This is a genomic window from Pseudomonas sp. GW821-FHT01E05, assembly GCF_059422425.1.
Map to the genome: position 1 here is coordinate 1 of NZ_JBWKWW010000020.1, position 57,671 is coordinate 57,671.

Genomic DNA, 57,671 nt, shown 5'->3' on the forward strand with positions numbered 1-57,671 from the left:
GTGACGCTCTGCGTCACTGCCGAAGCGGACGCGGAGCGTCCAGTGAGGCATTCCCACGCAGAGCGTGGGAACGATCAACTAAGGCAGAGGTGCCGGGCACAAGACCTGTGGCGAGGGGGCTTGCGACGACGCGCTCCGTAGCAGCTGCCGAAGGCTGCGTTCGGCCGCGTAGCGGTCGTAAAATCAGGCGCTGCGGTGTTACAGGCTAACCGTGGTGGCATGATTCGCGACTGCTGCGCAGCCGAACGCAGCCTTCGGCAGCTGCTACGGACGGGCATCAGCCCCCTATCCACCCGCCGCCAGACCCGCCGGAACCTGAGGTGGCGTCACGATTTGCGTGAGGTCGATATGTTTCCAGACCGGCTTGGCCCCCAGACGCGCGTTGAAGCGGATGTTGAACGTAAAGGCGTCCTGGGTGGGCTCAGTCAACGGCTTGCCGTAAACCGGCTCGATCGCCGCCAGGTCGTAGCCCATCAGCTGCAGCAACGTAGGGAAGATGTTGTAGTGACTGGAGTGGTCTTTATTGCCCGCAAGCGCGGTTTGCCAGTCGAGGGTATGCAGGTCACTGCCCTGGATCACCACCAGCGGCACCAGGCCCTCTTCCTCCAGCGGATCCGCCCCGCAATGAGTATTCAGGCCCGGGTTGCCGCGTTCATGCAGGTCCTGGCCGTGATCGGAGGTGTAGATCAGCACCGCGTGACTCAGGTCCGCATTGGCGAAGACACGCGAGAAGAACTCGCCGACATTCCACAGCAGCGTGTTCTTGTAGGCATTACGGTACAGCATCCAGTCATCGGGCTGGCCGTTGAAGCCGTCACGCGAACCGGTGTCGGCGACCTCGACATACTGCCCGCGTGACAGCGCCGGCCGATAGCTCATGAAGTCATCCGGGTATTTGTCATGGACCGGGAAGTGCGCACCGACCTTGTTGATGACCACCAATTGCGGCTGGCCGTCGTTGAGCAGCTCGATCAGTTTATACGCCACCGCCATGTCCCGGTCGCGTACAGGGGTCTGGTCGAACTGGACGAACTCGTCGATGTCCTTGCGTTCAAGGTCAGTCATCAGATTCTGCAAGAGGCCGCCCGTACGCTGGGCATCGATATACACCGTGCGTAACCCTGCCTGTTTGGCGTACTGCCAGATCGACGGCAGAGTCGAGTTGATCCGCCTGTAGTCACTGCGGGTACCGCCATAGCGCAACGTGACGTTGGTATCAGCGCTGCAGTTGGCAATGGACGCCGCATAGCCATAGTTGTAAATATCCACCCCCGCACGGGGCTCTTTCAGGTTGCTGTGCACACCGAATGGGGCGTTGATATCCAGGTAATTGCCGGACACGCTTTCATCGATGATCAGCACGATATCGTGGCCGACAGCCTGAGGCTGTCGTGACAGGCTGACCTTCTCACGGGGGCCTACGGTGTTATGCGCGGTCTCATAGCCGAACAGGGTCAGGTAAGCCAGCGGCGTGTACATGATGGGCAAGCCTCTGGCGCCCTCGCCCGCCCGCACGAAGAGCACGGCCGAAAGCAGCACCACCCCGAGCACCGGTGCCGCCGTCAGTAGGTAACCTGGCAGAGGCAGGCGCCGCCGCGGTTTGAGCCCGATGCCCAGCAGCAGCAACAACCCACTGGCCGCCGAGCCGAGAATAACCTGACGGTATTGGTAAGCCGCCTCCTGAATGAACCCGCCCGAATAGACCAGCGAGACGAAGCTGCTGTAGGTCAGGTAATCGGCGGTGACCCTGGTGTAGATGTCGAAAAATACCGCTGAGATGAAGAAAACCAGCGCAAACAGATGACGGACCAGCGTCTGGCGAATGCTGGCGCTCAGCAGTAAAACAAGCACCAGGGCGATGAACATTGCGGCAAACAGCAGCACCGGCAAGCCGAAGCCCATCGTGGTAATGCGTTCAAGGTAGTAATCGTAGTTTTTCAGCACATACAGAACGATCAGTAGTTCCTTGATGTACCTCACCATAAATCCCTCTTTTGGGCTGGCGTGCAACCCCCGCACCTTCACTGTAAACGCCCGTTAACACAGGTAAGGGAACGCCGATGCGCAATTGCCGATCCTCCCTTTACCACGCTCGCCAAAAAGTCAATTAATTGACGACCATGATTCGTCTCTGCCATCTCCGTCACTAATTATTTGAGACCCTAGCATCGCACCATCAAAGTGCAAACCGCTGTTTCATCCATGAGAGTGTCAAAAAAAAGGTGACTCAAATCTGACACACCGCTACCGCTTAGAGCCTTACAGATCAAGCGGTACGACCGTCCGTCGCTTAAATTTTGACGCTTTTTCTGACTCAAGAATGTTCCAAAGCCGCAGCCACAAAGCTCCTGATGGCAGAGCGCCTGAATCTACCGATTTACCGACCACGAATAACATGTCATTTCGTTGACACGTTTTGGCCACGCTGGTCTATACCCACTTCAGCAGTCTTATGCAAGTTACATCCACCGCTCGTTGCGAGGCACGCCAATATGGACGTGAGCGTATTCGGTACGGGTTACGTTGGCCTGATTCAAACAGCCACACTGGCAGACGTCGGCCACCGGGTCTATGTCGCGGCCGCGGGGCTGCATTATCGTGGAATCGGCCTGCGCAGCTTTGTCCCGGAAGGGGCGAGCGAATGAAAGTTCTGGTGACGGGTGCTGCCGGCTTTATCGGCGCCCATTGCGTTTTGCGTCTACTGCGCGATGGGCATCAGGTGTGTGGGCTGGACAATTTCAACGACTACTACAGCCCGGCCCTGAAGAGGGCCCGTGTGCGTTGGGTCAAAGCACAAGCGGGCGACTTCCCGCTGTTTCACCTGGACCTGGCCGACAATCAGGCGATCGCCGCGCTGTTCGCCCGCGAGCAACCGGAGGTGGTCATCCACCTGGCTGCACAGGCCGGGGTGCGCTATTCGCTGGACAACCCGCACGCCTACGTCGACAGCAACCTGACCGGGTTTCTGAATGTCCTCGAAGGCTGCCGTCATCACCCTGTGCGCCATTTGATCTATGCCTCATCCAGTTCGGTTTACGGTGCCAACCAGCACACGCCTTACTCGGTACAAGAAGGCGTCAACCACCCTCTCTCACTGTATGCCGCGACCAAGATAGCCAATGAGTTGATGGCGCACAGTTATAGCCACCTGTTCGGCATTCCGTGCACCGGCCTGCGCCTCTTCACCGTGTACGGCCCTTGGGGTCGTCCGGACATGTCGCCGATCCAGTTCGCCCAGGCGATCGTCGAACGACGCCCCCTGAAGCTATTCAACTACGGCCAGCACAAGCGCGATTTCACCTACATCGACGACATCATCGAAAGCCTGACACGCCTGCTCGACCATGCACCAAAAGCCGCGTCGGACTGGGATCGCGATCACGCGGATCCTGCGACCAGCATGGCGCCCTGGCGGCTTTACAACATTGGCGGACACCATCCGATCGAGCTCAAGGATTACGTCGCTCTTCTGGAAAAACACCTGGAAATCCCGGCGCAGGTCGAGCTGCTGCCGTTGCAACCGGGGGACGTACTCGACACCTGTGCCGACGTCTCGGAGCTGGAGACAGAAATCGGCTTTTACCCCCGGGTGGAACTGGACGAGGGGCTTGCACGCTTCGTTTCCTGGTTCCGTGATTACTACCAACTGCCCGTTGTTGAGGCACCGTTCGAAAGTGGGACTTCGTCACTGGCAGTACTTGTGCAGAAACGGAGAAGTTTATGACCGGCCACCCAAAAAATGTGCTGCTCAAGGAGCTGCGGCTAGACAAACGCATGGACACCAACCATCGCATGCGGCTTGATGCCGCGATCCATAGGCAGGGTTGCGGCTGGATCACCGGCCGCGACGGCGGTCGCCCCTGGACCTTGTCGCGAACCAATCGCGTGTTGGCCTGCGTGGGTGCCTTGCTGCTGCTGATCCTGCTCTCGCCGGTTTTGCTGGCACTGGCGGCGATCGTCAAGCTGAGCAGTTGCGGTCCGGTGCTGTTCGTCCAGAATCGCACCGGCTATCGCGGTCGCGGCTTCGGTATGTACAAATTCCGAACCATGGTGGCCAACGCCGAAGAACTCAAAGAGTCCGTGCGCCACCTGAACAAACATGGCGCCGATGCCATCGACTTCAAAATCGATGAGGACCCGCGGGTCACCAGGATCGGTCGCTGGCTGCGTCGCAGCAGCCTGGACGAGTTACCCAATCTGATCAACGTGGTCACCGGCGACATGCGCCTGGTGGGTCCGCGCCCGACCTCATTCAATGCCTACCGCTACAAGGACAGCCACCTCGTGCGGCTGAGCATCTACCCCGGTATCACCGGCCTCTGGCAGATATCCGGGCGCAGCAATATCGACTTCGACCAACGCGTGGAGCTGGACCTGAGTTACATCGCAACACAAAGCCCCATGCTCGATTTGAAGATCCTGTTGAAAACCCCCTTCACAGTATTCAGCGGCCACGGAGCGAGTTAAATGGACGGTTCATCTACCAAAAGCTTGAGCATCGCGAACCCGAGCGAGACTAACCTGACCTCGACCGTGCTCGATCAGAATCTGCGGATTCTCCTCCTGACTGCCGCCAACACCGACGGCGGCACCAGCACCAGCGCTCTGGCGCTGGCCAGTCAATTGGCGCAGATGAGCAGCGGCCAGGTGCTGCTGGTCGATGCGAGCCAAGCGCAGAACAACCTCACCCAGCAGTTCGGGTTGCAGAAGGAACGCGGCTTTCGCGATCTGCTGTTCAACCAGGAGACACCGCCGCTGTTGCACGATTGCATCGTGCAGGTCTCGACCCTGCCCTTCCACATCCTGCCCAACGGTCGTCACATCCGCGGCACCGAGCATTTGAGTCCAGAGCAGTTACGCCCGTTGCTCAAGCAACTCGGTGCGCTGTATCGCTTCGTGGTGATCGATGGTGATGCGGTGTATTCGGCCGCCGACACCCTGGTCATCGGCACTCTGGTGGATGGTGTGATTCTGGTGGTGAGCGCCGAGGACACCCGCTGGGAGGTGGCGCAGGCTTCGGCCCAGCGCCTGACCCAGGCCGGCGCAAAACTGGTCGGCAGTGTCTTCAACCGCCGCAAGTACTACATGCCCAAATGGCTCTACAACAACCTGTGAGCAGCAGCCAAAGGATAACGACATGAAAGCTAAATGGCTTGCCCTGCTGTTGCTGCCTCTCGTAGGTTGCTCCAGCCAACCGGAAAACCAGATGCCGGTGCAGATCCTGACCGCCGCACCGGCCAACGCCCAGGCCAGCGACATGCCCAAGGTCGAGCAGACGCTGCGACCGCAGGATGTTCTCGACGTGATCTTCCACATCAGTACCAGCGGCTCGAATGCCTATCGCATCCAGTCCGGTGATGAGATCGGTCTTAACTTCACCGCGGCCAGCCAGCTCAACGGCAACCAGTTGGTGTTGCCGGATGGCACCATTGAGCTGCCGGGGGCCAACACTTCGGTGAAAATCACCGGAATGACCACCGATGAGGCGCGCCAGGCGATTCAGCGTGCCTATCAGCAAAAAATGCTGTTCCAGCCCAATCGCAACCAGGTGACGGTGCAGGTCATCAGCCCGCTGACCAACGAGCAGAACCTCAAAAACGCATTGAGCCACCCAGCCACCGGTATGAGCCGCGAGATCACCGTGGGTGCCGACGGCTATGCGAGCTTCCCGGAAATCGGCTCGATCCCGCTGCAAGGCATGACCGTCAACCAGCTGGAATCCTACCTCAACAGCCGCTACGCGCAGTTACCGGGGAGGATGACCGTCGACGTGCTGCTCAAGTCCACGGCAGGCAATGAAATCTATGTGCTCGGTGAAGTCGGGCAGCCCGGCGCTTATCCGATCCGTCGGCCGATCTCGGTGCTTGAAGCGCTGTCCCTGGCTCATGGGACGAGTGTCAAGGCGCGGCTCGATTCGGTGGTGATCATGCGCCGTAACGGCAATCAGGTGGTCGCCCACCGCTACAACGTCGACGAAGCCCTGAGCGCCAAGGCGTCGCAGATGGCCTACCTGCAACCAAACGACATGCTTTATGTGCCCAAGACCAAGCTGGCCAGTGCCGGCGAGCTCGCGCGGCAACTGGCAGATGTCGTGCTGTTCCAGGGCGTGGGCTTCGGCTTCTCCTACCGTGTCGACGACAAAGGCAGTAACAACAACTAACCACACGCAGGTGAAAGGCCATGAATCCAAAGGAAAATTACCTGCACGAGTTTTTCCGGATCTTCTTCGCCAACAAGCAATTGGTGAAGCGAGTCTTCCTGATCTTTGCGGTGATCGCACTCGTGCTGCCGTTGGTGCTCAAACAGAGCTTCGATATCACCGCCCAAGTGATAGTGCAGTCCAAAAAACTCTCGCAAAGCGATGCCATGACGTCGTTGACCCAGGACACCGACAAGTTCATTCCGCCGTCACTGGCGGACATGGAAACAGAAAGCAACATCCTGCGTTCACCGGCTCTGGTTCGCCAGACCATCAGCCAGCTACGCGATCAGGGCCAATACTCGCCCAGCCCGGGTCTGTTGAATACCCTGGTGCTCAATCCATTGCACCGGGTCGTGATCAATCCGCTGCGCGAGTATGCGATCAACCCGGTGCGCAATCTGCTGGGACTCGAGGTCGACCCGGTACGCGACACCGCCCTGGATGATCTGACCAGGCAGGCCATGGATGGCCTCAAGGTCGAAACGCTGCCCGGCTCCAACGTGATCTCGATTATCTACAGCTTCAGTGATCCGGCACAGGGCACGAAATTCGTCGCGCAACTGCTGCAAAACTACTTGGCCAACCGCCAGGACCTGCAATCCATTGACCTGCCGCAGGCCTTCTACGAACAGAAGAAAAAACAGTATCAAGTGCGTCTCGATGGCCTGGAAGGTACACGACTGGGTCTGCTGGAAAGCATCGGCTCTTCTGATCCCAAGGAAGAAATCACCTTCCGCCTGAACGCGATCAACACCGAAGAGCAAGCGCTCAACCTGTACCGTGACCGTCTGCTGGAAAACCAACGCTGGCTCGACTACCTGAGAACCAGCCTGGCGACTGCCAACAATGCCAAGCTCAACGACTACACCTTCCCCTACACCTTCACCACCACGGTGGACAACGTCGCCTTCGAAGATCGGGAAATCAAGCAGCTCGGCGAACAACTGACGGCCCAGGTGACCCGCTACAACAACGATCTGGCGGTCTTCCAGCCGGGCAGCGAACCGATGCAGATGACCCGCGAGCAGATTTCCCGATCGCGGCAGCAATTCCTGAAGATCGTCAGCAATCGCATTCAGGAGCGAACCAACGATCTGGAGATTGTCAGCTCGGTGATTTCCCAGAAGACCGCGCGCATCGCCGACTACAAAAACCGCATCCATCAGCTGCAAGAGACCCAAAGCAAGCTGCGGCAAATGGACACCGAGATCGACGCTCTGCACGCGGCTTTCTCCACCTACGCCCAACGCTTTGCAGAAAGCAGCAGCCAGCGTTTGCTCGACAACGACCTGTCGAACGCACGCGTTCTCAGCCCGCCGTATGAACCGACCGAGGCGGCCTTTCCGAGACCGCTGTTGATCATTCCGTTTGGCATGTTCACCGGTCTGTTGCTGGCCATCGCCCTGGTCTACGTGCGTGAGTTCTTCGATCATCGCTTCAAACACCCGGCGCAAATCACCCATCAGCTCGGCCTGCCGGTGCTGTTGGTGATCAACGATCAGAATGCCGAACAGCCCAATCCGCACCCGAACTGGACGGTGCCGAGCTTCGTACATTGGGTGCGCAATTGAACATGCCGCTCAACCCTGCGCTGCCGATCATCCATCTGCTCAGCAGCGGCGGGTTCTACGGGGCTGAGCGGATGTTGCTGGACCATTGCCTGGCGACGCCGGGACAGCACCAGGTGCTGTTCCTGGACGCGCCGCCTGAGCTGATCGCGCGCTTTCGTGACGCCGGGGTCGACTGCCGCAGCTGCACAGGGCTGGGCGGACTGTTGCGGCACCTGCATCAACGCCGTGACGAACATCCGTTGGTCAATACGCATAATTTCAAGGGCCTGTTGTTTGGCTGGGTGGGGGCCACACTGTGGCGCCTGCCGTTGGTCATCACCCAACACGGTTTTACCCCGCGCAGTCGCAAGCAACGCTTCTACACCTGGCTGAGCCTGCAACTGTGCCGTACCGCTTCGGTCGATCGGGTGGTCTGTGTCGCCGAAAGCATCGCTGTGCTGCATCGACGCGCCAGCGTGCGGGCAGAAAAGCTGCAAGTGATCCCCAATGGCTTGCCGGCCGCCACCGCCCTGCTCCAGCACAAGGACAACCACCAGCTCTGGCTGGCGGGCTATGTCGGACGGCTGAGCAGCGAGAAAGGCCCGGATTTATTTCTCGATGCGCTGATCCCGCTCTGCCAGCAACATCCCGAGTTGCACGCGGTGATGCTCGGCGACGGCCCCGAACGCGACAGCCTGCTCGCACGGATCAGCGCTGCCGGACTGCTCGAGCGCATCGAGCTGCCGGGCTACCAGACCGAGATGCGCGCCTGGTGGACGAAGCTCGATGCACTGGTGATCAGCTCGCGTACCGAAGGCACGCCGATGATTCTGCTCGAGGCCATGCAAGCCGGCGTACCGGTGGTGGCATTCGCTGTGGGCGGGATTCCCGATGTCATCGAGGACCGGTACAACGGCCTGCTTGCCCCACCGACTGACAGCGCCGCCCTCGCCCGCCAGATCGCTACCCTGCTGGGCGAGAAGAAGCTGGCTCGGCTACTGGCGGAAAACGCTCGCCGTACCCAGCTTGATCGCTACGACCTGCAGGCTTTGGCCGAGCGCTGGTCGCAGCTATACATCCGTACTGCACGGGAGGCTCGCGCGTGATTTTTCCACTCTCGATAGTCAGCCTGTTAGGGCTGGTTTGCCTGGGGCTGCTGGCCAGCCCCTACCCTTATCTGGCGCCTGGCGTCGTGCTGGTCCTGGTCGGCGTCGCGGTACTCTACCGGCGTCCCGGTTGGGGCCTGCTGGGCATCGTCGCCCTGGTGCCATTCGAAGGCCTGTTCAAAGACAACGCTGTTTCCGGGGCAAAACTCCTCGGCGCCGCGCTGGCCCTGATCCTCTGCCTGCAACTGGCCCTGCACCAGCTCCCGTCCGAGCGGCTACGCAGCAATGTCTGGCGGTTCCTGACGTGGTTTATGGTGCTGTACTTTCTGAGCATGCTGGTAACCGATGACCTGGGCATGTCCCTCGGCAACCTGCGGGAGCTGAGCGTGGGCCTGGTGCTCTTCGTGATCACCTTGCTGATCGGCCGCGAGCTGAACCAGGACCTGTTCTGCCGGCTGGTGACCCTCAGCGTCTCCCTGACCTGCATGCTGGCGATATTTTCCAGCAAGTATCAGGATCAAGGCCGAGCGTCCGGTCTGCTCGAAGACTCGAACGCTTTTGCCTTATTGATCGCCTTCGCCGTACCGTTGGCGCTGCTGCTGGTGATCAAGAGTCCGAATCTGTTGCAGCGGCTGTTCTGGGCCGGTTGCTGCTTACTGCTGCTGGGCAGCATGACCAAAACCGAATCACGTTCGGGGCTGGTGGTGCTGTTCTTGAGCCTGCTCATCGGCGTCTACCACTACCGCGCGCAATTGCCACGGATTCGCCCGCGCCACCTGGGTTTGGCCATGCTCGGCCTGGCGATCCTCATTCCCTTGGCGATCTACGCGTTGCCGGCGGGCTACATCGCGCGCATCCAGTCGCTCAGCGTGCTCACCGCCGGCGCCAGCGGCCACAACGATGAGTCTTTGGGACGCCGCGCTTCGTACATCGTGGTCGGCTCCCGGATGATCGGCGAACACCCGCTGCTCGGCTCCGGCCCCGGAACCTTCCCGCGGCATTACGCAACCACCGGCTACGCCAAGGCGTTCTCGACCAACCGCAAGGCCGGTGACCTGTACCGGCGCGCCCACAACACCTACCTGGAGATTTTCAGCGAGATTGGCATCCCCGCGGGGCTGTTGTTCATCGGCATGCTCGGCATGGGCTTGTACAACATGCTGCGTGCCCGCCGCGCCTGGTTACTGCGAGATAACCGGGAGCAAGCGGACATGGTCACGCACCTGGCCATGAGCCTGCTGTCGCTGACGCTGTTCTTGATGTTCCTCAGCACGCCGAACCAGAAATACCTGTGGATCATGCTCGCGCTCTCCAGCGTGCTACGCCTGAAGGCTGAACAAAGCCCGCTGCCGGAGCCGCAAACATGACCCTCATCAGCATCATCATCCCGATGTACAACGAGGCCCGGCACATCGGCCGTACCCTGCAGGCCGCGCGCCTGTCGGCCCAGATCGCGGACCTTGAGTGCGAGCTGGTGGTGGTCGATAACGGCTCGCAGGATCAGGGCCCGCAGATCGCCCGCGAACTGGGCGCTCAGGTGTTGTTTCTGCCCGGCGTAAACATCGGTGCGTTGCGCAATCACGGTGCCGCCAACGCGCGTGGGGAATGGCTGGCTTTCCTCGATGCCGACATTGAAATGCCGCAGAACTGGCTCTCGCTGCTGCTTGAACTTGAGGCCGGTGGTCGGGCCGATGTCCTCGCGCTGGAGCTTCACGCCCCCGCTCAAGCGCCATGGTTCGCCCGCGCCTGGCAGCGCCGCTTGTTGCGATCCGGCAGCCAAACCATGCGTGCGGTGCAATGGCTGCCGACGGCCAATCTACTGCTGCGGGAGGAGTGGTTCGCACGGGTCGGCGGCTTCGACGAGAGCCTGCGCACGGCTGAAGACAAGGACCTGACAATGCGCCTGAGCCGGGCCGGCGCCCGATTAGTGAGCGTCAATGAGTGTGTCGCCCTGCATTGGGGCTATGAAGGCAGCTGGCGCGAGTGGTTGGGCAAAGAGCTGTGGCGCCAGGGTAGCCACCTGCAGCTGCTGCACAGCAACGGCGTCAGTCTGCGCTTGCTGCGCTTCCCGTTGCTGTCGATGGGCGCCTGGTTACTGGACGGTCTGACGATCTCGGCATTGCTGGACGGCCGGCCTCATCTGGCCCTGTCCCTGTTGCTGATGACCAGCCTGCCGGCGCTGGCGCTGAGCCTGCGCCAAAGTCTGAAACACCTTGCCCCCGGTCTGACCCTGCAACTCTGGGGTCTGCATTGGTTCCGCCTGCACCTGGCCGGAGCCGCCTTCGTCCTCAGTCTTTGTCATTGGAAAGCCAGGAGACCTGCGCGTGGCTGAGTTCATTTTCTGGTTGTGCCTGCTGTTACCGTTGTACGCCTATCTGGGTTACCCAGTGATGCTGACAATCCTGGCGCCGTGCTTTACCAGGCGTCACTACCCGGCGGCTGAACCCTTGTCGGTGAGCGTCGTCATCGCCGCGCACAACGAATCCCCGCATGTCGAGGAGAAATTACGGACCTTGCTCGCTCAGGATTACTCGGCGCGGACGCTGCAGATCATCCTCGCCAGTGATGGCTCCAGCGACGACACCGTGGCGTGCGCGCAACGGGTGATCGACCCGCGCATCCAGGTACTCGACCTGCCACGCCAGGGCAAAGCCGCCACACTGAATGCCGCCGTCGCGCTCAGCACCGGCGACATCCTGGTGTTCACCGACGCCGACAATCAGTGGTCAACCGATACCCTCGGCCAATTGCTGGAGCCGCTGAACGATCCGCAGGTCGGTGCCTGCGCCGGGCACATGCTGATTCCCATTACAGGTAAAGGCCTGAGCCTGGGAGACAGCCTCTACCGCCACTACGAGGGTTGGCTGCGTCGGGTGGAAAACCGGACCGGCTGCATGGTATCCGCCGACGGTGCCCTGCTCGCCCTGCGCCGCGAGTTGTTCCAGGTCATACCGGCGCAAGTCAGCGATGACTTCTTTCTCAGCACCTGCGCGCCAGTGGCCGGCAAACGTATCGTTTATGTCGAATCAGCCAAGGTGATCGACCAGGGCGTGGATGAAGCCGACAAACAATTTCGCCGCCGCCAGCGGGTGACCGTCGGTGGCCTGCAAAGCCTCGCGCAGCGCAGTGAACTGCTCAATCCGTTGCGTCACGGCCTGTATGCGCTGGCGTTGATCAGCCACAAATTCATTCGCCGGTTGGCGCCGGTACTGCTGGTGCCACTGTTGCTGAGCAGTCTCTGGCTGTGGGGCGTCCACGGGGTCTACAACCTGGCGTTGATCGCCCAACTGCTGGGCTACGCGATAGCCATCGCCGGTCTGCTCGACGTGCAGCACCGTCTACCCAAACCCTTTCGCCTCGCCGCCTTTGTACTGGTGACCCTCGCCGGGATGAGTGTCGGTCTGTGGCAGTTTCTGCGTGGCCAGCGTTATAGCCAATGGAGTCCCGAGCAGAATCGATAAGAGTGTCGCGCCATGTCGATCAAGCAAATGTTCAAGCGCACCCGTGGCTGGCTGTACCTCAACTCGCCGTTGGGACGCAGCCAGCTGCGCGGTGCGGGGGTGATCCTGATGTTGCATCGGGTGCTCGCCGACGACCGTAGTGCCGAGCTGCCTCATCGCAATGAGCTGTGTATCGGCCCACACGCCTTCGAACAACTGCTGCACTGGCTCAAGCACCATTTCGACTGCGTGCCCCTGATGGAGCTGCTGCAAGCCGACGCCCATCCAGCCCCATCGGCGCGCCCGAAAGTCGCCCTGACCTTCGATGACGGCTGGCGTGACAATGCCTTGAATGCCTTTCCGCTGCTGCTGCAGCACCAGGTGCCGGCGAGTATCTTTCTGTCCACCGACTTCATTGGCAGTCACCAGCGCTTCTGGTGGGAAAGCCTGGGTGAAACCTTGTGGGGCATCTATGGCTGCGCCCCGCGTCAACGGATCATCGAACACCTGGAGCGGATCGGCCGGCCGCTGCCACCTGTTTTCTTGCGCAACGGCAACGAACAACAGCGCAGCCTGGCCCTGGCCAATTACCTGGATAGTCTCAAAGGCCTGTCGCTGCAGGACCTCGACACCCTCACCGACAATTGCCCAAGGGAGTCGCTGCCCCAGGCACTGGATTGGCAGCAGGTGCGCACCCTGGAAAAATCCGGGTTGATCCGCTTCGGTCCACACGGCGCCAGCCACTCGATCCTCACCGGGCTCGATGACATTCACCTGGACCAGGAACTGAGCCGCAGCCACGACGCCTTGCTGCAGGGTTGTCTGCATCCCCTGCCGGTCTATTGCTACCCCAATGGCGACCATGACCTGCGTGTCCGCCAACGCCTTGCCGTGCACCGCTATACCTACGCCCTGAGCACCAGCGCCGGCATCTATCGCGGCAAGGGCGACCCGATGGCACTGCCGCGCATCGGCGTCAGCCAGCGCAACGCCAGCCGCCCTTCGCTGCTGGCCTGGCGCATCAGCCGGGGCGGCCACACATGAGCCGCAATCATTATGTGCGCCACCTGGTGCTGAGCGTGGGCACACGGTTGGCGATGATCGCCCTGCGCCTGCTGCGCAACGTGCTGCTGGCGCGCATTCTCGGCCCCAGCGAGCGCGGCCTGTTCGCCCTGCTCAGCACCTTGCCGGAGCTGATCAGCGCCGCCACCAGCGGCGGGCTGAATTCAGCGGTTGGCTATCAGGCGGCGCAACAGCGTTCGATGGGCCTGCTGCTCAGCCAAGTGCTGGTATTCGGTTGCGTGCTCGCAGGCCTGCTGACCTTGATCAGCGTTGCCCTGTTGCGCGAACTCGGGACTAGCCTTGAGGTTACCGCGCAGCTTGGACTACTCGCCTGGTTGTTGCTGCTGGCGGTGCCTTTGACCGTACTCAAGAGTGGCCTGCTGACCCTGCACAATGCCTGCGGCGGTGTGGTGGCGTTCAACGCACTGCGGCTGATCGAGTCGCTGGCGCCGCTGGTGCTGTTTCTTGCATTGTTCTGGATGTGGAAAGGCGCGGCGCTGGAAGCGGCGTTGATCAGCTGGCTGGCGGGCATCAGTCTGGTCGTGCTGGTTGGCTGGTTCTGGCTGGGACGCAATCAACCACTGACGTTGCAATGGGACCGTACCGGGCAAAAGGAACTGTTGCACTACAGCGCCAAGAGCCATCCGGACCTGCTGTTTCAGCAGGTGATTCTGCGCTCGGATTACCTGTTCATCAGCGCCATCCTCGGCACCACCGCCCTGGGCCATTACGCCATGGCCAGTGCGGCCGCCGAGCTGCTGCTGATAGTCCCGGAAGCTGTGACCACGCCGCTGATGAAGCGCCTGTTGCAACAGGAACAGGGAATCGAACGCCTGACGCCACTGGCCCTGCGCCTGACCGCCACGGTAATGATCTGCGCCTGCCTGAGCATGGCGCTGATCGGCGAGTGGTTGATCGTGACGCTGTTTGGTGTGGCCTACCAGCCTGCCTATCCGGCGCTACTGGCCCTACTGCCCGGCCTGCTGGGTCTGTGCTATGCCAGCATCCTGCGTCTGGACCTGCTGGGCAAAAATCGCCCGGGGAGTATCTCGCTGTGGATGGGCCTGGCCGCGGTACTCAACCTCGCGTTGAATCTGCTACTGATTGCACCCTATGGAATCGTCGGCGCCGCCCTGGCCTCGTCCATCGCTTATCTGGCCGTGACCCTCGCCTTGCTGATTCTGTACTGCCGGCTGAGCGGTGTGCCGGTGTGGCAAACCCTGATTATCTTGCCCAGCGATCTGCTGCCGGTGCGCGAGATGTTACTGAGGAAGTCCGCATGAAACGCCTGGCGCTGCTGTTGAGCCTGGGTCTGAGTCTGAACCCGGGCCTGAGCGCGCACGCCGCGCCCATGCGCTGGGCCGATATTCGCGACGGCAGCCTTTACCTGCAACCGGACAAAGCCGATACCTTGAGCGTCAGTTGGGTGCCGGCCTGGCAGGCCGACGCCAACGAAGAACACCTGTACCTGCTGGACGGTCGGGGACAATTGCACGGCGAACGCCTGATCGCCGCCAGTGAAAGCAGCGGTCGTCAGAGCTGGCCATTGCCTCCCAGCGTCACCAGCTATCGACTGGAGATCCCGGGCTACAGTTTCCGCCGCTATCGAATTGAACATGACGACCGTACGGTGGCCCTGTTCGCCCCGGCCAAGGTTCACTTCAGCGCCGAAACCCGGGACGGTGACGAGCTGTATTTCAAGGTCGCTGCCGGTGAAAAAGCGATACTTGCCGGAAAATTCCACGGTGGCGTCGGCGCCCTGCAGGCGCAACGGGTGGCCGATGGCAAGCAGATCCGGCTGACACTCAACCCTTACCCCGCGTACTGGCAGTTCGATCAGGTCGAACTGCCGAGCGCCAGCGTCGAACAGGTCTGGCGCCTGCGCCTGCAAGGCAGCGGCAAAGTGGCGTTCTGGCTGGACGGTACGGCCAACCTGTTCGCCCAGCAGGTGCAGCAACTCAAGCCGTTGCGTCAGGACGCTGGCCAGGCCCGGCTCACTCTGCACCCTGAGGTGCTGGGCCCGACTCCGAATCTGGGAACCGCCCTGCCCTACGCAGTGCCGCCGGAATCGAGCTACCCGGTGCTCGATGCACTCAAGCCCCGGGCGGGCACCTACTACAGCTTCGTCGACAAACTGAACACCGACCCGCACTACGAGGATCGCTTCCGTCGGCTGTACCAGGACCGTTTCAGGATCAACCAGGACATCACCTTGCTCGCCGGCACGCAACGCAGGGCCGACCTGCGCGCCGACGTGGTCAGCAACGCCGGCCTCGACGCCTGGCTCGCCGCGACCCGCGCCCTGGGCGGCAAAGGCGTGCACTACATTGCCTTCGCCGATGAACCGAACCTCAACTACAACGATTTTGCCAGCTATCAGAGCCTCTTTAACAGCATGGTGCGGCAGGTGCGCAACGACCCCGGTAACTTCAAGGCCGGCGTACGCATCGCCATGCCCGCCAGCTCACGGCTGATCAACGGGCCGTTTGCCGAAAGTGCCGCCGATCGGCGCGGCATCGACTGGGCGCGGCAGCTGCTGAGCGAGTCGGGCGAGAAGATCGATGCCCTGGCCTGGCACGAATGGATGATCCGCGACCTGCTGGCCACCCGCGTCTACCGCGACAGCGTGCGCCGGGCCGCCGAACTGGTCGGGCTCGATTCGCACGGCCGGCCGCGCAAGGCACTGCTACTGGATCAGACCAACATGTCCAGCGGCTCGAGCCTCAGCCCTTACGATCAGGAAACCCATTTTGCTTCGCTGTGGTGGGCCTCGGTGGTCATCAACTCGGCCCAGGATGGTCTGCTCGACATGCTCAACTGGTTCCAGGTCGACGACGAGACGAACTACCCCAAGGGCATGCTGCGGGTGCTCGGCGACGACCGCTTCGAACTCAAACCAGTGGGCCTCGCCCAACAGTTCATCGCCGGGCACTGGCTGGAAAAGGTCCTGCGCCTGGACAACGACGCCTTCGAGGTTGACGTGCTGGCCATGACCACCGGTCAACAACGCAGCCTGCTGGGCGTCAACAAGGCCTCGCGTCTGCAACATGTCAGCCTGCAGGGCGTAGAAGCGTCGTGCCCGTTGTCATCGGGCGCGCTGGTGTATTTCGGCGCCGACAGCAAGAGCCGGCCGGCAGCGTTTCACTGTCAGGAAGGCCGGGTCAGCTTCGAGCTGCCCGGCGAAACACTGTTCGTCCTGAGCTGGAGCGCCTCATGAACCCGAATGTTTTGCCGCGCTGGCATCGCCGCGCCTTGCCTAGTCCCGTCGTCACTGCCCTTTCACACGGCCAGCTCCATCAGGAGGCAACATGAGTGCATTGCACAAACTCGGTGAACGAATCCGACAAAAAGGCCTGCGTCACACCCTCAACACGCTGTGGAAACGCTATGTGTTTTTCCATTGGGAACTGCTGTGGATGGAGCGCGATCTGGTCAGCCCGATCGCGCCGCACAAGCTAAGACCCTACTCACCGCTACGCCTGGAAACCATCACTGCGCAGAATGCCATGGCCTTTGCCAAACACTTCGGCGACCGTGTGCAAACCATGGCCGAACTGGCTGACGAGGGCCACACCGGGCACATGTACCTGGACGACCAGGGCAACGCGGTCGCCTTCATTTGGGGCAGCAATGGCGACTACTATGATCATCACTATTACGGCTGCATGTTCCCGGTGAAGGAAGGTGAGTTTTTCGAGTTCGGCGGCGAACAGATCCGCGCCTACTGGGGCACTACCCTCTCAGTGGATTTCCAGCTCGACCTGTGGAAAGTCATGCAAGCAAAGGGCTATACCAAGGTAGTGGATGTTTGCGAAACCCATAACATCGCGGCCCTCAAGCTGCACATCCGCATGGGGTATCAAGAGCAAGGCCGGGTCATGCATGTGTATGGCCTGTTCGGGCGCTGGCGCCTGTTCCGCGAAACCCGCTACAGCGGTTCGCGACTGGACGCTTTGCGCAAACCCGGAACGCCCACCGTCGCAGCGCCTGCGGTCTGATCGCCATGTCGGTGCATTTCCAGTGGTGCACCTCGCTATGCGCCGCGGACTTCCCGGCCGCGGCCTACGAGGCCTTGCGAAAACGGATTGCGGAGCGTACGCCGTTCAACACACTGGCCTGGCTGTGCCCGGCCGAGCGTGCACTGCGAACCGACGAGCGCCTGCATGTGCTGCTGGCGTGGCAGGCCGGGGAATTGTGTTTGTGCCTGCCGCTGGTGGCGTCCCGCGAGCGCTTCGCCGGGCTGCCGTTTCGGGTGTTGCACCACTTGGGCTTCCCCCTCAGCGACCGTATCGCCCTGCTCGCCACCCTGCAAGCCGACAGCGCGCGGCAAGCGCTGCGAGAAATTCGCCACCGACTGCCGCACGCTCTGCTACAACTTAACGAGCTGACTGAAACCGAAGGCCGGACCAATATCCTGGCGCAGTGGAGGTACCTGAGTTCTACCGGCGAACAGCGCCTCAGTTGCCGGGCGCCCATGCACCGGATCAGCGAAACCGACCGCCAGGAGGTCTGCGGCGATACGCGCTACAAACTGCGTCGGGCGCACAAGCGGATCGCCGCCTGTGGTGCCGTGGTGCGACGGTTTTCACCCGATGCCACGAGCATGGGGCCATTGCTTGCGATCATTAGCGAGGTCGAGGCGGTCAGCTGGAAGGGCGACGAAGGGGTCGGGATTTTCTCCGACGCCCGGCACCGACAATGGATGGACGGGGCCTTTACCGCCCTCGCCGCCCAAGGCATGGTGCGGGTAGTGGCTCTGGAGCTCGATGGGCGTTGTATCAGTTACCGTCTCGGGTTGCTGGAACAAGGTCGGCTCTATGACTACAACCTGGCGTTCCTGCCGCAGTACGCCGATCTGGGCAGCGGCCGGGTGTTGCTCGATGAGTGGATTCGCTGGGGGCTGGACGAAGGCTGGCAATGGGTCGACGCGTCTCGGGTCAGTCTGGAAAATTCCAGCCACCAACTGCATGAACGCATGACCGGAGAAGTGGAACATTGGCGCTGGAGTTTCTACTCCTGGCGTCCCGGCGGCCTCTGTATGGGCCTGGCCCTGCGCCTTTGGCAAACACTCAAACCGCATCTGAAAAAGCTGCGGGCCAAACGTGCGGCGGCGCCCGACAAGCGTGACACGAGTACCCCAACCACACAGGAGGGCTACGATGCCTCAGCACGTCATAGTCAACGCTGACGATTTCGGACTCAGCGAATGCGAGAACGCGGTGATCCTGCGGGCCTTCCAGACCGGATTGATCAGCTCCGCCACCGCGATGGCCAACATGCCGGCGTTTGCCGCCGCCTGCTCCATGGCGCAACACCCCTTGCTGCTGGGGCGAATCGGCCTGCACTTCAACCTCACCTATGGCCGTCCGCTCAGCGAAGCCATACTCGAACAACCGATCTTCTGCACCGAAAGTGGTGAGTTCGACCTGGACCTGTCTCGCCGCAGCCTGTGGCTTACCCGCTCCGCCCGCGAGGCCGTGCTGCAAGAGCTGGAGGCGCAATGGCAACGCTGTCTGGAGCTGGGCCTGCAACCCAGTCACCTGGACTCCCACCAGCACGTGCACAATATCTGGCCCATCGGCGAAATCGTTGCGCGCTTTGCCGCAAGCCAAGGTGTCGCGATACGCCTGGCACGCAACCTCGGGCAAAATATCGGGCCCGGTAAACGCCTGTTCAAGACCTTGCTCAACCGGCGTCTTCGCAGCCTCGCCGGTACCACCGCCGACCATGTCTGCACCCCGGCCGATCTGCGTAATGCGCCACCACCGAGCAGCGGCGTGCTTGAGGTCATCACCCATCCCAACCTGCTGGGCGCCGATTTCGGCGATGAATACCTCAATCCTGGAGAATCGTTGACCCAGGTGCTGGAAAGTCGCCTGCCGGGTGTACCACGAGTGCCTTATGGCGTAGCAGGCAACGCACTGACGGGATCCTTTTAAAATCCTGCCGACAATAAAGCCCACATCCCGGGTAGCCGGTCTTGATTGTTCAGCCCTACTCCTGTCCTAACGCATAGAGCAAGGACAGGCCCAAATGCACGATTGCATCGTCCGAATGGGTTAAAGAAGAAGTCCTGAGGTTGATCGGCTCTCCACCCTCTTCACCAGGGTGGACCATGCCTTGCAGCGTGAGATGAAGGGCCCATACCGGCAACCAGATCGGCTGATCCTCAGGGTTTTTGTGCTGTCTTTCTATGGCATATTTCCCGTACATCCCGGCTTCACTGGTGAAAATCCCGAGCCGGGCTCTAGCCACACCGAACGGCGACTCAATACGCCACGAAGTACCGTCCTCAAGTATCTCAAAGGTCACCCCCCAACTATTTTTGGAGTGCTCGTCATCGAAAAGCGCCTTGAGCCTCCTCGTCAACCCGACCGCATAGTTTTCAAGCTGTCGGGCATCTTGCGCGGCGGATGTGACCGTGGCCCACTGCTCTTCCGTTATCGATTGATATCTCATGGCAACCTCCCGGCCTGCTCGGATTTTCAGTATGTCACCGCGAGCCGTACCTGCATCAACTAGACGAAAAAGCCCCGCACAGTGACTAATGCCAGTCAGTTAAGCTTTTTTGCGGTCCGTAGCAGCTGCCGAAGGCTGCGTTCGGTCTGGGCCGCACTCGGACGTAGCGGTCGTGAAATCAGGCACTGCAGTGTTACTGGTTAACCGTGGCGGCATGATTTGCGACTGCTACGCAGCCGAACGCAGCCTGGCGGCAGCTGCTACGGGGAATGTGCGGAGCCGCAAACTCCTTAACTGACTGGCATTACGCACAGTGACAGGGCTTTTTTGCCGGGCATCAGGGCTTGAGTGGCCGCTCTTCATCCAGTTCCGACAGGCTTTTACCATCGTCTGGATGCTTCCAGGTTTGCGGCGGCGGATTTTCCTCCTCTGTAGCTTCTTCTTCATCCTCTTCCATGGACGGATCATTTGGCTCTCGGGGTTTGTTTTCAGTGGCCATACCTACCTCCTGTCCTTAAGGATTTCTCGTCAGTTTTGAGGATAGGACAAACTCATCCGCTTCGCTGTGGATGACAACTGATAACCAAAGCCTGAAAGGCAATGAAATCGATTTTTATATCAGCGACAACGTGAGCTGATCGGGTTGACCATCGAAATACTGCTCAAGCGCTGTACGAAAAATATTGCCGTCGGCAGCGACAAGCTCGAAAAGGGTCATGCAAGAGTGAAATTTCAGGTGATCCGGAGTCCCGAATATCAACCGGATGGATGTTCCCTGAAGTTGCGTAACCAGTCGGGTACAGGCTTCCAGGCGCGGACCAAGCAGCGGATGACGCAGATACGCCGCGGCCTCCTCAAGGGAGCTGATGGCGAAAAGCCGGGACACCTCGCTGTGCCCCAGGCCAGCGTATTGCGGGAAGACAAACCACATCCAGTGGCTGCGCTTGTGCCCGCTGCGCAGCTCGGCCTGTACTCGATCAAAAACCGGGTCCTGCGCCTGGACAAAGCGCTGCAGGTGAAAGGGATCATCCTGGTCGGTGCTGTTCATATCAGTACACTCACCTCAGGCATCATGCATGGGTTCAAACCATTGCCAGTGGGTGCTTACGCTTTGGAGCGCAGAACACCCGGTCAATCGCCTGCAAGTCCTCGGTGTCCAGTTTCAATGTCGCCGCAGCAGCATTGAGCCGGACATGCTCGGGCTTGACGGCTTTGGGGATGGCGATGACCCCGTCCTGACGCAGCACCCAGGCCAGCGCCACTTGCGCCGGAGTCACGCCATGAAGGTTGGCGATATGCTTGAGCGTCGGACTGTTGAGCAGTTCTCCCCCCTGGGAGATCGGGCAGTACGCCATTAGCGGCAGATGATGCTGCTGCCCCCAGGGCAACAGATCAAACTCGATGCCACGCTCTTCGATGTTGTAGAGCACCTGATTGGTTGCACAGGCCGCAGAAGCCAGCTCTTGCAGGTCCGCCAGGTCGAAATTGGAGACACCCCAACGTCCGATCTTGCCCGCCTCGCGCAAGCGCTCGAAGGCCTCGACCGTTTCTTCAAGCGGATATTCACCGCGCCAATGCAGCAGGTACACATCGAGATAGTCAATGCCCAGACGCCTCAGACTCCTCTCACACGCCAGGGGGATGCCTTTGCGACTGGCATTGTGCGGGTAGACCTTACTGACCAGAAACACCCGATCACGCTGACCACGGATCGCTTCACCGACGACGTCTTCAGCGCCGCCCTCGGCGTACATTTCCGCGGTGTCGATCAGCGTCATGCCCAGTTCAATGCCTGATCGCAACGCAGCCACTTCAGTAGCGCGCTGGTGCGGATCCTCACCCATGCGCCAGGTCCCCTGGCCGATGACCGGGACGGATACGCCTGCCAGATCGAGCGTTCGCATTGCAACCTCCTGATGACATCCGATGAGTATCAGTGTGGCACCCGTTCAGCAAAGGGGGCGACAGGAGTGAAGGTCAAGGGCTGAACGTCAGACCCTATGACCGGTTTGGCAGCACGCGCCAAGAGGGCTGACGAAAGGCTTTTTCCTCTCCAGAAAGCGATACGGCAATATGACCCAGCGTCGTTTCCGCTGAATACTTCTCGAGCGTTGAACAAAAGCCGATAAAAAGCAGACCACCCACCAATGCCGCAGAGTGAATGCTCCTGACATCGACATTCCTGGTGAAATAAAGGAATGCACAGGCGGCGGAAGATCCGAGCAGCCCGCCTGCAATGGCTTCTGACAGCGGGTGTACATACGGGGCTACACAATTAACCGTGAACCACCAGCTGACCACCAGGCCCAAACCGGCTGCCGGCCATCGAAACCGTGATTGTATCTGCCCGGCAAGCAGACTCAGCATGACCGGCACGACCAGGCTGAAATTCGTCGCATGACCGCTAATGACCGCGATATCCAGGCTTTGCCAGCCAATGCCCCAGCCTTTGAACAGGATCTTGCTCGCGCCAACAATGAGGTAGGCAAGGAGCAAAATCACGCCCCATAGCAGTGCCGACTTTCTTGACCTGGACACGCAAAGCCAACCCGCAACAACCAAAGCCGCGGGAATCATCACTGAGATGCCTCCGTACTGCGCGATTTCCACCAACCTCATACCTGCAACACCTTCAAATGCTGGATGCCATCTGATCTGAACCGCATGACGGTCGCGTTCTGGCGAAAGAATCCGCGGAGGCTGCGGTGGAGCTTTCCGGGCAATGCTTCAGCCCGTTAGATCGTCCCTCCAGCGAGCTCATCACCTTGGTGTTCCAGCCAGCAGCCGCAACAGCCAACAGTGCCAGCACGAACAACACAACCAGTCCCGTTGCCAGTTTTAAAATGGCTGACATGGCAATCTCCTTACCCGTGACACTGTCGTTCAACTCAAGCACTGGCGTCGCTGCGCCGTCCTGCGCAGGCAGGCGCTCGACTCACAGGCTGCGATGCCCAAGCGCTTCAAGACGCTCACCGCTCGACGCCAGACAGCCAAACCGCCCAGACCTCACCTCTTCAGCATAGACATCCAGTTTGTTTTCGCCCGCACGCAACACCGCCGTCATGCGCAGCACAGCCTGAGCATCTGCGTCATTCCCGGCCATACCCAGACGTTCGGCAATCCGCAGCAGTTCCACCGCAGACCACTTCAGGTCTGAAGCGATGCCCTGAAGGTCACGCTTGAGGTCCTGCTCGGGTTTAGTCAGTAACATCGATAGTTCCCTTTAACATCGAAGCTCCAATGAGGGAGAGTGGTATCGATGATCGTCCCCTGGCGAAGGGAAAACCTTTTTTTGCAAATAACCATTGATCACGGCCAGGATTTTTGCGGCCAACGGGTGTTTTTCCAGCAGGTGCCGGAACACAGCGCTTCTCAACGCTTACTCACCCCAGCCAAGGGCATCGTGATTTTCTGCTCACGTTGCAGGAGCTTCATCAGCAGCACCACTCGCTCTTCTCCCTCCATCGCCAGGAAGATGGCTTCCAATTCGACAAACGGCCCCTCGTTGATACGCACCCGTTCTCCGCAGGCAAACCGAACCTCCACCGGAGCTCCGCTATCGTGCTCGCGAAGTTCTGCGATCAAGGCATCTTCCACAGGAAGCGGCTTGCCTCCAAAACTGACGACTCGCGATACGCCGCGGGTAGAACGCAAGGGCGCCCAGTTATCATCCGAACCGAGCTGAATAAACAGGTAACCTGGAAACAGCGATTCGCAAACAATCCGCCGCCGCCCCTGTACAACACGCTCGCGCCGGTGCGTGGGGCGAAAGCAGGTATATCCCTGGTTCACCAGATGGGTCACCGCCCGCTCGTCCTGGCTCGCCTTGCACTGGACCAAATACCAGGCGCTAGCGGTGAGGTTCTCACGCTCGCTGATTCGAACAGCTGTTCCATTATGGGCGAACACAGTGAGCCCCTTCTGCTTCATCTACCTTAAACTTCGAATTACTCATCATGGCTTCGCCCATACAAAAAAACAGTCCCGGCACTGCTCTGGTCAGCGCATTCGGATAACGCCTGCTTACGACATCGTCGGGTTTACATTTTCAAAGCCAGATGTACTGGATCAGCGACTTGTTAACCACCAGCAGAATTTCCTTGGGCACAGCCTTACGGGCCGGGCAACTAGCCAGTACCGTAACCAACCGAGGGGAAAGGAATAGGCGAATCATGAAAGCTTCACCTATTCAAAACACCCAAAACCTGTAACCAACGATCAAATGTTAGAAAACCCTGAACGTTGGGCAAGACTCTTGCGCTCGCGGTTTCGGGCTCTTAACTATAAAAACAACCTTATAACGACCGGCACAAGAAAATCCGAAAATGTTATTTTTTGTCTGCATACAATCAAGAAATGTTATTTTTTGTCTGCATGGAGCTGAAAATGTTATTTTTTGTCCGCATTAATCAATGGATAGTTTTTTAAGTGCAGCGCCCTATCACCGCTCGGCATTTAAAGGTTGAAGTCTTCGCAATTTCACAGTTATGATTTTCGACACTATTGCAAATAGTTGACGCGACAATGGAGGTTGCCTTGTTTAAAAAGATTTTAATCGTTTGCATTGGCAACATTTGCCGCAGTCCTACTGCAGAGAATTTGTTGCGAGACGCACTTAATCCATCCGACATCGAAGTTAGCTCCGCGGGTCTTCACGCGCTTGAAGACAGCCCCATCGAACCCACTGCCCGGGTCGTACTGGAGGAGCATGGCCATCTGCCAAAAGACCACAAAGCCAATCAATTGACCCCCGCCGCCATCAGCGAATCGGATCTGATTCTGGTGATGGAGCAGCACCACATAGACCGTGTTCTCAAGCTTGCGCCTGAAGCGCGCGGAAAGGTCTTCTTGCTGGGCAAGTGGCAGAACGACCGCGAAATCAACGACCCCTACCGTCAAGGCAAACCGGCCTTTGTGCACGCATACGCGTTGATTGAAGAAGCAGTAAACGCCTGGGCACGGCGTCTCGCGCGCTAAACCATTCCTCGAATATCTGTTAAAAAAGAACCCACTTATGCAGCAAGCTCCAACATTAACCTCGCATGACGATAATGATGAAATCGACTTGATGGGTCTACTCGGGACAGTGGTCGATCATAAATGGTTGATTGGCGGGATCACTGTTGCCTTTATGGCCGTTGGAACTGCATATGCGGTATTGGCCACTCCTGTTTATCAAGCGACTGCCTTGATACAGGTGGAGGCAAAAAAAAATGACATGCTCGGTTTCTCTGATATCAACAGCATGCTGGGTAAAGAGTCACCTTCCGCCACAGAAATTGAACTAATCAAGTCGCGCGCAATCATCGGCAAGGTGGTTGATAATTTAACACTCGATCTTACCGTCGAGCCTAACCATTTTCCGGTGATCGGCGACTTTATTGCTCGTCGGTTTAAACCAGACACTGTTAATACGGTCGCGACGCCATGGTTCGGCATGAGCAGCTTTGCCTGGGGTGGTGAAAAGCTGAAAGTATTTCAGCTCGAGCTCCCACAAGAGCTCCTGAGTAAGGAACTGACGCTGGTCAGCGGTGAAAACGGCCACTTCAGGTTGCTGGATGAAGACGACAATGTCCTGGTTCAAAGCCAAGTGGGTCAAGCCTATGACCAGGACGGCATCAAACTGCAGGTCGAAATGTTGCAGGCTAATCCTGGCACCACGTTCAGCGTTGTGCGTGACCCACGCCTGACCAGTATCTTGCAGTACCAAAAGGCGCTTGATGTAACAGAACGTGGTAAAGAGTCCGGCATGATTGGGCTTTCTCTTGATAGCACTGTCCCGGCTGACGCCATTCAAATCCTCAATGAGATCGCCCGGCTCTATGTACGACAAAATGTTGAGCGGACGTCGGCCGAAGCCGCTCAAAGCCTGGAGTTTCTAAAAGATCAACTGCCTCAAGTCCGTCAAGATCTGGAGAAAGCCGAAAACGCCCTGAACAAGTATCAGATTCGTAGCAAATCCATCGATATCAGCCTGGAAGCCAAAGCCATTCTCGATCAGATCGTGGCGCTTGACACCAGCATCTCCGCACTGAAGTTGCAGCAAGCGGAAATGGATCGCAAGTTTACCCCTCAGCATCCTGCCTATCGGGCCTTGCTCAGCCAATTAGCCGAGCTCACAGGCAAGCAGCATGGCTTGGCCAAAAAAGTCGAGGGCCTGCCTTCAACACAGCAAGAACTCCTTAGCCTCACCCGCGATGTAAAAGTCAGCACCGAAATTTATACCCAGCTCCTGAATAAATCCCAGGAACTGGATGTGATGCGTGCCGGCACCGTAGGCAACGTGCGCTTGATCGATACCGCCGATGTGGATATGCGCAAGCCGGTTAAACCGAAGAAGGTCCTGATCGTGCTCATCGCTACCCTACTCGGGACTCTCCTGGCGATTGCATTGGTGCTTTTTCGCAAGGCCCTTAACCGCGGCGTGGAAAATCCGGATCAAATTGAACAGCTGGGTTTGCCGGTGTATGCATCTATTCCTTTCAGCACGCTGCAGAAAGTTGAAGAAAGCAAAATCTCCCATGCCCGGGGCCGCGCCAACAAGGCCGCGCCCATACTGGCCAGCAGTCACCCCACTGACCTGGCCATGGAAGGATTGCGCAGCCTGCGCACCAGTCTGCACTTCGCCATGCTCGAAGCCGGCAATAATCGCCTGATGATCTCCGGCCCGAGCCCCAAGGTCGGTAAAACGTTCATTTCCGCCAACCTCGCCGCCGTCATCGCTCAGACCGGCCAACGGGTATTGCTGGTCGACGTGGATATGCGCAAAGGGTATCTGCATAAGGTATTCGGAATCCCCGCTGAAAACGGGCTTTCTGATTTACTGGTCAAGCGCTGCGACCTCGCAACCGCGATCAATAAAACTGAATTCGAACACCTTGACGTTATCGGCCGCGGACAAATACCGCCCAATCCTTCAGAACTGCTAATGCACTCGAACTTCAGTGCCTTTCTGGAGCAAGTCAGCGCCCAGTACGACATGGTGATTCTGGATACCCCGCCATTGCTGGCGGTGACGGATGCAGCCATTGTCGGTCGCCAGTCGGGCACCAGCTTGATTGTGGCGCGTTTTGCACTTAACCCGGCTCGTGAAATCGAATTGACCATGCGTCGCTTTGCGCAAAATGGCATTGATTTGAAAGGCGCGATTTTCAATGGCGTTGAAAAACGTGCCTCAGCCAAATATGGCTATAGCGATTATGGTTATTACAACTACGAATATAAGTCAGAGAACGTTTAAAGCTACACAACAGCCCTGATGATAGTCGCGTAGACCTACTAACCGTATTCATAGCACCGCACGCTCTGCATCTGCAGCACAAGATGCAGAGTCATCGATAATTCAAACCGCTCTCAGGGACTAGCGTCTAATCCTGGGGCGGTAGCGTGTCCAAACCATAGTTGTTACTGCTACAGATTGATTATCGAAAAGGCCTTATGAGTAGCCTTGCAAACCCCATTAAGCCTGGCCATAGCGCCCCGCTAGTCAACTATAAAAGACACAACAACTCATGCCGAAACAAAGCTTCACACGCGTTATTAATATCGCACTGCGCGGCATAACACTCGCCAGTAAGTTTCTGTTGATATTTTTTCTCGCGAAATTTCTCGAACCGGCGGAACTAGGCCTTTACGGTTTGCTCACCGTCACTATCGGCTATGCACTGTATCTGCTGGGGTTTGACTTCTACACGTTCACCACACGGGAAATCCTTAAACGTGAACGCCACGAATGGGGTGGGCTGCTCAAGGACCAAGGCGCACTTTCGCTGGTACTTTACGTTATTGTCCTACCGCTGCTGAGCTTGATTTTCCTAGAGGGACTCCTGCCTTGGCGTGTCGCGGGCTGGTTCTTTATATTGCTGGTATTAGAGCATTTGACGCAGGAACTGAGTCGCCTGCTGATAGCGATCTCGGAGCAATTGCTTGCTAGCGTGATGTTGTTTCTCCGCTCTGGTATTTGGGCGGTGATCGTTACCTCAGTCATGTTTGTTCAGCCTGATACTCGCAATCTGGATTTTGTGCTTGGCGGCTGGACCCTCGGCAGCCTGGCAGCACTGTTGCTGGGTATTTATCGCTTAACGCATTTAAATGTTTCCGGTTGGCATAAGCAGGTTGATTGGCAGTGGATTGGCAAAGGCCTGAAAATCGCCATTCCCTTGTTGGTAGCCACTCTGGCTATCCGCGGTTTGTTCACAGTGGATCGCTACTGGTTTGCGGACCTGACGAGCCTGGAAACCCTGGGCGCTTATGTGCTGTTTATGGGAATCAGCAGTGCGCTTTTGTCATTTCTCGACGCCGGCGTATTCGCCTTTATCTACCCCGGCCTGATCAGTGCGTATCACAGCAAGGACTCTGTTTCTTTCCGTCTTAAGTTGCGTGCATTACTGTTCCAGACTCTGATGCTTTCAGGTGCGTTTGCGATAATTGCACTATTGATCATTGATCCACTTTTGATCTGGCTCAATAAGCCGTTATACCTTGAACATAAGGGCCTGTTTCCCTGGACCCTGCTAATCACTCTGCTCTATTCGCTGGGCATGGTCCCGCACTATGCACTGTATGCACAGGGGCTCGACCGGCCGATTATTCATAGCCATATAGCCAGCCTGCTGATCTTTCTTCCAACAACCTGGCTCTTTTCCAGACACTGGCCCTTGCAAGCGGTGCCATTGGGCCTGTGTGTCGCGTTCTTGCTGATCCTGTTGTGGAAGTGTTTGGCTTTTATCCGTTTGACCCCGGCGCAGTACCGATCGATTTCATCTACACCTATAACGCTTTTCAAAGGAACTCGTTAAATGCTTACTAACAAAACTATTCTTGTCACTGGCGGCACCGGCTCTTTCGGCAACACGTTCGTGCCCATGACGCTGGCAAAATACAATCCGAAAAAGATCATCATCTTCTCCCGTGACGAGATGAAACAGTGGGACATGGCCAAGAAGTTCGAAGGCGATTCGCGGGTGCGTTTTTTCATCGGCGATGTGCGTGACAAGGACCGCCTGTACCGGGCACTGGACGGTGTCGACTATGTGGTGCACGCCGCCGCAACCAAAATTGTACCGACTGCCGAGTACAACCCGTTTGAATGTGTGAAAACCAACATCAATGGGGCGATGAACCTCATCGACGCGTGCATTGATAAACAGGTCCGTCGCACCGTTGCCCTGTCCACCGATAAAGCCAGCAGCCCAATCAACTTGTACGGCGCGACCAAACTGGCGTCAGACAAAATGTTTGTCGCAGGCAACTCCTATTCGGGCGCTCATGACTCACGTTTCGCCGTGGTCCGGTATGGCAACGTCATGGGGTCACGTGGTTCGGTAATCCCGTTCTTCATGTCGATCAAGAACAAAGGTGTACTGCCAATTACCGACGAGCGCATGACGCGCTTCATGATCTCTCTCGAGGAAGCGGTAAAGCTGGTCTGGCATGCCTTTGAAGACATGGAAGGCGGCGAGATTTATGTGAAGAAAATCCCTTCCATGAAAGTGACAGATCTCGCTCGAGTGGTTGCCCCGGAGGCGGAGCAGCAAGTCGTCGGTATCCGTCCCGGCGAGAAACTGCACGAGCAGATGATCAGCGCCGAAGACGCCTATTACACCTACGAATACCCTCAGCACTTCAAGATTCTGCCGACGATCAATGGCTGGGCCACCTGCGCCAAGCGCATCAAGGACGGTACTCGAGTGCCGGAAGACTTCGTCTACGCCAGCGATAACAACAGCGAGTGGATGAGCGACGCCGATCTGGAAAACTGGATCGACATCAACCGCGAAAAGATCGGGAGCATCTGATACATGATTCCCTACGGCCGCCAAGAAATCACCCAAACCGATATCGATGCGGTCGTGGGTGTACTGCAATCCGATTTCCTGACCCAAGGACCGATGGTTCCTCGCTTCGAGCAAAATGTCGCGCAGCACGTCGGTGCCGGCCATGCCCTGGCCGTGAACAGTGCCACCTCGGCATTGCACATTGCCTGCCTGGCCCTTGGGCTTGGCCCGGGCGATCGGTTGTGGACCACACCGATCACCTTCGTAGCCTCGGCCAACTGTGCGTTGTACTGCGGCGCCGAGGTCGATTTTGTCGATATCGACCCGCGCACCTACAACCTCTGCCCGCAAGCGCTCGCGCTCAAGCTGGCACAGGCCGAACTCGAGGGCACGCTGCCCAAAGTGCTAGTGCCGGTGCATTTGTGTGGCCAGCCATGCGACATGCAGGCCATTCATGCACTGTCCCAGCGCTACGGCTTCAAGATCATCGAAGATGCCTCCCACGCCATTGGTGGCAAGTACCAAGGCGAGTTCATCGGCAACTGCCGCTACAGCGATATCACCGTATTCAGTTTCCATCCCGTGAAGATCATTACCACCGCCGAAGGCGGCATGGCACTGACCAACGATGGCGAACTGGCGAACAAAATGGCCCTGCTGCGCAGCCACGGCATCACTCGTGATCCGGCGCAGATGACTCACGAGGCCGATGGCCCCTGGTACTACCAGCAGATTGATCTGGGCTTCAATTACCGCATGACCGAACTGCAGGCCGCATTGGGGGTTACCCAGATGGAGCGCCTGGATCAGTATGTGGCTCGCCGCCATCAACTGGCCCGCCGCTACGACGATCTACTGGCCAGCCTGCCGGTCAGCACACCCTGGCAGCACCCGGACAGCTACTCCGGCCTGCACCTGTACGTTATCCGCCTGCAGCTGGATCAAATCCAGAAGACTCACCGCCAGGTCTTTGAGTCTCTGCGTGAGCTGGGTATCGGCGTCAATCTTCACTACATCCCGGTGCACACCCAGCCTCACTATGAACGCATGGGCTTCCAGCCTGAAGACTTTCCGCAGGCGCAAATCTACTACCGGGAAGCCATCAGCATCCCGATGTTCCAGACCATGACGGATGAGCAGCAGGATGAGGTCATCACCGCGCTGCGCAAAGCGGTGCTGGAATGAAACTGGCGATCATCCCTGCGCGCGGAGGCAGCAAGCGCATCCCGCGCAAGAACATCAAGCTGTTCTGCGCAAAGCCGATGATCGCCTGGTCTATCGAAGCAGCACTGCAAAGCGGCTGCTTCGATCAGGTGATTGTTTCCACCGATGATCCAGAGATAGCCGAGGTGGCTCGTCACTACGGAGCTACGGTGCCCTTCATGCGCCCCACGGAACTGTCCGACGACCATACCGGCACCATTCCGGTTATTCGACACGCCATTGAATGGTTCAATGCCCACGGTCAACCCGTCGAGCACGCTTGCTGCCTGTATGCCACCGCCCCTTTCGTCAGCCCTGAAGATATCCGCCGCGGTTTTGGCACCCTCAACGATGCCGGCTGCGATTACGCCTTTTCGGTCACCAGCTACGCCTTCCCGATCCAGAGGGCGATTCGCCTGAATGCCGAGGGTCGGGTCGAAATGTTCAGCTCGGAGCATTTCAACACCCGCTCTCAGGATCTTGAGGACGCCTGGCACGACGCCGGGCAGTTCTACTGGGGCCGGGCCGATGCCTGGCTGCAAGGCCGGATGATCTTCAGCCCGGGCTCGATGCCCGTAGTTCTGCCGCGGCACCGCGTACAGGACATCGATACGCCGGAAGACTGGGTGCGGGCCGAATGGTTGTTCAAGGCCATGCAGGCTGAAACGCAGTGAAGATGCAGACAATGAAGGTCGTCTTCCGCGTCGACGCCTCACTGCAAATGGGCACGGGGCACGTCATGCGTTGCCTGACCCTGGCCACTGCGCTCAAGTTGCAAGGCGGTGAATGCCGGTTTATTTGCCGCGAACATCCCGGCAATTTGATCGAACATATCCGCAGCAAAGGCTTCCAGGTCCATGCCTTGCCTCTCACGGACTCGGCTGGGGTGAACTTGATTGCCGTCAATGTGCCGACCGCTGAGCCGCAACTGGCACATGCCGCCTGGCTTGGCTCCACTCAGGAAAACGACGCCTCCGAATGCACCGCCATTCTCGGCGAGTTGATACCTGACTGGCTGATCGTCGATCACTATGCGCTCGATGCTCATTGGGAAACTGCACTGAAGTCGCATTACCGCAAACTGATGGTGATCGACGATCTGGCTGACCGTCCACACCAGTGCGATCTCCTGCTGGATCAGACCTTCGGTCGCAACGCCAAGGACTATGCACCTTGGCTCCCTGACGCTTGCACCCTGCTCTGCGGCTCGCAATATTCCCTGCTACGACCCGAGTTCGCGGCCTTACGCGCCTACAGCCTGGAGCGTCGGAAAAAACCGCAACTCAAACACCTGCTCATCACCATGGGCGGTGTGGACAAGGACAACGCCACCGGGCAAGTTCTGCAAGCGCTCAAATCCACTGAACTACCAGACAACTGCCGGATTACCGTGGTCATGGGGTCCACTGCTCCCTGGCTTGCCGAAGTTCGCCAACTGGCCGAACAGATGCCGTGGTCCACAACCGTCAAGTCAGGCGTCAGCAATATGGCGCAACTGATGGCCGAAAGTGACCTGGCGATCGGTGCTGCTGGAGCTACGTCGTGGGAGCGCTGCTGCCTGGGGTTGCCAACCCTGATGCTAGTGCTGGCAGACAATCAGCGGAAAATTGCTCATAGCCTTGAGCACGCAAATGCGGTTCACCTGCTACAAGGCCCGCATGAAATTCTTGATCGCCTGCCTTATCTACTGAACAGACTTGTTTCATCGCCGACCCAGCGAGCAAGCATGAGCCAGGCAGCCTCACACATTGCGGATGGCCACGGAGTGGCAACTGTCATCCATCATCTGGAGTTCTAAATTGACCGCAAGCGTACCGACACAATCTCGGGTACGGCCGATGACCCGCGAGGATCTCGAACGAGTACTGGACTGGCGCAACCATGAAGAGGTGCGTCGCTATATGTACACGCAGCATGAAATCAGCCTTGTCGAGCACACTCGATGGTTCGAACGGGCCTCCCTGGATACCAGCCGCCATTTGCTGGTGTTCGAAAGCGATGCTGTACCACTGGGCTTCATCAACATCCATCAAACCGCCCCCGGCGGCGTGGCGGAATGGGGCTTTTACACCGCCCCCGATGCTCCGCAGGGTACAGGCCGTCAACTGGGGCACGCCGCCCTGCGATATGCCTTCAGTCACGCAGGGCTGCACAAGATCTGTGGCCAGGCAATTGCGTATAACGAGCGCTCCATCAAGTTTCACCTGAACCAGGGCTTCCAACAGGAAGGCATCCTGCGCGAACAGCACTTCGACGGCCAGCGCTATCACGATGTCGTGTGTTTCGGCCTTCTCGCCTCTGACAAACAAGCGAATACTTAAGAGATCAGACCATGTCAAACATTCCCAGCATAAGCATTGCAGGACGTCGTATCGCAGCAGATACACCGCCTTACATCATCGCCGAGCTTTCCGCCAACCATAACGGCAGATTAGAAACCGCGCTGAAGATCATCGAAGAGGCAAAAAAGGCAGGCGCCGACGCGATCAAGCTGCAGACCTACACCGCAGATACCATCACCCTTGACTGCGACTCGGAAGACTTTCAGATCCATGGTGGGCTCTGGGACGGCAAAACGCTTTATCAGCTCTATCAAGAAGCCCATATGCCATGGGATTGGCACGCGACGTTATTCGAACATGCTCGCAAGCTTGGCATTACGATCTTCAGCTCGCCGTTCGACAACACCGCTGTTGATCTGCTGGAGAGTCTTAATGCTCCAGCCTACAAGATCGCTTCATTCGAGGCCGTTGACCTGCCGCTGATCAAGTATGTCGCCAGCACCGGTAAGCCAATGATCATTTCGACGGGTATGGCCGATGCAGAAGAAATCCAGGAGGCCATTGATGCCGCCCGTGAAGGCGGCTGCAAGGAGTTAGCCATTCTGCACTGTGTCAGCGGTTACCCGGCCCCCGCTGCCGACTACAATCTGCGCACCGTCCCCGACATGATGCAGCGCTTCGGTCTTGTCACTGGGCTATCCGACCACACCCTGGACAACACCACCTCCATCGCCAGTGTAGTGCTCGGTGCCTCAATCATCGAAAAACACTTCACCCTCAACCGTAACGGCGGCGGTCCTGATGATAGCTTCTCATTGGAGCCGGCAGAGTTGGCAGCACTATGTTGCGATAGCAAGACCGCATGGGCAGCATTGGGCAATGTTGATTATGGGCAAAAATCCAGTGAGCAAGGCAATGTGAAGTTCCGGCGGTCCCTATACTTTGTAAAGGATCTTAAAGCAGGGGAATTGATTACAAAAGACTCTGTGCGCAGCGTCAGACCCGGATTTGGATTACACCCCAAACACCTTGAGCAGCTTATAAACAAAAAAACAAAAAAAGATATAAAAGCAAACACTGCAACAGCTCAAATAGATATTGTTTAATTCTCAAGAAAATTCCTTCTCAAGGAAGACAAATGACAAATAGAATTTGTTTCATTGCCAACTATTCAAAAACCATATTTTTTGAAGCTCTAGCCAGCCAACTGACAAAGCAAGGAAAAGAGATTTTTTGGATCACTATCAGCAAAACACTAAATAACTCCCTGAGTCAAAAATGGGGGAAAGAGAACGTCCTCTACATCAATAATGCACAGCCATACCAGCTACCGATATCAGACTTCAGATTAAACGAAATAATACAAAGCGATCGAGCACTTAGGACCCAGCAAACGCCAGGAAAAAAATATCTGGAAAGCATTCAGCTTCCAATCTTTGACTTTATAAGAAACAACACAATAAGCTTCATTTTCGGGGAATTAACCTGGGGCCACGAAATACTCACCCACAGAATAACCAAGAGACACACAGAACTAAATTGTAAATTCCTGAACCCTCACACAGTACGCATACCAAAATCATATTTCGGCTTTTTTCTAGATGAACAACAATCTGAACTAGCAGAAAATAGCACAACTGACATCACCTCCAATCTAAACCTAACCCCTGAAAAGCCTGACTACCTAAAATTAAACGACAACCTTATAAAAAAACACTTCTCCTTTTCTTCAAGAGCAAAGAGAGCTATAAATTTTCTATCTAGAGCTAATTACGACAAAAATGACCCAACTGTAATTCATGACAAAATAAAAAATTTATTAATCAAAACCAAAATCGAAATAAATAGAGAAACCTACAGATTCATCGAAAAATTCAAATACGATGACATTAAAGAGAAAAAATACATCTTATACCTCTTACACAAACAACCCGAAGCATCAATCGACGTAATTGGTAGATATTACGACGATCAATACATCAACATCTTAAATATATGGAGATCTTTACCACAAGGAATTTCAATACTAATAAAAGAACATAGCAATGCTATAGGAGATAGAAGCCTGCTTTTCTATCGAATGCTAAATCGCCTTTCTGACACTTACATCATAGATGAAAAAGAAGAAACCTATAATCTTATATCACGTGCCGAAGGAGTAGTCACCGTATCAGGAACAGCCGCTTATGAGTCAGCCTTAATGGGAGTTAGATCCTATACTTTTGCGCCGACCTTCTTCAATAAGCTAGAGCCCTGCACAAAAATATGCCTAGACACAATAAAAAACACAAGTATATTTTCCCCTGCAAAAGATGATCAGAAAAAAAACATCGCCGACTTTTCCAAATGGCTTAACCAGCGAATTTTCAAAGGAATCATCAGCGATCCAATCTCAAATCCAAATTGTGTTTCAGAAGAGAACTTATTATTAGTTTCAAACGCAATTATAGAAATAACAAAAAAGCCAGAACTCAAAAATGTTCAATAATCACCGCATTGGAAAAACACGCTCCCTAGACGTGCTAGCCTGTGGAATAATAATATTTTCTCCATTTTCCAATTTAAGTTTACAAGGTAGTGGATTGGGAATATTAGGAGCGTCGGCCAGTTTTCCATTCGCTTTTATGTCACTATTTTTCATAATAGCACCGACATTTCAAAAACAAAGAATAAATAAAAACGCCCTCCTATTTTTAACGTACTCTTTTCTTATAACCTTAGCATATTCAGCATTCATCAAAGCAGAGGTGAACACCGAGAACTCATACATAAAGGGAACAAAGCTATCAATACTTTATCTTCTAGCCTTATCAGGCTCATTTATCAATATAAAAAATGAATCCTTAGCAAACAAATCTTGCTGGATAGCTTTGATAATATGTGCAATTTCCCTATTCCAACCTTTATCAGAAATAGATGTACTGAACTACGCAGGAAACAATGAAGGCCGCCCTCGCGGGCTCACAATGGAGTCAAGCCATTACGCATTAATCGTAGGCTCCATTACTACAATAATTTTCCACTTGGAAAAATCAAGCTTTTTCAAAGCAGCTGCTGTACTTCTCGGACTAACTTTAACTATATATTCGGAGTCGAAGGCAGGCGCTTTGCTTTACTGCCTCTCTTTCTTCATCTATTACACCCAAGGTGCTTTTGATAAAAAATCAAAATCCAGACATGTAATATTTTTCCTCTTAACCCTATCTTTAATTACACTCGTCGCCATACCATTCTTTATAGAACGAATGCAAAACGATATTGATCGATACACATCAACTGCAACACGCGTAGTGGGCTTTGTCGGCGCAATAAAAATCGCGTTAGAAAATCCACTAGGTGTTGGTTTTTCAGGGTATGTAGAGTACTACCTTAATGCAATCCCAAAAACCATAACTCTTGTAAAATCATATGCCCCATATCTAGACTTTACTGAAGTAACTGACTACACCAGACAACAAAACACACAATCTCTCGGAACAAAGTCTTTTTTTGCCGACTCATTAATAATATTCGGGATACCTTTCTTATTAATTTACTTCTACTCCTTTTCATTCCTCTACAAAAAAGTCAAGCGGCTAGGCCGTCCGACTTTGATCCCAGGAATTGTTTTTGTATATCTTAGCCTAATGTTTTGGACATCCGGAATTGGCTTTTATATAACATTTCTGGTCCTCTCTTTTATACCTCAAAAAAATACCATACCAAATGAAAATACTAGTCGTTTCTCCAGACCTACCATACCCACCAAATCATGGCGGTCGAGTTGACATATGGAATCGTATCCGCCTTTTATCAGAACTCAATTATGAAGTCGACTTAGTAGTCACCTCAAATGAATCCTTCTTAAGCACCGAGGACGAAACTGAATTTCGGCGCCACGTTAAAAATATTTTCTTTTTCCCAAGAAAAAAAAACCTATTACACTTCTTCCTAGGAACTCCATACCAAGTATCAAGCAGACTGCTGCTTAAGAATTTCCATAGCCCTAAAGAGTATGATTATATCATTCTGGAGTCTGAGGCCAGTTCACCTATATTAGATTCGCCATCCATAAAAAATGCAAAAATCTTACTGCGAGTTCACAACAATGAATCCCAGTACTTTAAATCCCTATTTAAAAGCACAAAAAACATACCAAAGAAAATTTATTATTTTTACGAATCGATAGCATATAAAAATCACTCTAGAAAAACAAAGTCACGCGCAGATGCAATCCTACACATTTCAAGTGATGAGTTATTAACCGAACTCAAAATAAACAGAAAAAAATCTTTCTTTTTGCCTCCCTACATCAATCTGTCAGAGCTAAAAAAAACAAACAGCTCCGACCAGGACAAAGTTTTATTTATAGGGAACCTTTTTACAGCAAATAATACAAATGGGCTGCAATGGTACATTGATTCGGTACATCCTAAATTAGTAGCCGCGAATGAAAAATATGAATTAGTGATAGCGGGAAATACGAGAGGAAAAAAACCATCACTTAAAAATTTAAATCAAGCCAATATAAAAATCATCGACTCACCCAAAAATCTAGATGAGCTATACGAAAGCGCTTCCATTTTTATTATTCCCTTACTAGATGGTGCCGGAGTAAAACTACGCGCTGTAAATGCTATTTCGGAAGGCATTGCAATTGTGTCAACTTCTACAGGTATTGAGGGGTTGGGACTAAAAAACGGTGAGCACTACCTCTTAGGCGACTCAAGCGAAATGTTCTACCGAGCAGTTAACGAACTGCTTACATCGAAAGCAAAGCGTACCAAAATAGCTGAAAACGCTCAACGTCACATGATTGAAAATCTCGACAGCAGAAAAACACTTTCCAATATTCTGCAGTTGCTGCAAAAAAATAAATCCCTCTAGTAACGCCAACCCCCTATGACACTTTATTTAAAGCCCCATAAAGACTTGGCATAAGAGATTAAAGCAATGCAACAGCTCCACCGAAACTCATAAAAAACCGAGACTATGTACAACAAAAAAATGGCGAATCAGTCTAAAAACAACGCCTAACATACTGAGTGAGCAAGGGTAACTACCGCGACCTAAACACCAGCCACCTTACATAATCAACTGAATGCCTGGTTTACTTTAGAAAATTGAAGAACGGCATCTTACACAGCACCATCAACTTCTTACCCTTCAACCTTGGCAGTCAAGAAATTATGCGCGGTATTGCGACTCAACAAACGAATAATGCTTTTTTAATAACTTAATTCCTTCCGAGACATCAAATGAAAACAGCTATAGTCCATTATTGGTGGCTTAGCAATCGTGGCGGCGAAGCCGTATGTGCCGCGCTTGCCGAATTATATCCTGATGCCGATATATTCCTGCATGTCTGCAATGAAGACATCATGCGCGAAGCACTCCCAGATAATTTCAAGGGAAAAATCGAGACTTCGTTCATCTCGCGCCTTCCTGGCGCAAAAAAACACTATCAGAAATATCTACCTCTTATGCCTTTGGCACTTGAGCAATTAGATCTGACAAAATACGATCTGATTATCAGCAGTGAGTCCGGCCCTGCCAAGGGTGTAATCACTCGCCCTGATGCCGTACACATTTGTTATTGCCACTCACCAATGCGATACATATGGGATATGTATCATGAGTATTCCGCCACTGCTGGCCGCCTGATAAAAACTTTATTCCCATTTATTGCACATCGGCTACGCATGTGGGATCGCTTGTCGGCAGATCGCGTCGATCATTTCATCGCAAACTCCAGCTTCATTTCTTCGCGCATAAGGAAATTCTATCGCCGCGATACTGCGGTAATATTCCCCCCTGTCAATACTAGTGAGTTCTCACCACAGCAGGAGCGCGGCGACTTCTATTTGTGCCTTGGCCAACTGGTTGCATATAAAAAAGCTGATCTAGCTGTTGATGCTTTCAATAAACTGGGACTCCCTTTGGTCGTCGTTGGCGAAGGCGAGTTATATGAAGCGTTGAAAGCACGCGCAGGCACCAACGTAACCTTGATGGGGCGACAGCCATTTCCTGTGATCAAGGACTTGCTGGAGCGCTGTCGCGGTCTGATTTTTCCCGGTGTCGAGGACTTCGGCATCGTTCCCGTTGAAGCCATGGCTGCTGGTGCCCCTGTCATTGCCTTCGCCAAGGGCGGCGCACTGGAAACGGTGATACATGGCCGTACAGGCATTCATTTCCATGAGCAGTCTGTTGATGCCTTGATCAACGCGGTTCAACAACTTGAATCTGGCGAGTTTGTTTTTTCACCGTCGGAACTGCACGAACATGCTGCAGGTTTCGACAAGTCTGTTTTCAAACAGAAAATCAAAGCGTTTGTCGATCAGGCTTTGGCTCAAGCTTGATCCTTCTGTCCCCTGACACCTTCGCAAGCCAACAACCAGTGCCTACTGGTTTCTGAATAAAAGGATGTTCCAGATGATATTTCCAGTAATCGTTGCTGGCGGCTCCGGCTCGCGCCTATGGCCGCTGTCTCGTCAGCTCAATCCAAAACAGTTCCTGCCTCTGGCCGATGCCGAGCTGTCCATGCTCCAGGCCACTATCCTGCGCCTGCGCGGCCTGGATGCGGCCCCGCCGCGACTGATCTGCAACGAGCAGCACCGCTTCCTTGCCGCTGAGCAACTGCGCCAGCTGGACATGGAACAAGCCCGCATCCTGCTGGAGCCGGTCGGCCGCAATACCGCACCCGCAATTGCCTTGGCGGCTCTGCAAGCCTGCAGCGAGGCGCAAGACCCGATCCTGCTGGTATTGGCCGCAGACCATCTGATCCAGGATGTACCGGCGTTCCATGCCAGCATCCAGGCCGCCCTGCCCCTCGCGGCAGATGGCAAACTGGTGACCTTCGGCATCGTCCCCAACGGTCCGGAAACCGGATATGGCTATATCGAAAAAGGTGACGCAGTCGGTACCGGCGGCTTCGCCGTCAATCGCTTCGTCGAGAAGCCCGATCTGGCTACCGCCCGCGACTATCTGGCCAGCGGCAATTTCTTCTGGAACAGCGGCATGTTCATGTTCCGCGCCAGTCGCTATCTGCAAGAACTGGAGCGCTTCCAGCCGAAAATTCTCGCGGCATGCCGCGCAGCACTGGAAGGTGGAGCGCAGGACATGCATTTCACCCGGGTCGACCGTAATGCCTTCGCCACGTGCCCGGAAGACTCCATCGACTATGCGGTGATGGAAAAGACCGCTGACGCCGTGATGGTGCCACTGGATGCAGGCTGGAGCGATATCGGTTCCTGGTCGGCGCTGTGGGATGTCAGCGCTAAAGATGCGGAAGGCAACGTGTTCAAGGGCGATGTGCTAGGCCAGGCTACCCGCAACTCTTATGTGCATGCGGACAGCCGCCTGGTGACCACCGTGGGCGTCGAGGATCTGGTGATCGTCGAAACCAAGGACGCCGTACTGGTAGCGCACAAGGACATGGTTCAGGACGTGAAGAAGATCGTCGAGCAGATCAAAGGCGACGGCCGTCACGAACACATCAATCACCGCGAGGTGTACCGCCCCTGGGGGATGTACGACTCTATCGACAATGGCCAGCGCTACCAGGTCAAGCGTATTACTGTACATCCCGGTGCCAAGCTTTCGGTACAGATGCACCACCACCGTGCCGAACACTGGATCGTGGTCAGCGGTACTGCCCAGGTTACCAATGGTGAGCGGACCTATCTTGTCAGCGAGAACGAGTCCACCTATATCCCGATTGGCCAGATCCACGCGTTGGAAAATCCAGGTGTCATTCCGCTGGAGCTGATCGAGGTGCAGTCCGGCTCCTATCTGGGTGAGGACGATATTGTGCGCTTTGAGGACAAGTACGGGCGGGCGTGAGCTGCGGACCTATTACGGTTCTATTTTGGCCACTAATGACTGAACTCGAGTCGAAAGACTCCATTTACTTTTGAAGGATTCAAATGAGCTGCGCTGTCATTTTTGGAGGTTCCGGCTTCATTGGCGTCTTCTTTGCCAAACAATTACTCGCCTCTGGTAGTTTTGAAAAAGTCTACCTGTACGATAAGGAGCACGTTGCCGATAAACCCTTCCCCTATCGCACTAAACTGGTTCGAGAGGATGCCAGGATCGTTGAGCTCAAGGGCGATGTTCGCCAGGAAATTACCTGGCAGCCGCAGGATAAGGTCACGCTGACCGTCAACTTTGCAGCGATCCACCGCGAGCCTGGGCACGAGGATTTCGAGTACTACGAAACCAACTTGCTCGGTGCCGAAAATATCTGCACCTGGGCCGAGCGTGTGGGTTGCAATGAGATCGTTTTCACCAGTTCCATTTCTCCCTATGGACCAAGCGAACAGCAGAAGAAGGAGCTATCCCTGCCGGTGCCTTTGACGGCCTACGGCGGCTCCAAGCTGGTCGCGGAAAAAATCCACCAGATCTGGCTGGCCGCTGATAAGGCACAGCGTCATCTGGTTATCGTTCGCCCGGGGGTTGTCTTCGGTCCTGGTGAAGGCGGCAACGTTTCTCGCCTGATCAAAGCAGTGATCAAGCGGTACTTCTTCTATATGGGCAATCGCGACACCCGCAAGGCTGGCACCTATGTGAAGGAGCTGTGTGGTGCCATTTGGTGGATCCTGCAGCGACAGAAGGAACAAGGCGAACATTTCACGTTGTTCAACATGTCCATGAACCCTGGCCCTTCGATTCAGGAGTATGTGGAAACGGTCTGCAAGGTGGCAGGCATTCAGCGCAAAGTACCGGCCATTCCGTACCCTTTGATTCTGAGCGCCGCTTATGCAATCGAGCTGATTGCTCGCCCACTAGGTATCAAACATCCCTTCAGCCCGGTGCGGATTCGCAAGCTGGTACGATCGAACAATATTCATCCAGGCCACTTGGTGGAAAACGGCTATTCGTATCGATACACCCTGGAGTCGGCATTCGCCGATTGGAAAGTTGACTGCCCCGAAGAGTGGCGTTGACCCCATCGTTGTGCCTGGTATGGAGATGCCGGTTTCCGTCGGCTCGGCTGTGCGGTTCCAGAACACCCGATACGAGATCGCCAATCTCGGCAAGCGCGTCTATGCCGGCATCTTCGAGTCCCTTATGAGCGTCCAAAAGACTGGGGTAAGCATCTGGAACCTGGGTGCTGGAGTTGGTTACAGCATGCTGGAAATGATGGCCGATACCTGGCGCTGGCAAACAGGCAATCCGCAAGGCTATAGCCAGTAGCATTGCTTATCTCTCGTATGGCGCAGCGATCAGACGCGAATCACGACTTCTGCACCACATACCCAATAACGAGAGGCAGACCAGCGAACATGTTAGAAAACGTCAGACATGTCGGGCGTCCTACACAGGTATTCTAGGGGCAATAAACGCAAAATGAATGCCACTGAAGATAGACCTGGAACAGCGCTCTATTCGGGCCCGAATCCATGACTATGCTTCAAGCTACCGGACGCTCAAAGCTCGTTGCCTTGCACTCACATTTCTGAGTATCACCGCAAATACAGACGATGCATCAAAAGGAATCTTCCATGACCAAACTACTCGCTTCCGCCCTAATGCTTGCTTTAAGTACCTGCGCCCTGGCTGCTGAGCCTCCCGCGGTATCTCCTTCTACAAGCACACAGACTAAGCCCTTGACAAGCACTCCTTTGGCCACCCCGACAGGTGTCTTGGGTGGCGTTACCACATCGACTGCCATCGGTATTGGCGTCGCTGTTGCAGCTGGGGCCGCTGCGCTGTCATCCAGTGGCGGTAGCGGAAACAATGGCGGCGCCACCGGCACTACCGGAACCACCGGTACTACCCGCTAAGCGCGTCCCAAGGTCGATAGTCTTCGACCACCCGGAGCAATCCGGGTGGTTGAGTTTTGATGTGTTCCCTCCACAAGTGTCCCCCATCATGATTCGTAGTTTGTCGCTCGCTGTGCTTGCAGGCGTTGCCCTGCAAGGCTGTATGTTCGCACCCGGTCAACACATGGACACTAGTAGAATAGTGAACGATGGCTCACCGGAAAGCAGTCGTGTCGAGTTGATTCCGATAACGCCCAAACTGATTGCTCAGAACATGGCGACAAAAAGGGACGCTTCGGTGCCGGCCGAGTTGTTGGCGTTCCATCCGGGGGCTTATCGGATCGGTGCCAACGATGTGCTGTACATCACTGTGTGGGATCATCCGGAGTTGACTGCGCCGTCGGGGCCACAACAACAAATTGATGCCAACGGCCGTCTTGTACGTCCGGACGGCACTATGTTTTACCCCTATGTCGGTAATGTTCAAGCAGCGGGTAAAACCATCGAAGAGCTGCGCGCTTTTATTGCTGATCGCCTGAAACAATACATCGACAGCCCCCAGGTTGACTTGAGTGTTTTACGATTTGCCAGTCAAAAAGTAGTTGTTTCCGGGGCTGTTTTAAACGCTGTTCAACAGCCCATTACTACTTCGCCGGTCAGTGTCGTCGAGGCTATCAGCGCCGCCAATGTCGACCCATTGAATGCCGACCTTTCCAGTCTGACGCTGACCCGCGACGGGCATGAATATCGGCTGGATCTGGACGCACTTAACAGCAAAGGCTCGCAGTTGCAAAACGTCTATTTGAAAGACGGCGACCAGTTGTACCTTCCCTACAATGACCGTAAAAAGATCTACGTGATGGGTGAGGTCAACCAGCCACGGGCGCTCACGTTCAAAATCAATCGGATGAATCTGGCGGATGCAGTCGGAACAGTCGGTGGACTGAATCAGACCACGTCCAATGGCAATGCGCTTTATGTCATTCGGGGTGCCGAAAACCTTGAAACCGAGCCGGCAAAAGTCTTTCAGCTGGACGCCGAATCGCCTACCGCTTTTGCCCTCGCCAGCCGCTTCGATCTGCAACCCCAGGATATTGTCTACGTCGGCCCTGCCGGGGTGACCCGCTGGAACCGCTTGATCAGCCAGCTGTTACCCTCGGCGACCATTTTGGGTACTGGAGCAGCGGCTCAAAACAATATCAGTCAATCCAGCAGCCGATAAGGTTTGAGCCGTTTTGAAAACCTTGCGTAACAGCTCATGCCTGGCGGTGGGTTTACTGCTGTGTGGCTGCAATCCGCTGATGCAGGCGTCCCTGGATACATTTAAAGACTCCGCACTGGGCGTCCAGCCGCTGGCAGTAACTGCGGCGCAAGTGGAGGCCGTGCCCTATGCACAGATCAAGGTCACCACGAACGCCAGCGAAGGGGTGATGGCAAAGCTTCGCCAGCAGGACGACCTGGAGTTCTGGGTCGCCTCTGGCAAGCAGGTGTTGTTGATGCGCGACGGTCTGGCTGTGCGCAGCGTCGGCCTGGGCATCAATCTCGATGGCACACGCTTCGACGGTGAGTCGCCGTTCAAGCTTGGTTTGCAGCAATTGCCCGACGGTTACAGCAGTACCCGCTGGATAGATCTCTATCAGGGTCAGCGGGTCGGACTGGCTGTCAACAGTCGCTTCAGTCGACAGGCCATCGAAACCGTCACCATCCTGGACAAGGATTATGCGTTGCAGCGCATAGACGAACGCATCGACATACCTGAGCTCGGATTCCACGCCACCAACCGTTTCTGGGTCAGGCCTGGCGATGGCTTGATCCTGCAGAGCGAACAACATCTCACGCCGGAGCTTTTCTTGAAGATTGTGCAATTGCGCCCTGACCGGGAGACGGCCCGGTGAGATATTCGAAAACGCTGTCGGCTTGCCTGTTGCTGGCCAGTTCTGCGATGACTCAGGCCGCGGTCACGGTGACGGGTGATGTACTAAACGCCGGATCCTTCACGCTGGTGCCAGGCGCACGCCTGCTCGATGCCGTCAGCCAGGCCCGCCCGAACGCCGAAAGTTACTGGCTGGCCGCCGCCTGGTTGCACCAGCCGCTACTGGAGCAGCAAAGCCGCCTTAAAGCTGGCGTGCTGTTCGATTTGAAAATGGTCCAGCGCGGCGCCTTGCTGGAAGAAAAAAGCAGCCTTGCAGCCCTGGCTGCGCGCCTGTATGAAGATGTCAGCCGACTGCCCGTCACCGGCCGCAAAGTCGCGGTGCTCGACCCCGTGGCGCTGGAGGTCGCGTTCGCCCGCAATTACTCGCTCAATGACGGCGACCAACTGATTTACCCCCTGCGCCCGACTACGGTCACTGTCCTGGGCGCGGTGGAAAAACCCTGCAAGCTGCCTTATCGCGCCCTGCAGCAAGCCCATGAATATCTCAAAAGCTGTCTGCCACTCGCCGACGCAGAGGCCGATTACCTGTGGCTGGTTCATCCCGATGGCCAGGTCAAGCGAGTTGGCATCGCCGCCTGGAACCGCGAGGATGGGGTGATTGCCGCCGCCGGCAGCACGATTCTGGTGCCTGTGCGAAACGATAGCCCCGATCTACCCACGCCCGATTTGAATGAACAGCTGGCCGAGTTTCTCGCCACCCAACCGCTGGTCGAGGTGGCCCCTTGAAGTTATGTTTTGCAGCCGTAGTGTTGTTGCCCTGCAGTTTGGCTCATGGCGAGCCGCGTTTTACCCAGAATGATTTCGGTGGCGTGGGTTTGTTGCAAACACCTACCGCCCGGATGGCACCGGCCGGCGAATTCAGCCTGAATGCCAACCGTACGGACCCTTATTCTCGCTATAGCATTTCATTACAGCCCCTTGATTGGCTGGAAGGCAGTTTCCGTTATACCTCCATCAGCAACCGTAAATACGGGCCCGAGTCGCTCAGCGGCAACCAGAGTTATAAAGACAAAGCGGTCGATGCCAAGGCCCGCCTCTGGCAAGAAAGCCATTGGCTGCCCGAGGTCGCGCTCGGCTTTCGCGATATCGGTGGCACCGGCCTGTTTTCCAGCGAATACTTTGTGGCGAACAAGCGTTACTACAATCTGGATTTCAGCCTGGGCATTGCCTGGGGCTACATTGGTAACCGGGGGGATTTCGACAACCCTTTGGGGCACGTCAGTGAGCGCTTTAATACACGCCCAGTCAGCACGACCGCGGGCGACGTCAATACCAACTCGTATTTTCGCGGCTCGCCCTCGTTGTTTGGCGGCGTGGCCTATCAGACGCCCTGGGCCCCCTTGAGCTTGAAACTCGAGTTCGACGGTAACGACTACAAGCACGAACCGCAGAGCAATAACCAGGTGCAGGACTCCCCCATTAACATTGGGGCGGTCTACAAGCTCAGTGACTCTGTCGATTTGACCGCGGGCTGGGAGCGCGGCAATACCGCGTTGTTCGGCATCACTGTTCATACCAATTTCGCCGGCCGCAAGGCGCCGGTAAAGAGTTACGACCCCCCTGCCGAAGCACTCCCTGCTCGCGCGTCGACTACGCCGCTCAATCAGGTCGACTGGGCCGAGGTTTCCAAACGACTGGAAAACAACGCAGGTTATAAGGTCGAACGCATCACTCAGCGCGATTCCGAGCTGATGGTGTATGGCGAGCAGTCGCGCTATTTCTACTCGGCCAAAGGCGTGGGCCGGGCCAGCCGGATTCTGGACAACAGCGCGAATGACGAAATCGACTGGTTCACCCTGGTGAACAAGCGTTACGACATGCCCGTGGAAGAAACCAGTGTGCCGCGCGAAACCTTCCGGGCCGTGGTGAACAATCAACAAGACCTTACAGACCTGCACCGCACCACCGAAGTAAACCGGGCCACCCCACACATTGAAAACACTCTGTACACCCAGGCACCAGAACGGTTTACCTATGGTTTCGGCTTGGGTTACAAGCAAAACGTTGGTGGTCCTGATGGCTTGCTGTACCAGCTGACCGCCGATGTGGACGCAGAATACCGCTTTACCCGCAACACGTGGACAAGCGGCGTCGTAAGCGCCAATCTCATAAACAACTTCGATAACTTCAAGTTCGACGCACCGAGCAAGCTGCCCCGAGTGCGGAGCGATTTGCGCCAGTACATCACGACCTCTGATGTAACGATGCCGACATTTCAGCTCAACCACGCCAGGCAACTGGATCAAGACCTGTATGGCATGGTGTATGCCGGTTATCTGGAGTCAATGTTCGCCGGGGTCGGCGGTGAATTGCTGTACCGTCCCATGGGCGAGCGCTGGGCCTTGGGTGCTGATTTGAACTATGTACGCCAGCGGGCGTTTGACCAGGGCTTTGGCCTGCGCGGATACAGGACCGTGACCGGTCACGTCACTGCTTATACAGAGCTGCCGTTCGATTTGCAGGCGGCGGTCAGTGTCGGGCGTTACCTGGCGCGCGATTGGGGTACTACGATCGATCTGTCCCATGAGTTCAGTAACGGCGTGAAGTTCGGTGGCTGGGTCACCCGCACCACCGCGTCAGCAGCAGAATTCGGTGAGGGTAGCTTCGACAAAGGTATCTATATCTCGGTCCCCTTCGACGAGTTGATGAGCGTTTCCACCATGCGTCGCGCCAATTTGGTCTGGGCACCACTGACCCGCGATGGTGGCGCGCGCCTTAACCGCCAGTATTCGCTGCACACCATGACCGATGGCCGTAACAGCGATGCCTTCTATAAAAACTTTGAGAAGATCACCGAGTGAGTCTGTCGATTGCGCGCGTCACACAACTCCCCTTCTGGGTACGGGGGCTGTTTTTCGTCGGTATTAGCGTGGTCTTGCTAACAGCCGGGCTGCGCGCGCAACCAATCCCCGAAGCCTTTGCCGAGCAGGACAAGCTGCACCATTTGGTTGGCTTTTTCGCTCTGGCCTTCAGTTGCCAGCTGGCCTTTTTACAGGTCAAGCTGCGCTGGATCGCACTGGGCTGTCTACTCACGGGGATCCTGATCGAATATGCACAAGAACTGATGCCATTACGCACGGCATCAGCTTACGACGCCCTGGCGAATGGCGTCGGCGTGTTGCTCGGTTTGCTGATTGCGTGGCGCTGGACGCGCTAGTAGCAGCGAGATGCACGCATTGCCCTTGTTATGCTCAGCCTGCCATGCATTTTCAGCATCGACACCCGCCTGGTCCTGAGATGGGTTTCAACACGACAGTGAAAACAGCTCTGGATCAATCGTCCTACAATCGAGACTCATCCAGGCTTACCTTGCAACGTTCTATCTAACAGTCCGATAGCATCGTCGTTCCGTCATGTCAGGCGAATACAATTGTGTGGTTAAATTGATACGTTAACCAGACGCACCGATGATCTCCAAGATAAGCATCATGCAGGATCGATCAGTTTTCATGCTGACATGGGGCATAACGAGCGCGCGCTTCTGAAACCTGATATCGATTGAAAAATGCGCCTGGCAACAATGATGGCTATATGGCATTGTTTAAAATAGTAGGCTGGGTATTCCGTCAATAAAATCGACAGTATCCTGACGCTGTAAAACAGTCAGTAATCACTGGGGCACGCTGTGGGTTTCCCGGTCATGCCTGAGCATGGGAGCCATACCACCGCGGTTACTTTGACGGGAAAATTGCCTGTCGTTTCAGAGGCTTAAGACGAGCCACCGCTGCATGGCCGCTGCACCTTGGCGATTGATACCCAGGCCCTTAGCTGAAAGTCGAACTGTTAAACAAGCAAAAATATCTGTAGGGTATGCGCCTGAAAAATTTCGGCTAGCGCTTTAAAACCGCTATTTTCAAGACCTTGAGGAGCATTGAGTTACACCGCCTGGCAAAGGGTTTGACAGGCAAAAATGTTATAAATTGTCAGATGCACCGTTAAACTTGTGTGGCAATATTATTGTGCCGCTACCGCTAAGTACTTGAGTTAGATCACATGATTGATGCAGGACGCACATTCAAAGAGCAAAGGACAGCCATTTTAGCCTTTGGTCGCACCGCAGCTTTGGCAGAGAACTTAAAACTGCTTATTGTATCGGACACTTTACACGTTGACGCATTAAGCTACTGCACCCCCCTGGAGCAGGCCCCCAATATAAGTTCCGCCAATGCGATAATCATTGAAATCGACGCCCCGTCCGTTTTTAATGAAGGCATTGAACTTGTTAAAAAAATTCGGCTCAAAAATTTTTTGGCACGAATTTTTATAGTGTTCACACACACCAAGTCGCTCACTAAAGTCAAGTGCTATCTCGCCGGCGCCGATCATTGCATTAAATTGCCTGTCGACCCTCATGAAAAAACAAACTTTTTCCCGGAACTATTTCAGAACCCCGAGTGGAAGTCTGAAATAAAGCTGGTTTTGGACCAGGCACGCCTCTGCCTATGCGGGGATGCAAAAAAACTGGAAGTCTCTTATTCAGAAATGAAAATTCTGGACGCATTGATCAATGCGCAAGAACATATTTTGAGTCATGACGATATCGCAAAAGCTCTAGACTGGAATGTAAGATTTTACGACCCGCGCGCCCTGGAAAAAACAATCAGCAGACTGCGCGGCAAGATAAAAAAGGTCTATGACATTAATGCCATTCAAAACGTGCGTGGCTATGGCTATCGATTGTGCCGGGGCGTTATATCGTAAAAATACAACCTACCCATGACTAAATAACAGACATATGGATGTTAACGAGAAATTCGCCACTATGGACAGTCCCAACACAGAGTTATTTCGACAGTCAATATTCAAGCGTGACGACACGTTGTTCGGCTGCGGGATACAGGCACACGGCGCAGGTGAGAATTTCGACGCCCTAAAGGTGTGTCGAACACTTTCAGCTGTCCTACTGGATGTCACTCGCAGCGAAAAACTCACTCAGACTCACTTGACAGCAACTTCATCAATGGTGCAGCCCGCTCCTTTGATACCTGATACCTTTGGCAGAATTTTTATTACCATAGGGTCACGCAACTTATTAGATACCGTACTGATAGAGTATATTACCCGCGTCAGTGACGCACTGAAAATACATGACAAAATATTAACAGTCAGTATTGATGAATTCTCATCCCCCCTCAGCACGACTGAAGAGAAGCGAACCCTCATCAGCCACATCTACCTGCTAAAAGATAGCGGCATAGACATCGCCTTTTCGAGCTACAGCCTACTCGAAGGCAGCACCAAGACCCAGAGCACCCCCAACATATTCAACTACCTGATAGTTGATCTGCAAAAAAACGACCTGAGTGAAAAGCTCAACGCCACACCAGAACTACTCAATAGACTCTACGACCAAATGAACATCATGACTCATACAAAGAAAGTCAGATTCATTGCCGAGCGAATAGAGCTTGAACACCATCATGTACTGGCAAGAAGCCTGCCGTTTGATTTCTTTCAGGGAGACTATTACTCCCCCTCCAAGGCATTCGCAAATAAAGGATTGAATTTGCCATGACTAGAATGATGCTTGATAACATCCCGGTAAATAAACAGCTTTTAATTTTTACCCGTGACTTCCTGGCGAGAAAAAAACTCAAGTCACCGGGCCCTGGGCACACGCACCCCTCCTCCGAACTCAACCCCGACGAGAGCGTACTGGCCGAGGAGGGAGATCACCTTAAAAAGCCGTACAAAAACCCCGAGACATGGTCGTTCAATGCCGAGGAGCGGACACTGTCCAATATGGCGAAAAGAATTTCGCTCACTGGCATTGAAACACTCTTGCTCAAACAACTGCTATCCAATGAGCAGCGAGTATCCAGCAAGACAGAACTGATCCAGGGCATCAATAGGGATCCTGAGCGTTACCGCGGCCTTGAAATGTGCCTGAGCAGGCTGCAAGAAAAATTCAGCGATACCGCTAATGGGGAGCGCCTGTTCCGCTCCGTGCGAAACCGTGGCTATTGCCTGGTTCAAAAAGTAAATATTACCTGCTGATCAAACAAGACCGCAGATTCCAACAATAATAAATGCGGTTACCCCTCAAGTAAAACATAAAACCCTGACCTTTTTTATTATCCTTTTTCTACTCAAGCATGCCTTCCATTCCCCCACCACCAAGGTTATTACGCTCGCGCGTTTAACCTTTTATCCACTCCCGCAGACTGACTTTTTATAACACTCAGCAGCACTACACATCATTGTCGCCGTTATAAAACGTCAGACGCTACAGAAAGCAACACATTAATATCAAAGCATCATACAGACGCTTCTGCGCCTGCTGCTTACTATTAAACATACCAAACCAACAAAGCGCAGGCTAACACTAAGCCAGTCGGATTCAAGGTTGTCGCTCCGGCCGAACTTGATGATGTGTACAGAACACAAACACCTATCTGCTCCAGGAAGACAACAGAAGTAAGGCATGGACGAGCGTGTGCAGCTCGCTATTTTGAGCCGTCCATAATCAGGCAAAAAAAATACCACAGGGTTTGCGCTTTGTTACATACTCGTATAAACCGGAAATCAGTCTATAAAGGGCTTACCTTTTGGGGCCAATGGGCCGTTGCAATGGGTTTCGTCATTGCACTACTGTTCGCGCTCGCCTATTACCAAACAGGAGAAGTCGGCTCGCATTACCGCGTGCTTGCCGTCCTGTTTCTTCTGGGGTCGGTTCCCTCCTACTCACTGATGCAGGTCTATCATAAACAGCATGGTTACCTGAGCGGCCTGGCACGGCTTCTTATCGGCTGGTTGATCACCTTGGCCGGTTTGACAAGTATCGGCTTCCTCAGCAAAACCGGTGAGTTGTTCTCCCGTGAAATCATAATAACCTGGGCATTGCTGGGGTATGGGTTACAGGCCCTGCTTTATATTCCAATGCACAGCTTTTCAAAGTTCTATCATCGCCAGCTGAACCGCCAGCACAACACGTTGATCATAGGCACCAATGGACTGGCACTGAAACTGGCAGACTCACTGTCCCGACTGGAATCTGTGCCGCTGGTCGGCCTTGTCAGTGCCACACCTGACGAACCGACCAACGAACTGATTGGCGCCAGCTCATCCAGAATCGTGGGTCAGTTAGATGAATTGCGTATGCTGATCACCGCTCATGATATTCGGCGTTTGTACATTGCCCTCTCATTAAGTGAAGCACAACACATCGAAGCGTTGTATATCGACCTGCTTGATATGAATGTCGATGTCGTCTGGGTTCCTGACCTGAACAGCATGACACTTCTTAATCACTCCGTGAGCGAGGTGGATGGCTTACCCGCCATACATCTCAATGAAAGCCCACTGACCAGCTACCCCACCGCGGCGTTTAGCAAGGCGTTACTGGATCGTGGCCTGGCGCTCATGGCCCTTATCGGCTTCAGCCCACTGCTGTTGCTCATTGCCGTCGCGGTCAAACTGTCGTCCCCGGGCCCCATTATTTTCAAGCAGGCGCGTCATGGCTGGAATGGCAAGATCATCAACGTCTGGAAATTCCGTTCCATGCGTGTACATGATGACCGGCATGTACAGCAGGCTAGCCGTCAAGATTCGCGGATTACCGCTGTGGGGCGTTTCATACGCCGTACTTCCATCGATGAATTGCCACAGTTTTTCAATGTGCTGCAAGGCCATATGGCACTCGTAGGGCCGCGCCCTCATGCCGTTGCCCATAACGACTACTACACCGGAAAAATCAGCGCCTACATGGCTCGCCACCGGATTAAACCGGGGATCACCGGACTTGCCCAGATCAGCGGCTGCCGGGGCGAAACCGAAACCATCGACAAAATGCAAAAGCGCGTCGAAATGGACCTTGCCTACATTAATAACTGGTCACTGTGGCTTGATATAAAAATCTTGATCAAGACCCCGTTCACGCTCCTGTCAAAGGATGTCTATTAATACGCTTGATCATTCATGTCGAGCCGCCGGGCAGTTGCTGATCGCTTATAAAAACCCGCTTGATTGTTCTAACGCTTACTGCATGGGCAAACACTCTACAGCGCTATAGCGGAACGTCGGGGCTTAATCCAGTTAAACAGCTGTCAAATCAAATAGAGTGAGAATGACATGGACAGCATGCATCCCGTACAGGTTATCGCGGTAACCAGTGGCAAAGGTGGTGTAGGAAAGACGAGTGTGGCAGTCAACTTGTCGCTGGCTCTGGCTAAACTTGGCCGACGCGTCATATTGCTGGATGGCGATCTAGGCCTGGCAAATGTCAACGTCTCACTCGGCCTGCCCCCCAATCAGACGCTTATCGACGTGCTCGAAGGGCGCTGCGAGCTGCGCGACGTGCTACTTCGAGGGCCCGGCGGAATCCGTATCGTCCCGGCCTCCCCCGGCAGTCAGAACATTCTTAATCTGACCAGCGCGCAGTACGCCGGACTGATCCATGCCTTCAGCGATATTGAGGATGATCTGGATGTCCTGGTAATCGACACCGCGGCCGGAATAGGCGATTTAGTCGTCAACTTCGTCCGCGCGGCGCAGGAGGTGCTGGTGGTGGTGTGCGATGAGCCGACCTCGATCGCCAACGCCTATGCACTCATCAGAGTACTTAATCGCGACTACGGCATGAACCGCTTCCGTGTATTGGCCAACATGGTGCGCAACCAGCAGCAAGGTCGCAGTCTGTTCAGCAAGCTCACGAAAATTACCGATAACTTCCTTGACGTCTCCTTACACTATGCCGGCGCTTTGCCTTATGAAGAAAGCATGGTCAAGGCACTGAAGAACCAGCGCGCGTTGTATGAGGCTTTTCCACGCTCCAGGGGCGCCCTTGCATTCAAGACCCTGGCGCAGAAAGTTAACCGCTGGCCGTTGCAGACCGCCCCGCGGGGGCATCTGGAGTTCTTCGTTGAGCGACTGGTGCGTCAGAGTGCTGCAGCCGCTCTGGTGTGACTGTCCGCAACGATCACGAACATTTACGGCACCGGACACCTTCCCCACCGCCTGAAACCGGCGCGAACAGCTCAGCAGCAAGCTCGACGCACAATGGGACGAAGTCGCTCACCTTTTGTCGCAAGTCGATTGACTCTGAAAGGGTCTTGGAGCCCAGTAGCACAGCTAATTTCAAGCAAAATCAAAAGAAGAAAACTCATGTCGCGAATAATGGTGATATCTGGCGATTTCCTGGCAGGTGATGCCGAATTTCGTGACGGCATGTTCATTTTAAGATCCTCAGTTAATCCGTCTCGCGAACTGAATATTCCAATTTCAAAACTGAAAATCCTCGAGTGCTCGAGCGAAGAGATCGTCACCGACAAAGGCAGCGCCATCCGTTGGGGCCTTGCCGGCTCTCTGGTTCTTGGTCCTGTCGGGCTGGTCACCGGCCTGCTGCTGTGCGGAAAAGTAAAGCACATCACCTTCTACGTTCAATTCAAGAATGGCCAACGCCTTCTCGCCACAACCGATAGCGAAACGTACGCAAAGATTTCTGCCACCCACCTCAAATAACGCCCAAGCCCCCTTTAAAATCAGCTGCTATTCAAACCGGGCTTCATGTTCTTCCTTATCGCTTTCTATCCCTTGACACACACCACCTGGCGCAGCGTATGGAGCACCTCCACCAAATCGCGCTGGGCGTGCATGACCTGATCGATGTCCTTGTAGGCCATCGGGATTTCGTCGATGACCGCTGCGTCCTTGCGGCACTCGACATGGGCGGTGGCACGGATCTGGTCTTCGACGGTGAAGCTTTTTTTCGCCTGGGTACGGCTCATGGTACGGCCGGCGCCATGACTGCAGGAGCAGAACGATTCCTCATTCCCCAGCCCTCGGACGATGAAGCTCTTGGCGCCCATGGAGCCGGGGATGATGCCCAACTCGCCCTTCCTCGCTGACACCGCGCCCTTGCGGGTCACCAGTATGTCTTCGCCGAAATGTCGCTCTTTCTGCACATAGTTGTGATGACAGTTCACCACCTGCAGCGCCGCCTCGAAGGGTTTTCCAAGCACCTGACGCACCGCAAGAATCACCGACTGCATCATTAGTGCACGGTTCTGCCGGGCAAAGTCCTGGGCCCAGCCGACCGCTTCGACGTAGTCCGCGAAGTGTCGGCTACCTTCCTCGAAGTAGGCCAGGTCACGGTCCGGCAAGTTGGCGATGTGCTGACGCATGTCGGCCTTGGCCAGTTCGATGAACAGATTGCCGATGGCGTTACCCACGCCACGCGAGCCGCTGTGCAGCATGAACCAGACCCGATTCGCCTCGTCCAGGCAAACCTCGATGAAGTGATTGCCGGTTCCCAGCGTTCCCAGGTGCTTGCGGTTGTTGGTAGTGGCGAGCCTGGGGTATTTGTCGGTGATGGCCTTGAACCGGGCATCCAGTGCCGACCACGCTTTATCGACCGGGCGCGGCACGTTATCCCAGGCACCCTTGTCCCTCTCGGCACGCCCGCAGGTGCGGCCATGGGGCACGGCCTTCTCGATCGCACAGCGCAAGCCGTGCAGGTTGTTCGGCAGGTCGGCGGCGGTCAGCGAGGTGCAGGCGGCGATCATGCCGCAGCCGATGTCCACCCCGACCGCTGCCGGAATGATCGCGCCCACGGTGGGAATCACGCTGCCGATGGTCGACCCCTTACCCAGGTGAACGTCTGGCATAACCGCCAGGTGCTTGAAGATGAACGGCATCTTTGCGGTGTTCATCAATTGCTGCCTGGCTTCTGCCTCAACGGGAACGCCTTGGGTCCAGAGCTTGATCGGCTTGCCGTGGGCGACTTCCAGTAATTGGTAGCTGTGTTGTTGCATGACTTGGTGCTTTCCTGAAGGCGACAACGGCGGGTGAAACAAGCACCGCCTTCTATTAGTTTAGCGAGCCGTAGCCAGCGCAGGGGCAAGCCCAAATGACGGTAAGTCAAGCCGTCTGGCTGCGCACATCCCCCGTAGCAGCTGCCGAAGGCTGCGTTCGAGTGCGCAGCACTCGTAAAATGGCAAACTTCGTCCTTTCAGGTAGACCGCAGTCACCCATTTGCGACCGCTACGCGGCCGGACGCAGCCTTCGGCAGCTGCTACGGTGCGCGTAACGGCTTAACTTACCGGCATCAGGGCAAGCCTACCGTCGAATTGATGGGGGCGAATGGGTGTCCGGTTTCATTAGACCACTACAAATGGGAGCTAATGGCTATCGGTTGAAACGTTCGGCCAAGCTGTGCAGATACTCGACCATGCGTTCAAGGTCCTGGCTGATCTTGGCCCCTTGCCTGGCCGATTTCGTTGACAGTGTCGGTCATGTGCCCCCTGCCGTTATCCAAACGTTTCCGACACCGAGAGCGAGCTCAGTAGACAACCGTTCAGCGATCCGGAAATCACCTCAATCGACCCTCGACAACAGCCACCGAATAACTCGCGGCATCCATCGCCAGCTCTTCCTCCACCAGTGCCTCCAGCAAGGCGGCTTGTGCCTCGTAGCGCAGGTCGTGATTAAGCTTTCGCGAAGCGTGCATCTGATCAAGCAGCACATGGGTCACTTGATAAGGAGTGCTGACTCTCAAGCGCCCCAGCCAGACGGGAATTTTCTTTGCAGCTTTACCTTGCCTGGTACCCACGGCGCCCGTCGTCTTATCCGAAGGGGTGTTTTTTGAAACCGCTACTATCTCTTCAAATACATCGGTCAGCTTCTTTAATACATAGCCAAGAATCAAATCATCGAAGGCTTCCAAAAACGTATACCCCTTCGCTTCGTGAAGTCATATTTCCGCTAAGTACACGTACCTGCCATTATTACATTACACTTTATTCGATATGCGTTACTCGACGTTTTCTAACAGCTCCGCCTTCTTTAAATAACATGACGCCTGAAAGCGTTCAGGCAAACACAAACAAATATTTCCGACCCTTTATAACAATAAACCCCAAAACGCAGACATCAAAAAATGGCCGCACCGCTGCCAACGCCAAGACGACGCATCAACTTTTAACTTAACGGTGTGTTGAATTCCCGAGTTACTTCACAACTGGTGCAACACATGAAGTATGTAGGCGATATTACGGAACTGTTTAGAAGTCTTGGCACCCGCACAGGGAGTTACCAGAAAATACAACCAAACTATAAACACTTCAAAGATGGCCTGATTACACCGACTCTGGAACCACCAAGCGGGTGCTTACAGCTTCCTCCTGGCGCACCAGCCAACACGGGTGAGATCGCGGTCAACTCGCACCGCTCGGATTTCATTGGCGAGGACGAACGCTACCGGTAGATGCTGCCTCGACAACAACGGCACTTTCGATCAGCCCGCGCAGGAATACCAAAATCATCCGCCCTGACGGATCAGGCTGAGTGCTCACTCTTTGCAGGGCCAGTCCATGGGTCAGCGCCATGAAGGCCGCGGCCAGTTCGTCCGGCGCGGCAGGGGGAATGCGCCCGAGTTGACTGAACAGCTGGCTGACAACGCGACCAATCTCGGCCCGATGCTGATCCCAGACCTTCTGGTATTCAACAGCGAACGTCGAACTGCGGTTGGCATGTAACTGCAGTTCGATGGACAGCATGCACCAGTCGGCATCGTGGTTGAGCGTGGAAGCCCAGGTCTCCAATCCTGCGAGCAGCTGTTCCGGCGTTCGCCCGTCACTTTCCATGACCGTGGAAAGTTGCATCGCTTCGGCTTCCATGTGCCGGCGCAAAAGCTCCAGCAGGACATCCTCTTTGCTGGAAAAGTTTGAGTAGAAGGCGCCTTGCGAATAGCCGGCCCGATCCGCGAGATCGCGGATCGATGTGCCGCCATACCCGTTCGATACAAACAGGTGCTGCGCAGTTTCGATCAGGCGTTCACGTGTCTGGGCCCGGCTTTCCTCGCGGGTCAGGCGTTTTCTTGCGGTCTGTGGGTTCATGCGCAAAAAGATATCACATGAACTTTGGGTATCAAACGATGCTTTTGCGCAGGGGCATAGCCGGATATTGGTATCGCCCGTC

Annotated in this window: 56 protein-coding genes and 1 pseudogene; 43 read left to right on the forward strand and 14 right to left on the reverse strand. The window is 55.4% G+C overall.

Translation table 11 applies throughout. The features are described 5' to 3' along the window. Positions 1–285: 285 nt before the first annotated feature. Positions 286–1,983 carry a sulfatase-like hydrolase/transferase gene (locus tag AC07W5_RS28505; protein ID WP_495024765.1) on the reverse strand — a complete coding sequence of 566 codons (1,698 nt, stop codon included), beginning with the start codon at positions 1,981–1,983 and terminating at the stop codon, positions 286–288. 509 nt (positions 1,984–2,492) lie between these two features. Here AC07W5_RS28505 and AC07W5_RS28510 point away from each other — a divergent pair. The 16 genes from AC07W5_RS28510 (at position 2,493) to AC07W5_RS28585 (ending at position 19,299) form a co-directional block, all read left to right on the forward strand. Further along, on the forward strand, positions 2,493–2,645 hold the full coding sequence (locus AC07W5_RS28510; RefSeq protein WP_495024816.1) for a hypothetical protein: 153 nt from the start codon (positions 2,493–2,495) through the stop codon (positions 2,643–2,645). Next, a complete protein-coding gene (locus AC07W5_RS28515) occupies positions 2,642–3,724 on the forward strand; it encodes an NAD-dependent epimerase (RefSeq protein ID WP_494994837.1) in 1,083 nt (360 codons plus the stop codon). Before AC07W5_RS28510 ends, AC07W5_RS28515 begins: the two co-directional genes overlap by 4 nt. Further along, the gene (locus AC07W5_RS28520; protein ID WP_495024766.1) at positions 3,721–4,467 is read left to right on the forward strand and encodes a sugar transferase; all 747 of its coding nucleotides are present in this window, start codon (positions 3,721–3,723) and stop codon (positions 4,465–4,467) included. Before AC07W5_RS28515 ends, AC07W5_RS28520 begins: the two co-directional genes overlap by 4 nt. Then, positions 4,468–5,115 (forward strand): CpsD/CapB family tyrosine-protein kinase, encoded by a 648-nt coding sequence (locus AC07W5_RS28525; protein WP_494994835.1) that lies wholly within the window; start codon positions 4,468–4,470, stop codon positions 5,113–5,115. It begins immediately after the preceding gene. A gap of 22 nt (positions 5,116–5,137) precedes the next feature. Continuing rightward, positions 5,138–6,160 (forward strand): polysaccharide biosynthesis/export family protein, encoded by a 1,023-nt coding sequence (locus AC07W5_RS28530; protein ID WP_494994834.1) that lies wholly within the window; start codon positions 5,138–5,140, stop codon positions 6,158–6,160. Between the two features lie 20 nt (positions 6,161–6,180). Next, positions 6,181–7,773: a GumC family protein gene (locus AC07W5_RS28535; RefSeq protein WP_495024767.1), complete on the forward strand. Its 1,593-nt coding sequence runs from the start codon at positions 6,181–6,183 to the stop codon at positions 7,771–7,773. A 2-nt stretch (positions 7,774–7,775) separates the two neighbouring features. Further along, entirely contained in the window at positions 7,776–8,858 is a 1,083-nt protein-coding gene (locus tag AC07W5_RS28540) for a glycosyltransferase family 4 protein (RefSeq protein WP_495024768.1), read from the forward strand. Next, on the forward strand, positions 8,855–10,225 hold the full coding sequence (locus AC07W5_RS28545) for an O-antigen ligase family protein (RefSeq protein WP_495024769.1): 1,371 nt from the start codon (positions 8,855–8,857) through the stop codon (positions 10,223–10,225). The genes AC07W5_RS28540 and AC07W5_RS28545 overlap by 4 nt, the downstream gene beginning before the upstream one ends. Then, positions 10,222–11,190 carry a glycosyltransferase family 2 protein gene (locus AC07W5_RS28550; RefSeq protein WP_495024770.1) on the forward strand — a complete coding sequence of 323 codons (969 nt, stop codon included), beginning with the start codon at positions 10,222–10,224 and terminating at the stop codon, positions 11,188–11,190. The genes AC07W5_RS28545 and AC07W5_RS28550 overlap by 4 nt, the downstream gene beginning before the upstream one ends. Next, the gene (locus tag AC07W5_RS28555; protein WP_495024771.1) at positions 11,183–12,319 is read left to right on the forward strand and encodes a glycosyltransferase; all 1,137 of its coding nucleotides are present in this window, start codon (positions 11,183–11,185) and stop codon (positions 12,317–12,319) included. Before AC07W5_RS28550 ends, AC07W5_RS28555 begins: the two co-directional genes overlap by 8 nt. Before the next feature lie 12 nt (positions 12,320–12,331). After that, positions 12,332–13,342 carry a polysaccharide deacetylase family protein gene (locus AC07W5_RS28560; RefSeq protein WP_494994828.1) on the forward strand — a complete coding sequence of 337 codons (1,011 nt, stop codon included), beginning with the start codon at positions 12,332–12,334 and terminating at the stop codon, positions 13,340–13,342. After that, a complete protein-coding gene (locus AC07W5_RS28565) occupies positions 13,339–14,643 on the forward strand; it encodes a lipopolysaccharide biosynthesis protein (RefSeq protein ID WP_495024772.1) in 1,305 nt (434 codons plus the stop codon). The genes AC07W5_RS28560 and AC07W5_RS28565 overlap by 4 nt, the downstream gene beginning before the upstream one ends. Further along, positions 14,640–16,577 (forward strand): hypothetical protein, encoded by a 1,938-nt coding sequence (locus AC07W5_RS28570; RefSeq protein ID WP_495024773.1) that lies wholly within the window; start codon positions 14,640–14,642, stop codon positions 16,575–16,577. The genes AC07W5_RS28565 and AC07W5_RS28570 overlap by 4 nt, the downstream gene beginning before the upstream one ends. Positions 16,578–16,668: 91 nt before the next feature. Further along, positions 16,669–17,358: an N-acetyltransferase gene (locus tag AC07W5_RS28575; protein WP_495024774.1), complete on the forward strand. Its 690-nt coding sequence runs from the start codon at positions 16,669–16,671 to the stop codon at positions 17,356–17,358. 5 nt (positions 17,359–17,363) lie between these two features. After that, positions 17,364–18,548 carry a GNAT family N-acetyltransferase gene (locus tag AC07W5_RS28580; protein WP_495024775.1) on the forward strand — a complete coding sequence of 395 codons (1,185 nt, stop codon included), beginning with the start codon at positions 17,364–17,366 and terminating at the stop codon, positions 18,546–18,548. Further along, a complete protein-coding gene (locus tag AC07W5_RS28585) occupies positions 18,520–19,299 on the forward strand; it encodes a carbohydrate deacetylase (protein WP_495024776.1) in 780 nt (259 codons plus the stop codon). The genes AC07W5_RS28580 and AC07W5_RS28585 overlap by 29 nt, the downstream gene beginning before the upstream one ends. 55 nt (positions 19,300–19,354) lie before the next feature. Here the strand turns inward: AC07W5_RS28585 and AC07W5_RS28590 are convergent, their stop codons facing one another. From AC07W5_RS28590 to AC07W5_RS28635, 10 genes and pseudogenes are all read right to left on the reverse strand, one after another. Next, positions 19,355–19,819, reverse strand: a complete 465-nt coding sequence (locus AC07W5_RS28590; RefSeq protein WP_495024777.1) for a hypothetical protein — start codon at positions 19,817–19,819, stop codon at positions 19,355–19,357. Positions 19,820–20,156: 337 nt separating this feature from the next. Then, a complete protein-coding gene (locus AC07W5_RS28595; protein WP_494994845.1) occupies positions 20,157–20,318 on the reverse strand; it encodes a hypothetical protein in 162 nt (53 codons plus the stop codon). Positions 20,319–20,432: 114 nt separating this feature from the next. Then, entirely contained in the window at positions 20,433–20,867 is a 435-nt protein-coding gene (locus AC07W5_RS28600) for a DUF1810 domain-containing protein (RefSeq protein ID WP_495024778.1), read from the reverse strand. Between the two features lie 34 nt (positions 20,868–20,901). Then, positions 20,902–21,723, reverse strand: a complete 822-nt coding sequence (locus AC07W5_RS28605; protein WP_495024779.1) for an aldo/keto reductase — start codon at positions 21,721–21,723, stop codon at positions 20,902–20,904. A 94-nt stretch (positions 21,724–21,817) separates the two neighbouring features. Next, on the reverse strand, positions 21,818–22,438 hold the full coding sequence (locus AC07W5_RS28610; protein WP_495024780.1) for a hypothetical protein: 621 nt from the start codon (positions 22,436–22,438) through the stop codon (positions 21,818–21,820). Positions 22,439–22,451: 13 nt separating this feature from the next. Next, on the reverse strand, positions 22,452–22,673 hold the full coding sequence (locus tag AC07W5_RS28615; protein ID WP_495024781.1) for a hypothetical protein: 222 nt from the start codon (positions 22,671–22,673) through the stop codon (positions 22,452–22,454). An 81-nt stretch (positions 22,674–22,754) separates the two neighbouring features. Continuing rightward, a complete protein-coding gene (locus AC07W5_RS28620; RefSeq protein ID WP_495024782.1) occupies positions 22,755–23,030 on the reverse strand; it encodes a hypothetical protein in 276 nt (91 codons plus the stop codon). A gap of 29 nt (positions 23,031–23,059) precedes the next feature. Further along, positions 23,060–23,180: pseudogene (locus tag AC07W5_RS28625) on the reverse strand (IS5/IS1182 family transposase); the annotation flags it as partial. 11 nt (positions 23,181–23,191) lie between these two features. Further along, positions 23,192–23,728, reverse strand: a complete 537-nt coding sequence (gene rfaH, locus AC07W5_RS28630; protein ID WP_495024783.1) for a transcription/translation regulatory transformer protein RfaH — start codon at positions 23,726–23,728, stop codon at positions 23,192–23,194. A 139-nt stretch (positions 23,729–23,867) separates the two neighbouring features. Next, positions 23,868–23,993, reverse strand: a complete 126-nt coding sequence (locus tag AC07W5_RS28635; protein ID WP_495024784.1) for a hypothetical protein — start codon at positions 23,991–23,993, stop codon at positions 23,868–23,870. Positions 23,994–24,355: 362 nt separating this feature from the next. Between AC07W5_RS28635 and AC07W5_RS28640 the strand changes: the two genes are divergently transcribed. The 27 genes from AC07W5_RS28640 to AC07W5_RS28770 all read left to right on the forward strand — a co-directional run bounded on the left by AC07W5_RS28640 (position 24,356) and on the right by AC07W5_RS28770 (position 54,215). Then, positions 24,356–24,796 carry a low molecular weight protein-tyrosine-phosphatase gene (locus tag AC07W5_RS28640; RefSeq protein WP_495024785.1) on the forward strand — a complete coding sequence of 147 codons (441 nt, stop codon included), beginning with the start codon at positions 24,356–24,358 and terminating at the stop codon, positions 24,794–24,796. A 37-nt stretch (positions 24,797–24,833) separates the two neighbouring features. Next, complete coding sequence (locus AC07W5_RS28645; protein ID WP_495024786.1) at positions 24,834–27,059, forward strand: polysaccharide biosynthesis tyrosine autokinase; 2,226 nt, start codon at positions 24,834–24,836, stop codon at positions 27,057–27,059. 271 nt (positions 27,060–27,330) lie between these two features. After that, positions 27,331–28,617 (forward strand): lipopolysaccharide biosynthesis protein, encoded by a 1,287-nt coding sequence (locus AC07W5_RS28650; protein WP_495024787.1) that lies wholly within the window; start codon positions 27,331–27,333, stop codon positions 28,615–28,617. Continuing rightward, the gene (gene pseB, locus AC07W5_RS28655; RefSeq protein ID WP_495024788.1) at positions 28,618–29,616 is read left to right on the forward strand and encodes a UDP-N-acetylglucosamine 4,6-dehydratase (inverting); all 999 of its coding nucleotides are present in this window, start codon (positions 28,618–28,620) and stop codon (positions 29,614–29,616) included. 3 nt (positions 29,617–29,619) lie between these two features. After that, entirely contained in the window at positions 29,620–30,780 is a 1,161-nt protein-coding gene (pseC, locus tag AC07W5_RS28660; protein ID WP_495024789.1) for a UDP-4-amino-4,6-dideoxy-N-acetyl-beta-L-altrosamine transaminase, read from the forward strand. Next, on the forward strand, positions 30,777–31,472 hold the full coding sequence (pseF, locus tag AC07W5_RS28665) for a pseudaminic acid cytidylyltransferase (RefSeq protein WP_495024790.1): 696 nt from the start codon (positions 30,777–30,779) through the stop codon (positions 31,470–31,472). Before pseC ends, pseF begins: the two co-directional genes overlap by 4 nt. An 11-nt stretch (positions 31,473–31,483) precedes the next feature. After that, a complete protein-coding gene (gene pseG, locus AC07W5_RS28670; RefSeq protein ID WP_495024791.1) occupies positions 31,484–32,596 on the forward strand; it encodes a UDP-2,4-diacetamido-2,4,6-trideoxy-beta-L-altropyranose hydrolase in 1,113 nt (370 codons plus the stop codon). Between the two features lies 1 nt (position 32,597). Further along, positions 32,598–33,119 (forward strand): UDP-4-amino-4,6-dideoxy-N-acetyl-beta-L-altrosamine N-acetyltransferase, encoded by a 522-nt coding sequence (gene pseH, locus AC07W5_RS28675; protein WP_495024792.1) that lies wholly within the window; start codon positions 32,598–32,600, stop codon positions 33,117–33,119. 11 nt (positions 33,120–33,130) lie between these two features. After that, the gene (gene pseI / locus AC07W5_RS28680; RefSeq protein WP_495024793.1) at positions 33,131–34,186 is read left to right on the forward strand and encodes a pseudaminic acid synthase; all 1,056 of its coding nucleotides are present in this window, start codon (positions 33,131–33,133) and stop codon (positions 34,184–34,186) included. 32 nt (positions 34,187–34,218) lie between these two features. Further along, positions 34,219–35,568: a hypothetical protein gene (locus AC07W5_RS28685; RefSeq protein ID WP_495024794.1), complete on the forward strand. Its 1,350-nt coding sequence runs from the start codon at positions 34,219–34,221 to the stop codon at positions 35,566–35,568. Next, positions 35,558–36,847 carry a hypothetical protein gene (locus AC07W5_RS28690; RefSeq protein ID WP_495024795.1) on the forward strand — a complete coding sequence of 430 codons (1,290 nt, stop codon included), beginning with the start codon at positions 35,558–35,560 and terminating at the stop codon, positions 36,845–36,847. Before AC07W5_RS28685 ends, AC07W5_RS28690 begins: the two co-directional genes overlap by 11 nt. Then, complete coding sequence (locus tag AC07W5_RS28695) at positions 36,786–37,946, forward strand: glycosyltransferase family 4 protein (RefSeq protein WP_495024796.1); 1,161 nt, start codon at positions 36,786–36,788, stop codon at positions 37,944–37,946. Before AC07W5_RS28690 ends, AC07W5_RS28695 begins: the two co-directional genes overlap by 62 nt. A 371-nt stretch (positions 37,947–38,317) precedes the next feature. Further along, on the forward strand, positions 38,318–39,418 hold the full coding sequence (locus AC07W5_RS28700) for a glycosyltransferase (protein ID WP_495024797.1): 1,101 nt from the start codon (positions 38,318–38,320) through the stop codon (positions 39,416–39,418). 73 nt (positions 39,419–39,491) lie between these two features. Then, positions 39,492–40,901 carry a mannose-1-phosphate guanylyltransferase/mannose-6-phosphate isomerase gene (locus tag AC07W5_RS28705; RefSeq protein ID WP_495024798.1) on the forward strand — a complete coding sequence of 470 codons (1,410 nt, stop codon included), beginning with the start codon at positions 39,492–39,494 and terminating at the stop codon, positions 40,899–40,901. A gap of 83 nt (positions 40,902–40,984) precedes the next feature. Continuing rightward, a complete protein-coding gene (locus AC07W5_RS28710; RefSeq protein ID WP_495024799.1) occupies positions 40,985–42,004 on the forward strand; it encodes an NAD-dependent epimerase/dehydratase family protein in 1,020 nt (339 codons plus the stop codon). Positions 42,005–42,023: 19 nt separating this feature from the next. After that, positions 42,024–42,254, forward strand: coding sequence for a hypothetical protein (locus AC07W5_RS28715; protein WP_495024800.1), 231 nt, complete (start codon positions 42,024–42,026; stop codon positions 42,252–42,254). A 678-nt stretch (positions 42,255–42,932) separates the two neighbouring features. Beyond that, positions 42,933–44,045, forward strand: coding sequence for a polysaccharide biosynthesis/export family protein (locus tag AC07W5_RS28720; RefSeq protein ID WP_495024801.1), 1,113 nt, complete (start codon positions 42,933–42,935; stop codon positions 44,043–44,045). A 13-nt stretch (positions 44,046–44,058) separates the two neighbouring features. Further along, positions 44,059–44,718: a YjbF family lipoprotein gene (locus tag AC07W5_RS28725; RefSeq protein WP_495024802.1), complete on the forward strand. Its 660-nt coding sequence runs from the start codon at positions 44,059–44,061 to the stop codon at positions 44,716–44,718. Next, a complete protein-coding gene (locus AC07W5_RS28730) occupies positions 44,715–45,482 on the forward strand; it encodes a capsule biosynthesis GfcC family protein (protein ID WP_495024803.1) in 768 nt (255 codons plus the stop codon). Before AC07W5_RS28725 ends, AC07W5_RS28730 begins: the two co-directional genes overlap by 4 nt. Beyond that, positions 45,479–47,557 (forward strand): YjbH domain-containing protein, encoded by a 2,079-nt coding sequence (locus AC07W5_RS28735; protein ID WP_495024804.1) that lies wholly within the window; start codon positions 45,479–45,481, stop codon positions 47,555–47,557. Before AC07W5_RS28730 ends, AC07W5_RS28735 begins: the two co-directional genes overlap by 4 nt. Next, positions 47,554–47,913 carry a VanZ family protein gene (locus AC07W5_RS28740; RefSeq protein WP_495024805.1) on the forward strand — a complete coding sequence of 120 codons (360 nt, stop codon included), beginning with the start codon at positions 47,554–47,556 and terminating at the stop codon, positions 47,911–47,913. Before AC07W5_RS28735 ends, AC07W5_RS28740 begins: the two co-directional genes overlap by 4 nt. 836 nt (positions 47,914–48,749) lie before the next feature. Continuing rightward, a complete protein-coding gene (locus AC07W5_RS28745; RefSeq protein WP_495024806.1) occupies positions 48,750–49,457 on the forward strand; it encodes a winged helix-turn-helix domain-containing protein in 708 nt (235 codons plus the stop codon). 61 nt (positions 49,458–49,518) lie between these two features. Then, positions 49,519–50,271, forward strand: a complete 753-nt coding sequence (locus tag AC07W5_RS28750) for an EAL domain-containing protein (protein WP_495024807.1) — start codon at positions 49,519–49,521, stop codon at positions 50,269–50,271. Continuing rightward, positions 50,268–50,753: a winged helix-turn-helix domain-containing protein gene (locus AC07W5_RS28755; protein ID WP_495024808.1), complete on the forward strand. Its 486-nt coding sequence runs from the start codon at positions 50,268–50,270 to the stop codon at positions 50,751–50,753. The genes AC07W5_RS28750 and AC07W5_RS28755 overlap by 4 nt, the downstream gene beginning before the upstream one ends. Before the next feature lie 501 nt (positions 50,754–51,254). Then, positions 51,255–52,658 (forward strand): undecaprenyl-phosphate glucose phosphotransferase, encoded by a 1,404-nt coding sequence (locus tag AC07W5_RS28760; RefSeq protein ID WP_495024809.1) that lies wholly within the window; start codon positions 51,255–51,257, stop codon positions 52,656–52,658. A 168-nt stretch (positions 52,659–52,826) separates the two neighbouring features. Beyond that, on the forward strand, positions 52,827–53,660 hold the full coding sequence (locus tag AC07W5_RS28765; RefSeq protein WP_495024810.1) for a MinD/ParA family protein: 834 nt from the start codon (positions 52,827–52,829) through the stop codon (positions 53,658–53,660). A 198-nt stretch (positions 53,661–53,858) separates the two neighbouring features. After that, a complete protein-coding gene (locus AC07W5_RS28770) occupies positions 53,859–54,215 on the forward strand; it encodes a hypothetical protein (RefSeq protein ID WP_495011783.1) in 357 nt (118 codons plus the stop codon). 65 nt (positions 54,216–54,280) lie between these two features. Here AC07W5_RS28770 and AC07W5_RS28775 read toward each other — a convergent pair whose 3' ends face one another. The 3 genes from AC07W5_RS28775 to AC07W5_RS28785 all read right to left on the reverse strand — a co-directional run bounded on the left by AC07W5_RS28775 (position 54,281) and on the right by AC07W5_RS28785 (position 57,589). After that, positions 54,281–55,507 (reverse strand): RtcB family protein, encoded by a 1,227-nt coding sequence (locus tag AC07W5_RS28775; RefSeq protein WP_495024811.1) that lies wholly within the window; start codon positions 55,505–55,507, stop codon positions 54,281–54,283. Between the two features lie 557 nt (positions 55,508–56,064). Continuing rightward, on the reverse strand, positions 56,065–56,418 hold the full coding sequence (locus AC07W5_RS28780; protein WP_495024812.1) for a hypothetical protein: 354 nt from the start codon (positions 56,416–56,418) through the stop codon (positions 56,065–56,067). Positions 56,419–56,929: 511 nt separating this feature from the next. After that, entirely contained in the window at positions 56,930–57,589 is a 660-nt protein-coding gene (locus tag AC07W5_RS28785) for a TetR/AcrR family transcriptional regulator (RefSeq protein ID WP_495024813.1), read from the reverse strand. Between the last annotated feature and the right edge of the window lie 82 nt (positions 57,590–57,671).

Bases quoted from the DNA above. Each gene is read 5' to 3' on its own strand.
- AC07W5_RS28505 (WP_495024765.1), bottom strand. From the start codon at position 1,983: ATGGTGAGGTACATCAAGGAACTACTGATCGTTCTGTATGTGCTGAAA.
- AC07W5_RS28510 (WP_495024816.1), top strand. From the start codon at position 2,493: ATGGACGTGAGCGTATTCGGTACGGGTTACGTTGGCCTGATTCAAACA.
- AC07W5_RS28515 (WP_494994837.1), top strand. From the start codon at position 2,642: ATGAAAGTTCTGGTGACGGGTGCTGCCGGCTTTATCGGCGCCCATTGC.
- AC07W5_RS28520 (WP_495024766.1), top strand. From the start codon at position 3,721: ATGACCGGCCACCCAAAAAATGTGCTGCTCAAGGAGCTGCGGCTAGAC.
- AC07W5_RS28525 (WP_494994835.1), top strand. From the start codon at position 4,468: ATGGACGGTTCATCTACCAAAAGCTTGAGCATCGCGAACCCGAGCGAG.
- AC07W5_RS28530 (WP_494994834.1), top strand. From the start codon at position 5,138: ATGAAAGCTAAATGGCTTGCCCTGCTGTTGCTGCCTCTCGTAGGTTGC.
- AC07W5_RS28535 (WP_495024767.1), top strand. From the start codon at position 6,181: ATGAATCCAAAGGAAAATTACCTGCACGAGTTTTTCCGGATCTTCTTC.
- AC07W5_RS28540 (WP_495024768.1), top strand. From the start codon at position 7,776: ATGCCGCTCAACCCTGCGCTGCCGATCATCCATCTGCTCAGCAGCGGC.
- AC07W5_RS28550 (WP_495024770.1), top strand. From the start codon at position 10,222: ATGACCCTCATCAGCATCATCATCCCGATGTACAACGAGGCCCGGCAC.
- AC07W5_RS28560 (WP_494994828.1), top strand. From the start codon at position 12,332: ATGTCGATCAAGCAAATGTTCAAGCGCACCCGTGGCTGGCTGTACCTC.
- AC07W5_RS28565 (WP_495024772.1), top strand. From the start codon at position 13,339: ATGAGCCGCAATCATTATGTGCGCCACCTGGTGCTGAGCGTGGGCACA.
- AC07W5_RS28570 (WP_495024773.1), top strand. From the start codon at position 14,640: ATGAAACGCCTGGCGCTGCTGTTGAGCCTGGGTCTGAGTCTGAACCCG.
- AC07W5_RS28575 (WP_495024774.1), top strand. From the start codon at position 16,669: ATGAGTGCATTGCACAAACTCGGTGAACGAATCCGACAAAAAGGCCTG.
- AC07W5_RS28580 (WP_495024775.1), top strand. From the start codon at position 17,364: ATGTCGGTGCATTTCCAGTGGTGCACCTCGCTATGCGCCGCGGACTTC.
- AC07W5_RS28585 (WP_495024776.1), top strand. From the start codon at position 18,520: ATGCCTCAGCACGTCATAGTCAACGCTGACGATTTCGGACTCAGCGAA.
- AC07W5_RS28590 (WP_495024777.1), bottom strand. From the start codon at position 19,819: ATGAGATATCAATCGATAACGGAAGAGCAGTGGGCCACGGTCACATCC.
- AC07W5_RS28595 (WP_494994845.1), bottom strand. From the start codon at position 20,318: ATGGCCACTGAAAACAAACCCCGAGAGCCAAATGATCCGTCCATGGAA.
- AC07W5_RS28600 (WP_495024778.1), bottom strand. From the start codon at position 20,867: ATGAACAGCACCGACCAGGATGATCCCTTTCACCTGCAGCGCTTTGTC.
- AC07W5_RS28605 (WP_495024779.1), bottom strand. From the start codon at position 21,723: ATGCGAACGCTCGATCTGGCAGGCGTATCCGTCCCGGTCATCGGCCAG.
- AC07W5_RS28610 (WP_495024780.1), bottom strand. From the start codon at position 22,438: ATGAGGTTGGTGGAAATCGCGCAGTACGGAGGCATCTCAGTGATGATT.
- AC07W5_RS28615 (WP_495024781.1), bottom strand. From the start codon at position 22,673: ATGTCAGCCATTTTAAAACTGGCAACGGGACTGGTTGTGTTGTTCGTG.
- AC07W5_RS28620 (WP_495024782.1), bottom strand. From the start codon at position 23,030: ATGTTACTGACTAAACCCGAGCAGGACCTCAAGCGTGACCTTCAGGGC.
- AC07W5_RS28635 (WP_495024784.1), bottom strand. From the start codon at position 23,993: ATGATTCGCCTATTCCTTTCCCCTCGGTTGGTTACGGTACTGGCTAGT.
- AC07W5_RS28645 (WP_495024786.1), top strand. From the start codon at position 24,834: ATGCAGCAAGCTCCAACATTAACCTCGCATGACGATAATGATGAAATC.
- AC07W5_RS28650 (WP_495024787.1), top strand. From the start codon at position 27,331: ATGCCGAAACAAAGCTTCACACGCGTTATTAATATCGCACTGCGCGGC.
- pseB (WP_495024788.1), top strand. From the start codon at position 28,618: ATGCTTACTAACAAAACTATTCTTGTCACTGGCGGCACCGGCTCTTTC.
- pseC (WP_495024789.1), top strand. From the start codon at position 29,620: ATGATTCCCTACGGCCGCCAAGAAATCACCCAAACCGATATCGATGCG.
- pseF (WP_495024790.1), top strand. From the start codon at position 30,777: ATGAAACTGGCGATCATCCCTGCGCGCGGAGGCAGCAAGCGCATCCCG.
- pseG (WP_495024791.1), top strand. From the start codon at position 31,484: ATGAAGGTCGTCTTCCGCGTCGACGCCTCACTGCAAATGGGCACGGGG.
- pseI (WP_495024793.1), top strand. From the start codon at position 33,131: ATGTCAAACATTCCCAGCATAAGCATTGCAGGACGTCGTATCGCAGCA.
- AC07W5_RS28685 (WP_495024794.1), top strand. From the start codon at position 34,219: ATGACAAATAGAATTTGTTTCATTGCCAACTATTCAAAAACCATATTT.
- AC07W5_RS28690 (WP_495024795.1), top strand. From the start codon at position 35,558: ATGTTCAATAATCACCGCATTGGAAAAACACGCTCCCTAGACGTGCTA.
- AC07W5_RS28695 (WP_495024796.1), top strand. From the start codon at position 36,786: ATGAAAATACTAGTCGTTTCTCCAGACCTACCATACCCACCAAATCAT.
- AC07W5_RS28700 (WP_495024797.1), top strand. From the start codon at position 38,318: ATGAAAACAGCTATAGTCCATTATTGGTGGCTTAGCAATCGTGGCGGC.
- AC07W5_RS28705 (WP_495024798.1), top strand. From the start codon at position 39,492: ATGATATTTCCAGTAATCGTTGCTGGCGGCTCCGGCTCGCGCCTATGG.
- AC07W5_RS28710 (WP_495024799.1), top strand. From the start codon at position 40,985: ATGAGCTGCGCTGTCATTTTTGGAGGTTCCGGCTTCATTGGCGTCTTC.
- AC07W5_RS28715 (WP_495024800.1), top strand. From the start codon at position 42,024: ATGGAGATGCCGGTTTCCGTCGGCTCGGCTGTGCGGTTCCAGAACACC.
- AC07W5_RS28720 (WP_495024801.1), top strand. From the start codon at position 42,933: ATGATTCGTAGTTTGTCGCTCGCTGTGCTTGCAGGCGTTGCCCTGCAA.
- AC07W5_RS28745 (WP_495024806.1), top strand. From the start codon at position 48,750: ATGATTGATGCAGGACGCACATTCAAAGAGCAAAGGACAGCCATTTTA.
- AC07W5_RS28750 (WP_495024807.1), top strand. From the start codon at position 49,519: ATGGACAGTCCCAACACAGAGTTATTTCGACAGTCAATATTCAAGCGT.
- AC07W5_RS28755 (WP_495024808.1), top strand. From the start codon at position 50,268: ATGACTAGAATGATGCTTGATAACATCCCGGTAAATAAACAGCTTTTA.
- AC07W5_RS28765 (WP_495024810.1), top strand. From the start codon at position 52,827: ATGGACAGCATGCATCCCGTACAGGTTATCGCGGTAACCAGTGGCAAA.
- AC07W5_RS28770 (WP_495011783.1), top strand. From the start codon at position 53,859: ATGTCGCGAATAATGGTGATATCTGGCGATTTCCTGGCAGGTGATGCC.
- AC07W5_RS28775 (WP_495024811.1), bottom strand. From the start codon at position 55,507: ATGCAACAACACAGCTACCAATTACTGGAAGTCGCCCACGGCAAGCCG.
- AC07W5_RS28785 (WP_495024813.1), bottom strand. From the start codon at position 57,589: ATGAACCCACAGACCGCAAGAAAACGCCTGACCCGCGAGGAAAGCCGG.